Genomic DNA, 55858 nt, shown 5'->3' with positions numbered 1-55858 from the left:
TCGGGCTGAAGAAAAACACCAGGTTGGAGCGAAAGGCATTGAGCACCAGCGCCAGCGCGATGCCGCCACAGGCCAGGGCCGCGGCGAGCATGCCGAAACGGCGCTGGCGCGGCGTCATCGGCGCGTGCCGGCCTGTTGCGCTGTGGCGCGGCTGCGGCGCGCCAGCAGCACCAGTTCCAGCGCCAGCATCAGCGCGCTCATGCCGAACGCGCCGGCGATGAAGATGCCGTGGTGCCCGTATTGCAGCACATTCGGCAACAGCGACGACAGGCTCATGATGTCTCTCCGTTGACTGGCGCCTCGCCGCGCTCGCGCAGGATGCAGCGCACGCGCACCAGCGCGACGGCGATGGTGTACATCCAGCATGCCAGCGTCATCAGCAGCATGCCGGCCAGCATCGTGGCCGCCATCGACGGCGCCGCGGTCAGGCTGACAGAAGCGCCCTGGTGCAGCGTGTTCCACCACTGCACCGAGAAGTAGATCACCGGGATGTTGGCTACGCCCACCAGCGCCAGCACCGCGCAGGCGCGCTCGGCGCGGCGCGGCTCGTCGATGGCGGATTCCAGCGCGATAAAGCCCAGGTACAGGAACAGCAACAGCAGTTCGGAGGTAAGCCGCGCATCCCAGACCCACCACGTGCCCCAGGTCGGCTGGCCCCACAGCGCGCCGGTCCACAGCGCCAGCGCCGTGAACAGCGCCCCGGTGGGCGCCAGTGCCGATGCCATCATCGACGACAGCCGCGTGCGCAGCACCAGCGCCAGCGCGCAGTAGCCCGCCATGACCAGGTAGATGAACATCGACATCCATGCCGCCGGCACGTGGATGAAAATGATGCGGTAGACCTCGCCCTGCTGCGCATCGGTGGGCGCCACGGCAAAGCCGACCCACAGGCCGGCCAGAGCGAACACCGCCGCCGCGGCGAAGAACCAGGGCACCATGCGTCCCGCCAGCGGATAGAAGCGCACTGGCGCGGCAAAAGCCATCCAGCGGCCGCCGCTACGCGGGTGCGGCGCCTCGGCCGAGTGCAGCGAAGGCAGCGGCTGGCTCATGCCGGCGTCTCCATGGCGATGCGCAGCCCGGCGGCGGTGGCCAGCGGGCACAGGAACAGCGACAGTGCCAGGCACGCGCCCAGCAGAGAGAACTGCGGCACGACGTCGAGCCCGGCATCGGCGGCCGCCGCGGCGCTGGCGCCGAATACCAGCACGGGCACGCACAGCGGCAGCACCAGGATGCACAGCAGCACCGCGCCGCCGCGCACGCCCAGCGTCAGCGCGGCGCCCACCGCGCCGATCAGGCTCAGCGCCGGCGTGCCGACCAGCAGCGAGGCCGACAGCAGCAGCGACGCGCTCCACGGCAGCCCGTACTGCTGCGACAGCAATGGCGTCAGCAGCAACAGCGGCAGGCCGCTGGTCAGCCAGTGCGCGGCAATCTTGGCCAGCACCAGCAGCGCCAGCGGATGCGGCGACAGCAGCAGCTGGTCAAGGCTGCCATCCGCATGCTCCTGCGCGAACAGCCGCGACAGCGACAGCATCGACGCCAGCAGCGCCGTGACCCACAGGATGCCGGGCGCCAGCGCGCGCAGCTGCTGCGGCTCGGGGCCGATCGCCAGCGGGAACAGGCTGGCCGCGATGACAAAGAACACCACGCTGCCGAGCAGGCTGCCGCGCCGGCGCCAGGACAGCGACACGTCGTGCGCGACGATGGCGGCGAGGGTGCGGGTCATGCCGGCGCCTCCAGCCGCAGCACCGCGCCGCCGGCGCCGAGCAACTGGTGGGTGGCGATCACCGCCATGCCGCCCGTTGCCAGGTGCGCGTCGAGCTGCGCGTCGAAGCGCGCGCAGGCGTCGGCATCCAGCGCCGCCACCGGTTCGTCAAGCAGCCACAGCGCGCGCCGCGCCAGCGACAAGCGCGCCAGCGCCACGCGCCGGCGCTGGCCCTGCGACAGCGCGCGCACTGGTGTGTGCGCGACGCGCTCCAGCGCCTGCGCTGCGAGGGCACGGTCGACCGCGCCCGCATCATCGGCGCCGGCCATGCGCGCGGCAAAGCGCAGGTTTTCCGTTGGACTCAGGTCCGGGTCGATGCCATTGGCATGGCCGACATAGGCCAGCGCCTGCAGGTAGGCGGGGTCGCCCGTGCGCAGCGGCCGTCCGTGCCAGTGCAGCGTGCCTTCGTCCGGCATGGCCAGGCCGCACAGCACGCGCAGCAGGCTGGTCTTGCCGCTGCCGTTGGCGCCCAGTACCTGCAGCAGGCTGCCCGGCGACAGCGACAGGTCGAGGCCGCGCAGCACCGGGCGGCCGGCGCGCGACAGGCCCAGCCCTTCACCGCTCAGCGCGGGCGGGATCCAACCGGGCCGGGCAACGGGTTGCGGCACGCGTCATTTCTCCTCGGCCTTGGATACGTCCGGTAGGTGGTGCGCGATACCCTTGTGGCAGTCGATGCAGGTCTTTTCCTTGTTGGCCAGGTAGGTCGAGTGCATGGCCTGCGCGCGCGGGCTCTGCCGCGTGAAGTCCATTGACTGGTAGTCATGGCAGTTACGGCATTCCAGCGAATCGTTGGCCTTGAAGCGGGCCCATTCGTGCTGCGCCAGCGTGAGCCGGTGCGCCTGGAATTTCTCGCGCGTGTCGACGGTGCCGAAAATCTTGGCCCAGACCTCCTTGGACGCCTGCATCTTGCGCGCCATCTTGTCGGTCCAGTTGTGCGGCACGTGGCAGTCCGAGCATTTGGCGCGCACGCCGCTGCGGTTGGTGAAGTGAATGGTGCCCTGCAGTTCCTGATAGACGTTGTCGCGCATCTCGTGGCAGCCGGTGCAGAACTGCTCGGTGTTGGTCAGTTCCAGCGCGGTGTTGAACGCGCCCCAGAACACCAGGCCGGCAATAAAGCCGCCCAGCGTCAGGAAGCCCAGGCTGAAATACGCGCTGGGCCGGTTGATGGTCCGCCAGTAGCGCTTGAGCAGGTCGAGCATGGCGCGCATCCGCAATGAGGTTGTTGTCGGGGCCGGGCGCTGCTATTTGGCCGCTCCCTTGGTGTCGGCCGCTCCTTTGGCGCCGGGCTTGCGCTTGAGCATCTGCTCGACATCGATGAAGGTATTGCCCACCAGCGGCTTGGCGTCCGCCTGCGGCACGTGGCATTGCGTGCAGAAATAGCGGCGCGGCGACACATCGGCCAGCACGTTGTTGTCGCGGTCCATGTAATGCGTGATGCTGACCGGGATCGCCTGGGTTTCTTCGGTGCGGGTGCGCGCGTGGCAGAACATGCAGCGGTTGAAATCCTTGTCGACCTGGTAGCCGTCGATCTTGTGCGGGATCGTCGGCGGCTGCATGGTGTAGTTGCGGTTGCGGCGGATGTCCTTGTTCTCGGTCGGGTACATGATCGGGGCCTTCGATTCGTTGCCGATAGGCGTGTTCCCGCGCATGGCATCGACCAACCCTTGTTGCTGTTGCTGCTGCGCGCGCACCGGCAGCGGCAATGCCGCCAGGAGCCCCAGCAGCAGCGTGAGCAAGGCCAGCAGTGGCAGCCAGGATCGACTCGGTTTCATGGCGTCTCCTGTTGTATCGGCCGTGCTAGACCTTGACGATCTTGACCGCGCACTTCTTGAAGTCGGTCTGCAGCGAGATCGGGCAGGTCGCGTCCAGCGTTACCTTGTTGATCAGCTGGCTGGCGTCGAACCACGGCACGAACACCAGCCCGCGCGGCGGCGCGTCGCGCCCGCGGGTCTCCAGGCGTGAGCGCATGCGCCCGCGCCGCGACACCACTTCCACTTCCACGCCGCGCCGCAGGCCCATGGCCTTGGCATCTTCCGGATGCATGAACACCACCGCGTTGGGGAAGGCGCGGTACAGCTCGGGCACGCGGCGCGTCATCGAGCCGGAATGCCAGTGCTCCAGCACGCGGCCCGTGACCAGCCAGTACGGGTATTCCTTGTCGGGCGATTCGGCCGGCGGCTCGTAGGGCAGGGCGAAGATCACCGCCTTGCCGTCGGGGTGGCCGTAGAACTGGTAGCCGGTGCCGGCCTTGACATAGGGATCGCTGCCTTCGCGGTAGCGCCAGCGCGTTTCCTTGCCGTTGACGACCGGCCAGCGCAGGCCGCGCGCCTCATGGTAGGCGTTGAACGGCGCCAGGTCATGGCCGTGCCCGCGACCGAAGGTGGCGTATTCCTCGAACAGTCCCTTCTGCACATAGAAGCCGAAGGCCTTGGCCTCGGCGTTGTTGTACTCGGCGCTGACTTCCTTGAGCGGGAACTTGTCGACCTGCCCGTTGCGGTAGAGCACGTCGAACAGTGTCTTTCCGCGGTATTCCGGCTTCTTCGCGATCAGGTCGGCGGGCCAGACGTCCTCCACCTTGAAGCGCTTGGAGAACTCCATCAGCTGCCACAGGTCCGAGCGCGCCTCGCCGGGCGCATCGACCAGCTGGTGCCAGAACTGCGTGCGGCGCTCGGCATTGCCGTAGGCGCCTTCCTTCTCGACCCACATTGCGCTGGGCAGGATCAGGTCGGCGGCCAGCGCGGTGACGGTGGGGTAGGCATCTGACACCACGATGAAGTTGGCAGGATTGCGATAGCCCGGCAAGCCCTCTTCCATCAGGTTGGCCGCTGCCTGCATGTTGTTGTTGACCTGCACCCAGTACGCGTTGAGCTTGCCGTCCTTGAGCATGCGGTTCTGCAGCACGGCGTGGAAGCCCGGCTTGTCGGGGATGGTGCCCGCCGGCAGCTTCCAGATGCGCTCGGCTTCTTCGCGGTGCTTGGGATTGGTCACCACCATGTCGGCCGGCAGCCGGTGCGAGAAGGTGCCCACCTCGCGCGCGGTGCCGCACGCAGACGGCTGCCCGGTCAGCGAGAACGGGCTGTTGCCCGGCGTGGCGATCTTGCCGGTCAGCAGGTGCAGGTTGTAGACCATGTTGTTGGCCCAGCTGCCGCGCGTATGCTGGTTGAAGCCCATGGTCCACAGCGACATCACCTTGACGTTGGGATCGGCATAGAGCTCGGCAAGCTGGTCGAGCTTGGCCTTGGGCACGCCCGACAGCTTGCTGACGGTATCGGCGTCGTACTTGGCCACGAAGCGCGCGAAGTCGTCGAACGTGATCGGGCGCGAGGCGCCGGGATCGGCCGCGTTCTTGGCCGCCTTCTGCAGCGGATGCTCCGGACGCAGGCCGTAGCCGATGTTGGTCACGCCTTCCTTGAAGACCGTGTGCTTGTTGACGAAGTCCTTGTTGACCTTGTTGTTCTTGATGATGTAGTGGGCGATGTAGTTCATCATCGCCAGGTCGGTCTGCGGCGCGAAGATGATTGGGATGTCGGCCAGGTCGAAGGAACGGTGCGTAAAGGTGGACAGCACCGCCACGCGCGTCTTCGGGTGGCTCAGGCGCCGGTCGGTGATGCGGGTCCACAGGATAGGATGCATCTCGGCCATGTTCGAGCCCCACAGCACGAAGGCATCGGCGGCTTCGAAATCGTCGTAGCAGCCCATCGGCTCGTCCATGCCGAAGGTGCGCATGAAGCCCTGCACCGCGGAAGCCATGCAGTGCCGCGCGTTGGGGTCGATATTGTTGGAGCGGAAGCCGGCCTTGTACAGCTTGGACGCGGCATAGCCTTCCCACACGGTCCACTGGCCCGAACCGAACATGCCCACCGCGGTCGGGCCTTTCTCTTTCAGCACGCGCTTGAACTGCTGCTCCATCTCGTCAAAGGCCCGCTCCCACGTGACCGGCGCGAATTCGCCGTTCTTGTCGTACTTGCCGTTCTTCATGCGCAGCAGCGGCTTGGTCAGCCGGTCCTGGCCGTACATGATCTTCGACAGGAAATAGCCCTTGACGCAGTTCAGCCCCTTGTTGACCTCGGCCTGCGGGTCGCCATTCGTGGCGACGACCTTGTTGTCCCTGACCGCGACCGTGACCCCGCAGCCGGTGCCGCAGAAGCGGCACGGCGCCTTGGACCATTTCAGCTTGGTGGCCTCGCTGTCCGTGACAAAGTTGGCGGCGCCGGCCGGCAGCGTGACGCCGGCCACCGATGCCGTCGCGGCGACAGCGGTCTGCTTGATGAAATCGCGGCGTGAGATGTTCATCTTGCGCCCTCCTCGTAGATGGTCTCGCTCATGGCTTCGGCGTCTTCGTTGTGCTGGTAGACAAGCGCGGCCGACAGCACGCCGGGGAGCTGGTGGAGGTAGGTGAGGTTCGCGGCAATGGCGCGCGAGGTGGGCGCTTCGATGGTGACCACGAGCTTGCCGGCATCGCTGGCGGCGTGGACTTCGGCGCCGGTAATGGCTTCGATGGCGCTGCGTACCTGCGCCACGCTGGCCGGATGCGCATGCACGACGATGCCGGCAATATGCCACTCGTCGCTGGCGGGCAGCGGCTGGATGGGGATCGCACATCTGGCTGCGGGCATGCGGAAGCTCCGGTTCAATGCCGTTTCAGTCTGTGCTGCAGCTTGTTTTTATCTAAAAACATCGCGCCCATGGCGCGCCACGCGTTTAGTGCGTCGGGGGGCCGCTGACCAGCTGGGTCATCCAGACAATGAACCCATAGCCTGCCACGACGATGACGGACAACACCGGCACCATCACGGCGGTCAGGAACAGGAAGCTGCGCAGTTCTTCCTTCTTGCGCTGCGGATCGTGGACTTCCCCGGTTTCCATCATGGCTCGACGTAATCGGTGAACATGGTCAGGGCGATGCACCTGATGCGTAACACCATTAAAGGTAGCGCAGTCGAAGGTGTCAAGACTGCACTCGTGCGGCGTTCTGGCGGCTTGGGCAAGGCCTGATGCAATGTCCTACGCAATTAGCCCGCGCGCACGCGCCAGCGCGACCGCCTCGGTGCGGCTCTGCGCGCCCAGCTTGGCATGGATGCGGCGCAGATGCGACTTGACCGTCAGTTCCGAGACGAACAGCTTTTGCGCGATAACCCGATTGCGGTATCCCGCCGACAGCATGTGCAGCACCTCGAGTTCACGCGCGGTCAGCGGATCGGCCGATCCTGCCCTGGCCGTGGGCGGTTCGGCCGCCAGCGCGCTTGCCTGCGTACCGGCATCCGGGCCTTGCCCCAGCCGCGCCAGCAGGCTGGCCACGAACGGCGCCGCCACGCCCAGCGCCGCGGCTTGCTGCAGGTGCGTGGCGGCCCAGTCGCGCAGCAGCGCGGCCACGCGCTCGCCTTCGTCCAAAAAGCTGCGCACAAAGCCTTCATGGCTCGCCAGCCGCAGTGCCTCGGTGACATCCTGCAGTGCCGCCTCGCGCTGGCCCAGGCCGTCGAGAGCGGCGGCGCGCAGCAGGCGCAGGCGGATCAGGCGCCAGTAGCGCTGGTGCGCCAGCGCAGCGGCGATGGCGGGCTCAAGCAGATCGCGAGCCTGCGCGAACTCGCCTTGCGCGATGGCAAGGCGGCAGCGCGCCACGGTGGGCCGCTCGATATCGTTGGCGTGGCCGGCGGCGTCGTCGGCTTCCCAGGCGCCGTAGAGCTGCGCGGCACGCACCGCCTGCGCGGCGGCTTCTAGCCGGCCTTCCAGCGTGGCGACGCGCGCGCGCTCCAGCCATGCCGAGCACACCGCGCGCGCGACGTCGGCCTGCTGGCCGAGCTGCTCCAGCTCGGCCAGGCGCTGCAGCCACTGGCCGCGGTCGCCGCGCAACAGCGCCACGCGGGCGCTCAGCACGTGGCAGGCGATCAGTGCGTCGGGCGGGCCATTGCCCTTGCTGTACGGCAGCGCGTCGGCGAGCAGGCGCGCGGCTTCGTCGACGGCGTCGTGCTCGTACAGCGACTGCGCCCGGCAGATGTCGCTGGAAGGCTTGCCGCCAGTGACTTCGCCGGGCGCCGCGCTCCAGCCGCCCCAGCTGCCGCCGGAGGCTGCGCGAAAGCGCGCCAGCGCATTGCCGAGCCGGCCTTGCACCAGGTCGATCACGCCTTCCAGGCTGTCGGTGATGCCGCGCATCGGCAGCGGGCGTGGCGCGCGCTGCATGGCGCGCGACAGCACGCTGCGGGCCTCGTCGTAGCGGTGCGTGCAGATCAGCGCATAGGCCAGCGAGTTGGCCAGGATGCAGTACTGGAAGCTGTCATCGGGCGCGAGCCGGTGCAGGTGGGTTGCGGCGGCGTCGCGGCAGGCGTGGACCCGGTCGGCCATGGCCAGCACCACGCAGTGCAGTGTCTGCGCCTCGACGGCCAGGCCGGTATCGGCATCCGCTCCCTGCGCCAGGAAGGGCTCGACCGCCGCCATCGCCTCGCCGTGGCGGCGGTTGAGCAGGAGGGCCCAGGCGCGCGTCAGCGCCAGCGCGGGCTGCTGCGCCAGCGCCGCCGGTGCCACCTGGTCGAACCAGCGCAGCAGCAGCCGCACGCGGCCGGTGGCCAGCAGCGTGCCGGATTCGCTGGCGATCGCGGCCAGCGCCTCGTCGTGGTGGCCGGCCTGCAGCAGGTGATCCACGGCCGCCACCGGGTAGCCATTGGCCAGGTACCAGCGTGCGGCGGCAAGATGCAGCTGCGGCGCGCGGCCAGGTGCCTGCGCGGACAGCCGGTGCTGCAGGAAACTGGCGAATAGGCGGTGGTAGCGGTACCAGTTGCGCTCGGCATCAAGCGGGAACAGCAACAGGTTGGCGCGTTCGAGGTGATCGAGCATCTGGCGCGCGTCGCCGCGGCCGGTGAGCGCATCGCACAGCGGTGCGCTGAGCTGGCCGAGCACGCTGGTATCGAGCAGGAAGGCACGGCAGGCATCGGACTGCCGCGCCAGGATGTCTTCGGCAAGGAACTCGCCCAGCTCCAGGTGCGTGCCGGAAAACGCGGCGACAAAGGCCGCGTGGTCGCTGCGTTGCTGCAGCGACAGCGCCGCGAGGTAGATCGCGGTGGCCCAGCCCTCGGTGCCGCGATGCAGCGTGGCGATGTCGTGGTCGCGCAGCGGCAGGCCGCAGCGGTCGCGTAGCAGCCCGGAGGTCTCTTGTAGCGAAAAGCGCAGCGCCGCCGGTGCGATCTCCAGCAGCTGGCCCCGCGCGCGCAGCCGGCCCAGCCCGAGCTCCGGCGTCGCCCGGGACCCGGCCACCAGCGTGCCGCACGGCGGCAGCGCCGCGATCAGCTGCTGCAAAAAGTCGAGCGCGGGCGCGCCATGCAGCGTTTCGAGGTCATCCAGCACGATCGCGAACGGCTGTGATGCGTTGCCCACCCGCTCTAGCAGGGTATGCGCCAGCCGCGGCCCGCTGGCACCCGGCTCGGCAGTGCCCCCGCGCGGGCCGCGCAATGGCGCCAGGCCCGATTCCAGGTGCACCAGCAGGCGCTCCAGGTCGTTGTCGCCGGCATCCAGGCGCAGCCAGGCGACCGCGTGATGCTGCGCCGCGCAATGCGCGGCGTACTGCTGCATCAGCGTGGTCTTGCCGAAGCCGGCGGCGGCGCGCAGCACGATCACGCGTGCCGCGCGCGCCTCGGCCATCTGCGCCACCAGATGCGGGCGGTGCAGCATCGTCGCATGCGCCACCGGCGGGGCGAGCTTGGAGGCAAGGACGGCGGGCCGGGCCGGGACAGCACCGGAAGTGGCATGAAGGGCAGGCAGGTGCAAGGACGATCCTGGGGCGCCCGGAGCGCGGGCGGGGGCTGGAGTGGGGCCGATTCTTCCACGTGCCTCAGGGTTGCGTCCTAGTTCGTTTGGACGAATTTGGCCGCGGGCGGGATTTTGCTTCTTTCGATGGACGACACTGCCGCGCGCTGCGCCTAAAGTGGCCCGCACTCCCGCTGGGTGCGCAGCAGGGTTCAATACCGACACCTCCCCGGAGCGGCCCGCAGAGGCCGGCCGGCAGCGTGGCGCAGCACAGGTCGGCACGGGCGCTGTCCGGATGCCGCCGGCCCATGACAGGAAACCAAGGAGACAAGCAATGCAGCAAGGCAGGCGCAGGGTACTGCGGCAACTGGGTCTTGGCGTCGCGGGCGCGGCACTGGGAGGCACCGGCTGGACGGCACGCGCGCAGGGCGCGGCCTACCCGGGGCGCACGGTGCGTATCGTGATGCCGTACGCCGCGGGCGGCACCGGCGACGTGGCCGCGCGCGCCATCGCCGATGGCCTGGCCAAGGCGTGGGGCAAGGCGGTGGTGGTCGACAACCGGCCCGGCGCCGGCGGCATGATCGGTGCCGACATGGTGGCCAAGGCCGACCCCGACGGCTATACGCTGCTGTTCGCGCTGACCGGGCTGGTGCAGGCGCCCAGCCTCTATACCAAGGCCACCTTCAACCCGGTGCGCGACTTCGCGCCGATCTCGGAACTGGCGACGTCGCACCTCGCGCTGGTGGTGCAGCCGGACGTGCCCGCGGCCAATGTCAGGCAACTGGTCGACTACATCCGCAAGCTTGGCAAGCCGCTGCCGTACGGTTCGTACGGGCTGGGTTCGAGCGGGCACCTCTACATGGAGATCTTCGGCCGCAACGCGGGCGTGCAGCTGACCCACGTGCCTTACAAGGGCGAGGGGCCGATGCTCAACGACCTGCTCGGCGGCCAGCTGCCTGCCGGCATGGTGGCCGCGGTGTCGGCGCGCCAGCATGCGCGCACCGGCAAGCTCAAGGTGATCGCCGTTGCCGGGCACGCGCGCTCGCCGCTGCTGCCCGACGTGCCGACGTTCCAGGAGGGCGGCGTGCCGGGCCTGGAGCGGCAGGGATGGATCGGCCTGTTCGCGCCGACGGGAACGCCACGCGCCATCGTCGACAAGGTGTCGGTCGACGTCAATCGCGTGCTGACCAACGCCGAGCTGCGCGCGCGCATGGTCGAACTTGGCATCTCGCTGAAGGGGTCATCGCCGGCGGCGTTCACCGAGGTGGTGAAGCAGGAGCAGGCCTACTGGGCCGAGGCGATCCGCGCCTCCGATATCCGGCTCGATTGAACGAAAGAACGGGCGGCCGTGCCGCCCGTGTGACACGCCTACTGGTAAGTCACCACCATCACGTAGCCGTCCGGCTTGCCGCGCCGCCCGCCAAGCAGGCTGCGGAACACCGGCTCCACGCGCATCTTTGCCGTGGCGACATGCGCATGCGCGCTGGCGCGCACCGGCTTCATCGGCACTGGCGCCGAGACCGTCCGTCCCGATGCATCGATGCAGCGCGCCTGCACTTGTGTCGCCGCAGGCGCGAAGCCGCATGACGGATTGGCGATGGCGCCGCGAAACCTGATCGTGCCCGTTTGCGCCGCCGCGATGCCGGCCAGCGCCAGCGCCAGGACTCCACCCGCTATCAGCTGCCCGGTGATGCCGGGAACTGCCCCGCTTCGTTTCATTGATCTCATGTCATCACTCCGCTGTCGGTGTGGTGCGGATGCAAGCCCCCGAGCAATGCGGTGCTGCCACTGCACGACTGGAAGGGACAGTACATGCGCCGCTTGATGATAGTGGCCGCAATAGCCGTTTCCAGAGATTTGGAACAATGCTGTGACTATTGTTCCGGCGAGCGGAGCGCAGGGCGCGAAGGCGCCCTGGGCGGGTTCAGCCAGCCTCGCCAGTGCCTTGCCGCAGGATCAGGCGCGAGCGTGCGAAACCGGCGTGCGTGCGCAGCGCCTGCATCAGCTGCTCGGATGGCACGCGGTCGAGATCGGTTACCACATAGCCGGTGGTGCCGCGCGTCTGCAGGTGCTGGCCGGTAATGTTGACCCCTTCCTGCGCCAGCAGCGTATTGAGCGCGGCCAGCGCGCCCGGCGCGTTGCCATGCACGTTGAGCAGTCGCGCCGGTGCCTGCAGCGGGCCCGGATCGACCTCGGGGAAGTTCACCGCGCCGATGGTGCCGCCGGTCGCGAGGAAGTGCGCCAGCTTGGCCGCGACCTCGGCGCCGATATTCTCCTGCGCCTCTTCGGTGCTGCCGCCGACGTGCGGGGTCAGCAGGACGTTGGGCAGGTTCTGCAGCTCGCTCACGAAGGGATCATTGTTGGTCTTGGGCTCCTGCGGGAACACGTCGATGGCAGCGCCGCCGAGGCGCTTTTCGCGCAGCGCCTCGGCCAGCGCGGCAATGTCGACCACGCTGCCGCGCGAGGCATTGATCAGGATCGCGCCGGGCTTGAACGCGGCCAGCACGCTGGCATCGATCATGTTCTTCGTGCGCGGCGTGGCCGGGACGTGCAGCGTCACGACCTCGGCCTGCGACACCGCTTCCTCGAGCGAGCCCGCGGCACGCGCGGAGCCGTGCGACAGCCGCGCCAGCACGTCGTAGTAGACCACGCGCATGCCCATCGACTCGGCCAGCACGCCGACCTGCGAGCCGATATTGCCGTAGCCGACGATGGCGATGGTCTTGCCGCGCGCCTCGAAGGCGCCGCTGGCCCCTTTGGCCCACTTGCCGGCATGCGCCAGCGTGTTTTTCTCGGGGATCCGGCGCAGCAGCATCACCGCTTCGGACACCACCAGTTCGGCCACCGAGCGCGTGTTGGAAAAGGGCGCGTTGAATACCGGGATGCCGGCGTGCGTGGCGGCCTCCAGGTCGACCTGCGAGGTGCCGATGCAGAAGCAGCCGATCGACAGCAGGCCCGGGGCGCTGCGGATATCGTCGCCGCGCAGGTGCGTGGCCGAGCGGATGCCGACCACATCGTGGCTGGCCAGCACTTCGCGCAATTCAGGTCCGGCCAGTGCGCCGGCACGGCGCTCGACCTGAAGGCCGGCTTCAGCCAGCCGTGCGTTGGCGCTCTGGTGGATGTTCTCGAGCAGGATTGCAGTGGTCACGTTCGTTTTCCGCCTGGAGGGATGGGTATACCCTCCATTCTGCGCGCAAAACGGCACGGGCCCCGGGGAGTCCCTGCTGCCGGCAATGACACCGGCAATGACACCGGCATTGGCACCGCCGTGCCGGGGGCAATGGGCCCGTGCGTTGCCCCGTGCCGGTTCAGCGCGAGCGGCGCGAGTCGCCGCCGAGCGGGTCGACGATGATCATGGTCTGGCGCAGCACCCCGCCGTCATCGAAGTAGGCGCTGAAATGCGCGCTCTGCAGTCCGTCCTTGTACATCCGCCACGACCACGCTTCGCGCTTCATCAGGGGGTAGTACTGGATGGGTTCGCGGGGCAGGCCGAAATGCTCCTGCATGTCTTTCTTGGTCCAGACATTGACCTGGGCACGGTAGACCTCCGTTTCGGTCAGCATCTGGCGGTAGCTGGTGAGCCTGCCGCCGGCATCGAAATCGGCGGCGTAGACCTCATGCCCGAAGGGCTGGCGCGACCACAGCCAGCGGGTGGTGCCGTTGGCCAGGCGGAAGGTCTCGGTGGGTGGCCCGAAAGTCTGTTGTACGGCACTTTCCGGGCTGCCGATCAACTTCTGGCCGGTCTGTACGGGCTGCAGCGTGGCGCAGCCCCCCAGCGTGCCGGCCAGCCATGCGGCCGCGCAAAGGCGGCCGGCCAGCCGAAGTTGCATGCGAAGCTGCATGGCGTTCTCCTGCGGGCGTCATGCCCGCATCCGCCATTCTCCGGCCAGTGCGATGGCCGGCGCAACAGGTGCCCGGTACGTGGGGACGCCGGGCGCTGCCGTGACGATCAGCAGCGGCCTTTCTTGGCCTGTCCCGGAGGGCAGAAGGACTCGTTGCCGTACTGGTCGACGCGGCAGTTGCCCTTCTTGGCTTGGCCCGGCGGGCAGCCGGGACCGGCGCCGCCGCCGTAGCTGTCATACGGGGCAACCACGCAGCCGCCGAGCAGGGCGCTACAGGCGACGAGCAGGGCCAGGACGGATTTCATCGATTTCTCCTTGTTGTGGGGATCCAAATGCGCACGAGGATAATGCGTCGACCTGTCGTCAATTGTAAGGAATGGTGAATAGGCGAGCCGCTCCCGGCGCCGGGCATGGCGCCTCGGATGCGTGCGGGAATATCCGGGCCGCGTTAGGGCAGGTGCCGGCCCGGCAGCCGGGCGGGCGGCGCGCCGGTTGGACGGACTGCCTGGCCCGCGGTGCCTTGCCGGCGTGCCAGCCCGGTCCTGGCCTGGCCGGACGCGCGAGGCGCAGTCAGCCGGCGTTCGCCGTCGATGCGCTCCCCCGGCGCGGAGAATGCCCCGATCCTGACAGGCTCGCCCATGCCGCCGGTAACGTGCTGCGCATGGGCGATGCCTGAGGCCGCAGCGAGCAGCGCGGCGGCAACGAGGGGAAGGGCGGGGAGGCGGTGCATGGGAAGTTCCGGTCGTCGGTGCCGTACGGCGCGCGGCAGACGGATGTGTCGCGGCATCGTGCGGGCCACGGGAGCATAGTCGAGCTCCCGGTCCGCGGGTGTAATCGATTGTTAATCGGCGGCCAGGTTCGTGTGTGAAGGCTGGCCACCGGCCCGCTAGCTCGCCGCGCCGTGCGCCGCCAGTACCGGGTCGCCCTCGATCGCCGTCGAAGGCTTGCCGTCCGGCCCCACCGGCACATCGCCCACCAGCGTCACGCGGTACAGCTCGCGGTCGAAATCGAGGTCGAAGATATCGGACGGCGCCAGGTGCGCGGTGGCGCGGTTGTCCCAGAATGCAACGCTGTTTGAGGTGTTCGGCGCGTTTTCGTCATCAGTCATCCTATGACATTGAGCAAATCACACCAAGAGGATCTGAGCAGGGATAACGGTTTACGCCGGCCAAATTTGCGGAGGTAAGGGGCACCATATGGCACATCGCGCACCAGATAGCTTGACGATACCGGGGTAATCCCCAGCACAATCTTTGCCGTAACCTCGTAAAATGTTGTACGACAACGTATTACGTTAGCCCTGCGGAGACCCAAGATGCGCGAGAACCGGATCCGGAAGATGTGGGCGGCAGGCCAGGCCGTGGTCAATGGCTGGCTGTCCATCCCCAGTGCCTTTGCCGCCGAGACCATGGCCCACCAGGGCTGGGACTCGCTGACCGTCGACCTGCAGCACGGCGCGCTCGACTATGCCGATGCCCTGGCGCTGCTGACCGCGATCTCGACCACGGACACCGTGCCGGTCGTGCGCGTTCCGTGGAACGAGCCCGGCATCCTGATGAAGGTGCTCGACGCCGGCGCATACGGCGTGATCTGCCCGATGGTCAACACCCGCGCCGATGCCGAGCGCCTGGTGGCCGCCACGCGCTACCCGCCGCTGGGCGCGCGCAGCTTCGGGCCGATCCGCGGGCTGCTGTATGGCGGCGCCGACTACGCGCAGCATGCCAATGACACCGTGGTGGTGCTGGCGATGATCGAGACCCGGCAGGGGCTGGAAAACCTGGACGAGATCCTGTCGGTCGACGGGCTCGACGGCGTCTATATCGGCCCGTCCGACCTGTCGCTCGCGCTGGGCTGCCGGCCTACCTTCGATGACGTCGACCCGCCCGTGGCACAGGCGATCGAGCACGTGGTGGCCCGTGCCAGGGCGAAGGGGCGGGTCGCGGGCGTTCATAACGGCGCGCCGGCGGCCGCATTGCGCCGCATCGGGCAAGGCTTCAGCTTCGTCACGGTGGGCTCCGATGCGCGGCTGATGGCCGCGGGCGCGCAGCAGGTCATGGCCGAGATGCGCGCCGGACAGTCACAGCAGACCGCAGCACCGGCGCCCGACAGCGGCGGCTACTAAGCCCGCCTGGCTACATACAACACCGAACCGTACCGAACGCAAGGAGAGCAAAACGTGAAACTCGGATTCATTGGTCTTGGCATCATGGGCAGCCCGATGGCGCAGAACCTGATCGCCGGCGGGCATGAAGTCAGGCTGTCGAGCCGCAGTGGCGCGCCGCAGGCGCTGGTGGACCTGGGCGGCATCGCCTGCGCGTCGGGCCGCGAAGTGGCGCAGGGCGCCGACGTCATCTTCCTGATGGTGCCCGACACCCCGCACGTGGAAGCGGCACTGTTCGGCGAAGACGGCATCGCCGCTGGCCTGGGCGAGGGCAAGACCGTGGTCGACATGAGCTCGATCTCGCCGATCGCCACCAAGGAATTCGCCAGCCGCATCAATGCGCTGGGCTGCCAGTACCTCGATGCGCCGGTGTCCGGCGGCGAGGTCGGTGCGCGCAACGGCACGCTCTCGATCATGGTGGGCGGGCCCGAAGCCACCTTCGAGGCCGTGCGGCCGCTGTTCGAGCTGATGGGCAAGAACATCACGCTGGTCGGCGACAACGGCGCCGGCCAGACCGCCAAGGTCGCCAACCAGATCATCGTGGCGCTGAACATCGAGGCCGTGGCCGAGGCGCTGCTGTTCGCAGCCAAGGCCGGCGCCGACCCGGCGCGCGTGCGCCAGGCGCTGATGGGCGGCTTTGCCTCGTCCAAGGTGCTGGAGGTGCATGGCGAACGCATGATCAAGCGCACCTTCGAGCCCGGCTTCCGCATCGGGCTGCACCAGAAAGACCTGAACCTCGCGCTGTCCAATGCGCGCGAAATGGGCCTGTCGCTGCCCAATACGGCGACCTGCCAGGAGCTGTTCAACGCGTGCGTGAGCCATGGCGGCGCTGGCTGGGACCATTCCGCAATGGTGCGCGCGCTGGAGCTGATGGCCAACCACGAAATCGGATCCTGAACATGACTGCAACCACGACCTCCAGCCAACCCGCCGACAGCATCGCCTGGATCCGGCTGTCTTCCAGCTACCTGCCGCTGGCCACGCCGATCAGCGACGCCAAGGTGCTGACCGGCCGGCAGAAGCCGATGACCGAGGTGGCGATCCTGTTCGCCGAGATCCGCACCGCCAACGGCCACGAGGGGCTGGGCTTCAGCTACAGCAAGCGCGCAGGCGGCCCCGGCCAGTTCGCGCACGCGGCGGAGATTGCGCCGGCGCTGATCGGCGAGGATCCGAGCGATATCGCGCGGCTGTGGGACAAGCTGTGCTGGGCGGGCGCTTCGGTTGGCCGCAGCGGCCTGTCGACGCAGGCCATCGGTGCCTTCGACGTGGCGCTGTGGGACCTTAAGGCCCGGCGCGCCGGCCTGTCGCTGGCCAAGCTGCTGGGCGCTCATCGCGATGCGGTGCGCTGCTACAACACCTCGGGCGGTTTCCTGCATACCCCGCTGGACCAGTTGATGGTCAATGCCGCGGCGTCGGTCGAGCGCGGCATCGGCGGCATCAAGCTCAAGGTGGGCCAGCCCGACGGCGCGCTCGATATCAAGCGCGTGGCCGCGGTGCGCGAGCACCTGGGCGACGCGGTGCCGATCATGGTCGACGCCAACCAGCAATGGGACCGCCCGACCGCGCAGCGCATGTGCCGCACCTTTGAATCGTTCAACCTGGTGTGGATCGAAGAGCCGCTCGACGCCTACGACCACGAGGGCCACGCCGCGCTGGCGACGCAGTTCGACACCCCGATCGCCACCGGCGAAATGCTGACCAGCGCCGCCGAGCACTGGGACCTGATCCGCCACCGCGCCGCCGACTACCTGATGCCCGATGCGCCGCGGGTAGGGGGCATCACGCCCTTCCTCAAGGTGGCGGCGCTGGCCGAGCACGCAGGCCTGATGCTCGCGCCGCATTTTGCGATGGAGCTGCACGTGCACCTTGCCGCGGCGTATCCGCGCGAGCCGTGGGTCGAGCATTTCGACTGGCTCGAGCCGCTGTTCAACGAGCGCCTGCAGATCAGCAACGGCCGCATCCAGGTGCCGACCGCGCCGGGGCTGGGCCTGAGCCTAAGCGAACAGGCCAGGGCCTGGACGCGCCAGCAGGCGGAATTCGGCCAGCAGCCGTAAGCCGCAAGCACGACATACCAGACACAAGCACAAGACACAAGACACAAGACGCACAGCACACAGGAGACAACCCATGAAAAAGCTGATCGCATCCCTGCTGCTCGGTGCAGCCATGGCCACCGCGCACGCCGCCTGGCCGGAAAAACCCGTCACGCTGCTGGTGCCGTTCCCCGCGGGCGGCTCCAGCGACAACGTCGCCCGCATCCTGGGCGCCAAGATGCAGGCGCAGTTCGGCGGCAGCTTCGTGGTCGACAACAAGCCGGGCGCGGCGGGCATGATCGGCGCCGCCATGGTCAAGCGCGCGCCGGCCGATGGCTACACGGTGTTCGTGTCTTCGCTGGGCCCGTTCGTGATCGGCCCGCACCTGACCAGGAACGCCGGCTACGATCCGCTCAAGGATTTCGACTACATCAGCGTGGCGGTGCAGGCGCCCAACGTGCTGGCCGTTCCCGCCAACTCGCCGCACAAGAGCCTGCAGGACGTGATTGCCTACGAGAAGGCGCATCCCAACAAGATGACCTTTGCCTCGGCGGGCAACGGCACCAGCGACCACCTGACCGCCGAGCTGTTCTGGCAGCAGACCGGCACCACCGGCCTGCACGTGCCCTACAAGGGCGGCGCGCCGGCGCTGAATGACCTGCTGGGCGGGCAGGTCGATGCCACCTTCATGAACATCAACACCGCGATCCCGCATATCAAGGCCGGCAAGCTGCGCGCGCTGGCCATCACCAGCAGCAAGCGCTCGCCGATCCTGCCTGACGTGCCGACCATGGAAGAGTCGGGCGTGAAGGGCGTGACGGTCTACTCGTGGCAGGCCGTGGCCGCGCCCAAGGGGCTGCCGCCGGAGATCAAGTCCAAGCTGCATGCCGCCGTGGTCGCGGCGCTTAATGACCCGGCAGTCAAGCCCAAGCTGCTCGACCTGGGCTTCGAGATCGTCGCCAATACGCCGGAGCAGTTCACGGCGTTCCAGGCGTCGGAGTATGCGCGCTGGAAGAAGGTGATCGAGGTGGGCAAGATCACGGCTGACTGAGGCCGCTGATCCCGGGGCATGCTCAGCGCCGTGCCAGCCGCTTGAGCGCCCCCGGCTCCAGCAGTTCGATCTGCCGGTACTGGCGCCGGATCCATCCGGCGTCTTCCCATGCCTGCAGGTACTTGGCCACGGTCTGGCGCGAGCGGTTGACCATGTCGCCCAGGTCTTCGGCGCTGATATGCACGACGTGCTCGGTGCGGTCGGCCAGTTCCAGCAGCCGCGCCGCCATGCGCGCATCGACCGGCGCCTGCGCCGCGCTCTCGGCGTGGTCGAAGGCCACGCGCAGCCGCGCGCAGATCTGCTGCACGATCAATTGCATCCCCTCCGGGTGTTGCGCCAGGATCTGGCCGAACGCGCGCCGGTCCAGTACCAGCAACTCGGTATTGCCGACCGCGAAGGCGTCATGCGTGCGCGGCTTGCCATCGAGCAGCGAAATCTCGCCAAACCAGCGGCCCCGCCCGATCACCGAATACACCGACTCGCGCCCTGCGCTGCTGACCCGGCTCATGCGCGCGCGCCCCGACACCACCATGCAGAAGTAAGTCGGCGGATCGCCGCGCGCGAAGATCATCTCGCCATCGGCAAAGCGCAGCCGGCGTGCGGCGGCGGCCACGGCGTCGAGCACGCCTGGCGGCGCATTGCGCAGCCAGCCGCTGGCCAGCACGCTGCGCGGCAGCGGCCGCGCGGGTTCGATGCGCTTCACATTGCTTGCCACGTGTTCTCCCAATGCCTTCCAGTGCCCTTCCGGTGGAGCCGAGATTGTCTACTACTTAACAGACTTTGGCACGGTGCGCCGCGACAATGCCCGGGCTACTTCACAGAACTCACCCCCGGGAGACCCACGCAGATGGCGCAGATCCAGCTCGTCGATTCAGTAAGGGACCGCGTTTCCGACGCGGAATGGCAAATGCGCGTCGACCTCGCCGCGGCCTACCGGCTGGTGGCCCACTTCGGCTGGGACGACCTGATCTTCACGCATATCTCGGCGCGCGTGCCCGATGCGCCGGACCAGTTCCTGATCAATCCGTACGGCATGATGTTCGACGAGATCACTGCGTCGAGCCTGGTCAAGGTCGACCATGAAGGCCAGCCCGTGCTGGAAACGCCGTACGACGTCAACCCGGCCGGCTTCATCATCCACAGCGCCGTGCACGAAGCGCGCCCCGAAGTCGGCTGCGTGATGCACACCCATACCTCGCACGGCGTTGCCGTTTCCGCGCAGCAGGCGGGTTTGCTGCCGATCTCGCAGCAGTCGATGTTCGCGCTGACCGGGCTGGCCTACCACGACTATGAAGGCGTGGCACTGCGCGAGGACGAGAAGGCGCGGCTGGTGGCCGACCTGGGCCGCTGCAAGCAGATGATCCTGCGCAACCACGGCCTGCTGACGTGCGGGCGCACCGTGTCAGATGCCTTCCTGACCATGTACACGCTGGAGTCGGCCTGCCGCATCCAGATCCTGGCGCAGAGCGGCGGCACGCCGCTGACCCTGGTGCCTGAAGCCGCCAGCGCCAACATGGGCCAGCAGGCGCGCCAGGCCACCAAGGGCAAGGGCTCCAACCTGGCCTGGCCGGGCCTGCTGCGCCGGCTCGACCGCATCAACCCCGACTATCGCAACTGAGCAGCAACTGACCATGGCCATCCTTGTTCACCTGCCGTCGTTCATGGCGGTCCCCATCACCGCCCTGCTGCGCGAGGCGGCGCCGGATATCACTGTCTGGAACGGCCGCGAGGCTGCCGTGCCGGAAGAGGTCGAGGCCATCATCGCCTGGGGCCTGAAGCCCGGCGTGGTGCCCGCCTACCCGAAGCTGCGGCTGGTTTGCGCCGCCACTGCCGGCGTCGACAAGCTGCTGGCCGCGCCGGACCTGCCGCAGGGCATGCCGGTCACGCGCATCGTCGATCCCGGCCAGCAGACCGGCATCGCCCACTTCGTGCTCGCCATGGCGCTGCGCCATACCCGCGAGCTGGGGGTGTATGCCGGGCAGCAGCGCAGCGGCGAATGGAAGCGCCATCGCGGGCGTTCGCTGGAGCGCTGCCGCGTGGGCGTGCTGGGGCTGGGCGAGATCGGCAGCGAGGTGGCGCGCATGTTCGCCGCCATCGGCTTCCCGGTGGCGGGCTGGAGCCGCAGCGCCAAGCACCTGCCCGGCGTGGCCGACTTCACCGGCGACGACGGGCTGGACGCCATGCTGGCGCAGACCGATATCCTGGTCTGCACGCTGCCGCTGACGCCGCGGACCAATGGCATGCTCGACCGCAAGACGCTGTCGCGGCTGCCGCAGGGCGCTTACTTTATCAACGTGGGGCGCGGCGAGCATGTGGTCGAAGCCGACCTGCTCGCGCTGATCGACGAAGGCCACCTCTGCGGCGCGGCGCTGGACGTGTTCGCCAAGGAGCCGCCGGCAGCCGACGATCCGATCTGGACCCACCCGCGCATCGAAGCGACGCCGCATATTGCCGCCGATCCTTCCTACGAGCTGGTGGCGCAGCAGTGCATCGAGAACCTGCGCCGCGCGCGCGACGGCCGGCCGCTGCTGAACCAGGTGGACCGGCAGGCCGGCTACTGAGCGGCGCGCCCGCGTTGCGTTACAGCGGCGCGGGCTGCGGCGCTGCCGGCGCTGCAGGTACGGCCGCGGCGGCTGGCTTGCTGCCGGCGCCGCTGTACGAAAAGTACTTTGCCTTGGCGTTGCGGGCCCAGTAGGCCACGGTGAAGTGCTTGCCGTCGCGGCCGTAGAGCAACTCCAGGCTGCCGTTGGCGGCGCCCCATTCCGCATAGCCGTTCCCGGCCGAGGCCTCGGTCTTGCGCAGCGAGGCGTAGCGCGCGTCGAGCTTGCCGCGCACGTCTTCCAGCGCCGTACGGTCGAAGGTCATGGTGATCAGCGCCACCGTATCCTGCGCGTCGCAGTTCAGCGTCACGCGCGTCAGGCCGGCCAGGTGGAAGCGCTCCAGGCGCTTGAGTTCCACCGTATCGCCGCCTGCCCATTCGGACTTGCCGGTGCGGGCGTGGTTTTCGGCCGGGGCGAGCCGCGTGCATTTTGACTTGCCGAGCTCCAGGCCGAGCGGTGCCGCGGTGTTGGAGGCGGCAGCGGTGGTGGCGGCGGTAGTCGTAGGGGCGGTGGCGGTGGCCGCTGCCTGCGGGGCGGCATGCGCGGCAAATGCTGCAAGCGCGGCCAGCAGGGCGGCGCAGTGAGGGAAAGCCTTCTTCATCTTCAGGTGCGGAACGGATTCACTATGTGGGGGATCGATAGGTTACCGCGGATTCTACGGCTTTCCCTTGCGCGTCTGTAGGGTCCGCCTGTTCACCGGGCACGAACTCTACAACTCGCCGGTCGGGCAGGGCGCGATGCTTACCCAGCCGCTTACCGCCGCTGCGCCAGCCAGATCCCCGCCCCGATCGCTGCGAGCCCGACCCCGTGGTACCAGCGCGGCCAGTCGCCCAGCAGCAGCGTCGACAGCAGCGCCGCGAACACCGGTGTCAGCGTGATGAAGAACACCGGCAGTTGCGCGCCCGCGCGTGCGATGGCGCGGTCCCAGGCGAAGTAGGCCAGCAGCGACGGAATCGTCGCCACGTAGAGCAGGATCGCGGCGACCTTGCCGTTCCATGGCAGCGGCTGCTCCTGCGCCATCAGTTCCCATGCCGTCACCGGCGCGCTCGCCAGCACGCCGGCGACGATCTGGGCGAACAGCAGGACCGGCAGAGGTACGTCGGGCCGCTGCTTGCGCAGCAGCCAGGTGTAGGCGCTCCAGGCGATGGTGGCCGCCAGCATGTAGAGGTCGCCGGGCACGAGGTCGAGCTGGGCCAGCCGCGCGGGCTCGCCGCGCACCAGCACGAAAGACACGCCGACCAGGCACAGCAGGGCGCCCGCGACTTGCAGTGGCTTGACCCGTTCGCGGAAGCAAAGCGCGCCGATCACGATCAGAAAGAGCGGCGTGGACGCGCCGATCAGCGTCACGTTGATCGGCGTCGACGTGGTCAGCGCCAGGTACTGCAGCGCGTTATAGCTGCCGATGGACAGCACGCCCATGGCCATGATGACGCCGGCGTGCCGGCGCAGCGCCGCACGATGTTCCAGCACGCCGCGCCAGGCGAATGGCGCCAGCAGCAGGCCGGCCAGCACCCAGCGCACGGCGTTCAGCGTGATCGGCGGTATCGTGCCCGCCGCAAGGCGGCCGACGATGGCATTGCCGGCCCAGCTCAGCGGCGGGAAGGTCAGCAGGAACAGGGTGGTCCAGTCGATGCGTCCGGAACCGGCGCGGATTGCTTGCATGGCGAAGGGGGTGTTGGCGGATCGCGCATTATCCGCCAACACTGGCAAGGTCCGCAGCGGCGGGGCCGCAAATCAGGCGTTGGTCTTGCGTCCCACGCTGCGGATCAGCTGCGTGACCCGCGTCATGTACTGGTCGAATGCCTGGTTCGCCTGCGCCTGGCTGTCGATGGGTTTGGCGACGGTGCGTCCTTCCGCCTCCAGCTTGCCCAGGATATCCGGCTTGGCCAGCGCTTCGCCAATCGCCTTGCGCAGCACCGCGACCCGGTCCGCCGGCGTGCCGGCCTTGACGAAGTAGCCGCCGCCGATGGTGTATTCGAAGTCGGGAATCTGCTTGCTTTGCGAGATCAGCGGGATGTGCTTCAGCGCCGGCGGCAGTGCCCTGGAGAAGCTGGTCAGGATGCGCAGCCTGCCTTGCTGCTGCATGGCGTCGAAGCTCGACTGGTAAGGCAGGATAGCGAAGTCGACCTCGCCGCCGGCCAGCCCCTGCAGCGCCGGCGCGCCGCCCTTGTACGGCACGTGCAGCAGCGGTGCCCCGAGCCTGGCGGCCAGCGCGTCGCCCATCAGGTGATAGATCGAATCGATGCCGACGGTGGCATACGTCAGCGGCTTGGCCTTGCTCTGCTTCGCGAGATCGAGGAACTTGTCCAGGCTGTCGGCGGCCAGGCCGTTCCTGACCATCAGCACGATATTGGCGTCGCTGATCGGCGCGGCCAGCATGAAGTCCTGCGGCTTGTAGCGCGCGGACGGGTTCAGCAGCGGAGCCAGGAACACCTCGTTGATCGAGCCGTGGAAGAAGGTGTAGCCGTCGGCCGGTGCGGCCAGCACCTTGTTGGCGCCGATCAGGCCGGTGCCGCCGCCGTAGTTCTCGACCACGACCTGCTGCCTGACGCTCTTGCCGATCGATTCGCCGAAAATCCGGGCGGAGGTGTCGCTGGCTCCGCCGGCCGGATACGGCACCACCAGCGCCAGCGGCCGGGCGGGAAAGCTTTCAGCGGCAAGCGCGGGTATTGCGCTTAGTGTGCCCAGTGCCGAGCTGCCGGCGGCACAGCCGGCCAGTTGCAGGAAGCGGCGGCGGTTCAGTGAATGCATGAAGACTCCCGAAAAAAGGCGGTGCTCAAACCAGGTAGCTCTGCGCCAGGTGCGCCCAGAATGCGGCGCCCACGGGCAAGGCCTTGTCATTGAAGTCGTACAGCGGGTTGTGGACCATGCAGCCGCCGTCCTCGCCCAGGCCGTTGCCGAGCCGGATATAAGCACCGGGCCGTTGCTCCAGCATGTAGGCGAAGTCTTCGCTGCCCATCACCGGCGGGCGCTCCACCACGTTGCCGGCGCCCACCAGCCGGATGGCAGCCTGGCGTGCGTACTCGGTCTGCCCGGCGTGATTGACCAGCACCGGGTACTTGCGTTCGTAGGCCACCTCGGACTGCATCTGGTAGCTCTGCGCCTGTGCCGCGACGAATTCGCGGATGCGCGTTTCCACAAGGGAGCGCACCTTGGGGTCCAGCGTGCGTACGCCGATCTTGATGGTCGCGTTTTCCGGCACGACGTTGTAGGTGCTTCCGGCCTGGATCGAGCCCACCGTGATGACCGCCGACTTCAGGGCATCGATCTCGCGGCTGACAATCGACTGCAGGCCCAGCACGATGCTGGCCGCGCATTGCATCGGGTCGATGCCGTGGTGCGGCATGGCGCCATGCGCGCCGCGGCCGCGCAGCGTGACCGTGGCACGGTCGAACGATGCCATCGCCGGGCCGGCGATCACGCCGATCTGGCCGACCGGCATTCCCGGCGAGTTATGCAGCGCGTAGACCTCGTCGCACGGGAAGCGCTCGAACAGGCCGTCCTCCAGCATGCGCAGCGCGCCGCCTTCGTTTTCCTCGGCCGGCTGGAAGATCAGGTTCAGCGTGCCGTTGAAATCGACTGACTCGGCCAGGTATTTCGCCGCGCACAGCAGGATCGCCGTGTGCCCGTCGTGGCCGCAAGCGTGCATCTTGCCGGCGATGGTGCTGGCGTAGGCCAGGCCGGTCTGCTCCTGGATCGGCAGCGCATCCATGTCGGCGCGGATGCCGAGTGCCTTGGTGCCGTCGCCCTTGCGCAGGGTGCCGACCAGGCCGGTCGTGCCCAGGCCCCGATGCACCGCGTAACCCCACGCCGCCAGCTGTTCGGCGACCAGGTCGCTGGTGCGGCGCTCCTCGAAGGCGAGCTCGGGATGGGCGTGGATCTGGTGGCGGATGCGGACGAACTCCGGCGCGATGGCCTGGACGGCCTGCCGCAGGCTGGTGGTTGGGGGCTGGGTCATGGTTGTCGGCGTACGTGGTATTCCGGCCTATTCTCTACGCCCTTGGCCGCCGCATCCATGACAATGTTTGGGCAGAAACGTTGTATAAATAGCAACAATCCAAAAACGGCCCGGCTCGACCGGGGGCAGGACCTGGCAAAGGGGGAGCAAAGACATGGATGACGTGCTGGACCGCAAGCGGGCGATGTGCCTGCTGCAGATCATTGAAACCGGCACCGTGCGCGGCGCGGCGGAGGTACTCGAACTGGATCCCTCGGTGGTAAGCCGAGCCGTGGCCAAGCTGGAACAGGACACCGGCCTGACGCTGCTGGAGCGGCGCGGGCGCGGCGTGGTCGCCACCGACGCCGGGCGCCTGCTGGCGCTGTTCGCGCGGCGCCAGCAGGATCTCAACGACACCTTCCTGGCGGAGGTCAACAACCTGAAGAATGCCCAGCGCGGCCATATCGAGCTGGTCTTCGGCGAGGGTTTCGTCGACCTCGTGCTGGAGCCGGTGCTGCAAGGCTTCCTGAGCAAGCACCCGGACGTCACCTGCAGCATCCAGGTGGCGGGCACCGACGAAACCGTCCGCCATATCCTGGAAGACCTGGCGCATATCGGCTTCGCCTTCCAGCCGCCTGACGATGTGCGCCTGCGTTCGCACTATTCGCGGCTGTCGCCGATCCGCGTGCATGTCCGCAAGGACCATCCGCTCGCGCGCCGCCGGCGCGCGCTGACCCTGGCGGACCTGGCCGCGCACCAGGGCGCGGCGCTGGCGGAATCGTTCGGCGTGCGCAAGCACGTGCAGGCGGCGGAGCTGGACGAGCACATCACGCTGAAGCCGATGCTGGTGACCAACTCATTCAAGGTGCTGTGGGAATTCGCCGCGATGGGGCTCGGCTACATCCTGACGCCGCGCTCGGTGCCGCTGAAGGGCGCGCAGTTCCGGCAGCTGGTGTCGCTGCCGCTGGCCAACCCGATCCTGAACAACAGCCGCATCCATATCATCACGCGCGCGGGCAGGCACCTGTCGCCGGTGGCCAGCAGCATGCTGCGGCATGTGATGAAGGCGTTCCCCATGATCTGAGCGGGCACCGCAGGCATCATTGCATCGGATGCAACGGATAGCCTGCTTTCTGTCATGCCTGAACGCGCGAAGGCGGTGCCGCGGCCTCGCGCAACCATTGCGCGAACTGGCGGATCAGCCCCTGCTTGGGGTTGTCGCCGCGCCAGACGACATAGCAGTTGTGGCTCGCCGGGAAGCTGGCCGGCAGCGGTTGCACCAGCCTGCCGGCGGCGATTGCCTCGCGTGCCAGCAGCGCCCGTGTCAGCGCCAGGCCGAGTCCATTGGCGGCGGCTTCGATCAGCAGCGCGCGGCAGTCGAACACGATACCGTCGCCGGGTTCGTCCAGCACCACGCCGGCCGCCGCGGCCCATTGCGCCCAGCGGAAGCGCGCGTGCCGCAGCCGCGGCAGTTGCGCGGTATCGGCGGCGGTCATGCCGGCATGCTGTTGCGCAAAGGCGGGGCTGCAGACGGCGATGATGTCGTCGTCCAGCAGCTTCACGTTCTGGTAGCCGGTGAAGGGCGCGGGGCCGTAGCGCAGGCTGACGTCGAGGTCGGAGCGGTCAAAGTCGGGATCCTCGGTGCTGGCGGCGATCGACAGGTCGAGTCCGGGCAGTGCCTCACGCAGTGGCTGCAGCTTCGGCACCAGCCATGCGCCGGCCAGTTCCGGACTGACATTGACGTTCAGCGACTGGCGTTCGCGCGCGCGCCGCTCGGCGGCGCCCGCCAGTGACAGCTCGACCGCGCGCAGCGCGCGGTCCAGTTCGTCGGCCAACTCGCGGCCGGTGGCGGTCAGTTCCAGATGGCGGCCGGCGCGCACGAACAGCGCGCAGCCCAGCAGTGTCTCCAGCGCACGGATGTGCCGGCTGATGGCGCCATGCGTGACGCACAGCGCATCGGCCGCGCGCGTCATGCTGCCCGTGCGCGCGGTGGCGGCAAAGGCCTGCAGGACCTGCATGGAAGGGAGCCGGCGGATCATGGCTGTGATCTTGCCTCACAGGTCATGGCAAAACAAGTCGATTGTCCCGCCATGCCGCGCGGCCGATACTGGCTCCCCGACCGGCCACCCCGAAGCCGGAGCGTTCCCCGAGGAGACCTCATGAAACTGCAGCTGAAGATCAACGGCAAACGCCATGCCGTCGAGGCCGAGCGCGACATGCCCCTGCTGTGGGTTTTGCGCGACTACCTGGGCTTTAGCGGCACCAAGTTCGGCTGCGGCGCCGGGTTGTGCGGCGCGTGCACCGTGCATGTCGACGGCAAGGCCGTGCGCGCCTGCATCACGCCTGTTGGCACCGTGGCGCGTGCCGACATTACTACCATCGAAGGATTGTCGGCCGACAATTCCCACCCGGTCCAGCGTGCGTGGATTGTCGAGCAGGTGCCGCAGTGCGGCTATTGCCAATCGGGCATGATCATGGCGGCCAGCGCGCTGCTGAAGGAGAAGCCGGCACCGGGCCCGGAAGATGTTCGCGCCGCCATGACCAACCTGTGCCGCTGCGGCACGTACCCGCGCGTCGAACGCGCGATCCTGCGCGCGGCCCGTGCAAGCGGCGCGGGCACCGCGGACGAGAGGGCGCAATCATGAGCGCGCAACCGTTTGGCCGCCGCCGCTTCCTGCGGGCCACCGGCGCCGTGCCGGCGGCGCTGGTGCTTGGCTTCCACCTGCCGCTGGCCAAGGCCGGCGCGACCCTCGCGCTGCCAGCGCGCGACCCTGACGATGTCAACGCCTGGTTGCGCATCGCCGGCGATGGCAGCGTGACCATCATGGTCCCGTCGGCCGAACTGGGGCAGGGCGTGATGACTTCCGCGCCGATGCTCGTCGCCGAAGAGCTGGAGTGCGACTGGCAGCAGGTGCGTGCCGAGCTGGCGCCGACCGATCCGGTCTACAACAACCGCATGTTCAAGGTGCAGGCCACCGCGAGCAGCACCTCGGCGCGCTGGTCGTTCGAACCGCTGCGCCGCATCGGCGCCACCGCGCGCGAGATGCTGCGCGAGGCCGCCGCGCAGACCTGGGGCGTGCCGCCAGCGGAATGCCGCGCGGTGCAGGGCAGCGTGCAGCACCGGCCCACCGGCCGCGTGCTCGGCTATGGCGAGCTGGCGTCCCGCGCTGCCGCGCTGCCGCGTCCCGCCAGCGTGGCGCTGAAGGACCCGCGTGACTGGAAGCTGATCGGCCGCGCTACCAACCGGCTCGACATCCCGCCGAAGACGTGCGGCGCCGCCGTGTTCGGTGTCGATGTCAGCGTGCCCGGCATGCTGGTCGGTTCGGTCACGGCGTGCCCGGTGTTCGGCGGCAAGCTGCGCCGGGTCGATGCGCGTCCGGCAATGGCCGTGCCCGGGGTGCGCCGCGTCGTGCCGCTCGACGATGCCGTGGTGGTGCTGGCCGACAGCTACTGGTCCGCACAGAAGGGCCTGAAGGCGCTGAAGCCGGACTGGCAGTTGCCACCAGGTGCGCCCGCATCCGACGACGCGTTGATGGCCCGCTACCGTGACGCGGCCCGCAGCGCCGCCGCGGTGGCGCTGCGCAACGGCGACCCCGAGGCCGCGATGCACGGCGCGCCGGTCTACACCGCCGAGTATGAAGTGCCATACCTCGCGCACGCGACGATGGAGCCGATGAACGCCACCGCCCACGTGCGTGCCGACAACGCCGAGATCTGGGGGCCGACCCAGGTCTGCGGCGAAATCGCGCAGCGGCTGGCGCCAGTGCTGGGCCTGCCCGCCGAGCGCATTCGCGTGCATTCGACCTTCGTCGGCGGCGGCTTTGGCCGGCGCGAGGAGTTCGATGTCTTTATCCAGGCGGCCCTGGCATCGAAGGCCGCGGGGCAGCCGGTCAAGCTGATCTGGTCGCGCGAGGAAGATATCCGGCACGATTTCTATCGCCCGGCCGCGGTAGCGCAATTCAGCGCGGTGCTGGCACCCGGCAAGGCCGGCGGGCAACCTGCCATCCGCGCCATGGAAGCGCGGCTGGCGTGCTCCTCCATCTACGTGCGCAATTTCCCGGACCGCGTAAAGAACGGCGTCGATCCGAAATCGGTCGAGGGCGTGGTCGACCTGCCGTATGCGCTGCCCGACCTGGCGGTGCGCTACGCGATGGTCAATTCCGCGGTGCCGGTCGGATTCTGGCGCGGTGTGGGCTATACCCAGAACACGTTCTTCGCCGAGAGCTTTATCGACGAGCTGGCCCATCGTGCTGGCGCCGATCCGCTGCAGTTCCGGCTCGGCCTGCTCGCGGAGCGCCCGCGCGCAGCGACGCTGTTGCGGCGGCTTGCGCAACAGGCCGGCTGGGGCGGCGCGCCGGCGGGGTGCTTCCAGGGCATGGCGCTGTCGCAGGCATGGGGCTCGCTGTGCGCGACGGTGGTGGAGCTGTCGGTGCAGGACAAGCGCATCACGCTACACCGCATCGTCAATGCGATCGATTGCGGCACCGTGATCAATCCCGCCACGGTCGAGCGCCAGCTGGAAGGCGCCAGTATCTGGGGCCTGAGCGCGGCGCTGTCGGGCGCTATCACCATTCGCGACGGCGCCGTGCAGCAATCCAACTTCCACGACTATCCCCTGCTGGCGTTCTCGCAGACACCGCGATTCGAAGCGGTGCTGGTGCAAAGCGGCGAGCGCATCGGCGGCGTCGGTGAATCTGCGGTGCCGACGCTGGCGCCGGCGCTGGCCAACGCGTTGTTCGCTGCCACGGGCGAGCGAGTTCGCGCATTGCCGCTGGCGCGGAGTGGGTTTGCGCTGGCGTAGTCGCGACGTGGCGAGCGGCTATTGACGAAAGCGCCGCCACGCGTCCGCTGGATGACGGAAATGTGACAGATTTTTTAACCTGCCCTGGCGAACGATGATCTGCTAGCCTGAATTGCTCAGGCCAGACGCATTGTTGCCACTCGCGGGAAGAAAAATCATGAAACCAAAGCACGATTCCCGGTCCGGTTTCAGCAGGACCCTGTCCCATCTGTTGGCGATCGTGTGGCTGTCGGTCGGCGCGGTGACGCTGGCCAGGGCAGGGGATATCACCGGCGCCGGCTCTACCTTCGTCTATCCGCTGATGTCCAAGTGGGCGGCGACTTACTACGCGCGCACCGGCCAGCAGGTCAACTACCATCCCATCGGCTCGGGGAACGGGATCCGGCAGATCCGGGCTGCGGGCGTGACGTTCGGCGCCACGGACATGCCGCTCAAGCCGGACGACCTGCGCGCCGCCGGGCTGGCGCAGTTTCCGATCGTGGTGGGCGGGGTCGTGCCGGTGCTGAACCTGGACGGGATCGCAGCGGGCCAATTGCGCATGACCGGGGCGCTGCTGACCGACATCTACCAGGGACGGATCGTCAACTGGAACGACCCGGCCATCGCGGCGGCGAATCCCGGGCTGGCGCTTCCTGACCAGAAGATCGTGGTCGTCCACCGCAGCGACAGTTCCGGCACCACCTTCAACTGGACCGATTACCTGGCCAAGGTCAGCCCGCAATGGAGCGAAAGCGTTGGCGCAGGCACCACGGTGAAATGGCCGGTTGGCGTCGGGGCAAATGGAAACGAAGGCGTTGCCACCTATATCCGCAATGTGAAGGGCGCCATTGGCTACGTGGAGCTGACCTACGCCTTGCAGCGGAAGCTGGCCTATGCCGCGGTCCGGAACCGCGATGGCGTGTTTGTCCAGCCATCGCGCGAAACCTTCAGCGCCGCGGTCAAGGCGGCCGAATGGAATCCCAGGGCGGACTTCTACCAGGTGCTGACGAATGCCTCCGGCCCGCAGGCCTGGCCGATCACCGGTGTTGTCTTTGTCCTGATCTCGAAGAACAATAACAAGGCCGCGGAGACCCGCGACGCCCTCGCTTTCTTCCGCTGGGCTCTTTTCGAGGGACAGGCCGACGCCGCCGCGGAGCACTACGTCGCGTTGCCTGATGGCCTGGTCCGCCAGGTCGAAACCTATTGGAAAGAGGCTTTGCCGTAACCAGCCCGCATGGCCGGGCATTCCGATCATGAACGATGCACCCGACCCCATGGAGAGCGCCCGCGCGACGGCAGCGGACGCGGCCGCGCAAGATATCGTGGCGGATATTGCATGCGGGCTGAACGGCAACGAACTCTACATCAACCGTGAACTGAGCCAGCTGGAGTTCTACGACCGCATCCTGCAACAGGCTGCGGACATTGCCGTGCCGTTGCTGGAGCGGTTGCGCGCGCTGTGCACGGTCAGCAGCAGCCTGGACGAGTTCTATGAAATCCGTGTCGCGGCGCTTAAGGAACGCTGCCTGCTGCAGTCCGCGCCCGTCGGGCCCGACGGGCTGACGCCACAGGAGGTTTTTGCAAGGGTCAACCAGCGGGTTGGCGACCTGGTCGGACAGCAATACCGGCTGTTCAACGAGGTGCTGATCCCGGCCATGGCCGAGCAGCAGATCCGCTTCCTGCGGCGTCCGAGCTGGGATCCCGCGCAGGCGGAATGGATCCGGCAATTCTTTTTCGATGAGCTGATGCCGGTGCTGACGCCCATCCGCCTGGATCCGGCGCATCCGTTTCCTCGTGTGCTGAACAAGAGCCTGAACTTCGCGGTGGAACTGGAAGGAAGGGACGCCTTCGGACGTGCCTCGGGCAATGCCATCGTGCAGGCGCCGCGGGCGCTGCCGCGCGTCATCGCATTGCCTGAGGAGGTTTCCGGATGCCGGCATGGCTTCGTCTTTCTCTCGTCCGTCCTGCACGCGCATGTCGGCGAACTGTTCACCGGCATGACGGTCCGCGGCTGCTACCAGTTCCGCGTGACCCGCAACAGCGAGCTGTTTGTCGACGAGGATGAGGTCAAGAACTTGCGCGAGGCCCTGCAGGGCGAGCTGCCGCAACGGCATTTCGGCGATGCGGTGCGGCTGGAGGTGGCGGACAACTGCACGCCAGCCATGGCCGGCTTCCTCCAGGAACAGTTCGGCTTGTCCGCGAGCGAAGTGTTTTCAGTCAATGGCCCGGTCAACCTGGTGCGCCTGCTGCAGGTGCCCGACCAGGTCGACCGGCCTGACCTGAAGTACGTGCCGTTCCGGGCGGGCTTGCCAAAGCGGCTGATGGAGCATCCCGACATCTTCCACGCCATTCGCGAGGGCGATATCCTGCTGCATCACCCGTTCCAGTCGTTCGCGCCGGTGGTGGATTTCGTCAGGCAGGCGGCCCAGGATCCCGGTGTGGTGGCGATCCGCCAGACGGTGTATCGGGCCGGGCAAGACTCGGTGCTGCTGTCGGCGCTGATCGACGCGGCGCGCAACGGCAAGGAAGTCACTGTGGTGGTGGAGTTGCTTGCCCGCTTCGACGAAGAGGCCAACATCAACTGGGCGGCGCAACTGGAGCAGGTCGGCGCCCATGTCATCTATGGGGTGGTCGGCTACCGCGCCCATGCCAAGATGGTCCTGGTCTTGCGCCGCGAAGACGGCAGGCTCAGGCGCTATGTTCATCTCGGCACGGGCAATTACCACAGCCGTGCCACGCGTTCCTATACCGATTTCGGCCTGCTGACCTGCGATGCGTCGCTGACGCAGGATGTGGCGCAGGTCTTCAGCCAGCTGACCGGCCTGGGGCAGACCAACACCATGGCGCATATCTGGCTGTCGCCGTTTACGCTGAAGAAGGAGCTGCTGGCGGCAATCCGGGGCGAAGCCGCGCATGCCAGTGCCGGCCACAAGGGATGGATCATCGCCAAGATGAACGCCTTGCTGGAGCCGGAACTGATCCAGGCGCTGTACGACGCGTCACGTGCCGGTGTGCGGATCGAACTGATCGTCAGGGGGGCCTGCGCGCTGCGGCCGGGCGTTGCGGGACTTTCCGAGAACATCGAGGTGAGATCGGTGACCGGCCGCTTCCTCGAACATTCGCGCGTCTTCTATTTCCACGACGGCGGCGCCGAGCGGGTCATGCTTGGCAGTGGCGACTGGGTGGAGCGCAGCCTGTCCCGGCGCATCGAGATCTGCTTTCCTGTCCTCGATGCGGGGCTGAAGGCGCGGGTCATCGCGGAAGGCCTGGCCCCCTACCTGGGCGACCGGTGTGACGCCTGGAAACTGGGACCGGACGGCAAATACCGGCGACGGGGCTCCTCGGGCCGCGAAGCCGTGCAAGACGGCCTGCTGGCTGCGCTGACCTGAGCGCTGCCAGCGGCACGGCAGGCCAGGCGTCAGAAGCTGCGGTCGGCGGCCCTGGCGCGCCGCTTCCGGCGCGCGCTGGACCGGGCCGCGACTGCGGCGAGCGATGCGCGTCCTCACGCATGCGCACCGTCCAGGTAGGGATCAATGGAGCGCGCCGGATCGGCGGAGGGCCCGGTGCGGTCCATGCCGGCGAGGGTGCGGGCACCGTCGGTGTAAGGATCGACGTTGCGCGCGCCGTCGGCAAACGGGCTGCGAGCGTCCTGCACGCCGCGTGCGCCGTCGGTGAACGGGCTGCGAGCGTCCTGCACGGCGCGTGCGCCATCGGCGAACGGGCTGCGTGCGTCCTGGACGGCACGTGCGCCTTTGCTGAACGGGTCCCGCGCGCCCGGTGCGGCTTGTGCGCCGGCGGCAGCAGCGGCCAGGGCGATAGCGAAGACGATGCGTTGCGTGAATTGGATGGCCATGATCGGTTTCCTTTATGTCTCAGTGGATCTGCGAGGGACTGCGTGGATCTGCGCGGCCGGGGCTTCTGTCTTTGCCGACGTTTGCCGCCGGGCCACGAGAAGCATTAAAGGAGACCGGTGTATCTGCCCTGTAGCGATGTAGAGCGGATTCTGTCAAGACACGTATCGTTGCCCGTGCCGGATACAAAGCGGTACAAACGAACGTCCGGTGGAGCGGCTTGGCTCGGGCCGGTCACGCGAGAGATCCGGCTGGAGTGCGCTGCGCGCGGCCTCGAACGCCAGCGAGTCGGCAAAGTCGGGCATCGAAGGCCCGTGATCACCTCACCCTGGTCCAGTCTGGCCATTCCGGTCTGGCCGGCTGCATGAAACCAGGATCCGGCGCACAATGGCGTGGCAATAAGGGATGGATGCCACCTTTCCTGCCACCCAAGGACGCCGATCATGCATCACGTAGCGCTTGCCCTGTACCCCGGCTTCCAGGCGATGAACCTGGCGGTTTCCACGGTGCTGGAATTCACCAACCGGACGCTCGGCACGCCGCTGTACCAGGTCCACCTGCTGTCGGAGCAGGGCGGGCCGGTGATGTGTTCCGGCGGTTTCGCCGTGAGCACCGAGCCGTTCGGCAGGCGCCGCTTCGATACCGTGCTGGTGGTGGGCGACAACGACGTCACGCCCACGCCGCCTGCGCTGGTCAGGTTCCTGCAGCGAGCGGCGCGCACCTCGCGGCGCATCGGCGCCACCTGCACCGGAGCCTTCAACCTCGCGGAGGCCGGGCTGCTGGATGGCCGCCGCGCCACCACGCACTGGTACTACGCGGAGCAGCTGCGGCGGCGCTTCCCCAGCGTGGGCGTGGAAGAGGACCGCATCTTCATCATCGATGGCCCGGTGTGGACGTCGGCCGGCATGTCGGCCTGCATCGACCTGGCGCTGGCGCTGGTGGAGAAAGACGCCGGCGGCGCCGTCGCGCGCGACGTGGCAAAAAAGCTGGTCGTGTACCACCGCCGTGCCGGCGGGCAATCGCAGTTCTCGGCACTGCTCGACCTGGATCCGCGCTCGGACCGTATCCGTGCCGCGCTGGACTTCGCGCGGCAGAATCTCCAAAGCGACCTTTCCGTGGAACAGCTGGCGGAAGCGGCGCACCTGAGCCCACGGCAGTTCGCGCGTGCGTTCCGGGACGAGACCGGGCAGACGCCGGCGAAGGCTGTCGAGCACCTGCGCGTCGAAGCAGCGAGGCTGATGATGGAAAGCGGCCGCCATGCCATCGACGTGGTGGCGCGGGATACCGGATTCGGCGACCGCGAGCGCATGCGCCGTGCCTTTCTGCGTGCCTTCGGCCAGCCGCCGCAGGCGATCCGGCGCCTGGCGCGCGGCGTTGAACCGCAGGCGGCGTAGGGGGCGAGAAGAGAAAGTGGATCAGGGGCTACAATGCGGCCGCACTTCGATCCACCCCCTTCAGGTTTGCGCGCCGCTGCCGTTGTACCGGCAACGCCAACCAGCACCCTGTGAGCCTTGCCGACATGACCCGCCAACCCCAGTCCCCCAGCCCGCTGCAGGCCGCATTCCTGCGCCACGAATCCACGCTTGCCCCGTCCACCCGCATGTTCGGCGACGACGACAGCACGGTCTACCGCACCTTGCTGGAATCGACCAAGGCCATTCCCTGGAAGATCGACTGGGCCACCATGGCCTTCACCTACATTGGCCCGCAGATCGAGGCGCTGCTCGGCTGGGCGCCGTCGACCTGGAAGACGGTCAACGACTGGGCCGAGCGCATGCACCCGGATGACCGCGCCGCGGTGGTGGAGTTCTGCGTGGCCCAGTCGCAGGCCGGCACCGACCATGAGGCCGACTACCGCGCGCTGACCCGCGACGGCGGCTATGTCTGGCTGCGCGACGTGGTGCACGTGGTGCGCAACGCGCAGGGCGGGGTCGATTCGCTGGTCGGCTTCATGTTCGACATCAGCGAACGCAAGCGTACCGAGGAAGAACTGGCGCGGCTGCAGCAGGAGCTGGAAGACCTGTCGTTCCGCGACAGCCTGACCGGCGTGGGCAACCGCAGGCTGTTCGACAGCGCGATGGAACGCGAATGGGAAGCCGGCAAGGGATCGGGCAGGCCGCTGTCGCTGGTGCTGGTCGATATCGATTTCTTCAAGTCCTACAACGACTACTACGGTCACCTGCAGGGCGATGCCTGCCTGAAGCAGGTCGCAGGCCTGCTGGCGCAGGCGGCCGGATCGGATGTGTTCCTGGCGCGCTTCGGCGGCGAAGAATTTGTCATGGTGCTGCCTGATACAGATGCCGAAGCCGCCATGCGCCTGGCCGAGCGCTGCCGCGCGCTGATCGCCGCGCAGGCCATCCCGCATGTGCGCTCGCCCTACAGCCAGTGTGTGACGGCGAGCTTTGGCATCGGCACCATCGTGCCGTCCGAGCGCGAGGAAGCGTCGGCCTTCATCAACCTGACCGACGCGCAGCTGTACCACGCCAAGGACAACGGGCGTAACCGCATCGCGGCGGTGGACAAGGCGGGGCGCAGCGGCGAGGCGTTCCGGCTGCATTCGCGCTGAGAAGAGCGCCTGGGGGCGGTGAATGCCTCCCGTCCGGCATCCGTCACACCGATTGAAGCGTTTTTGTAATAACCGCCTGACGCGATTGCACTGGCCAATGGCGCGCCGGTGCCTGCCCGGTCATTCCGGCGCATCATACTGCCCGCGCACGGTGGAAAAGTGCGTGCGAATCTATACGGCACGTTTGTTGCTGGACAAGGGCAGGTGAGCCATCCGGCCCGTCACCTCGTCCACGTCCCAACGGACATCACCAAGGAGCCGCCATGAATATCGTCTGGCTAGTTGGCGCGGTTGTCATCATCCTCGCGGTGCTCAGCTTCTTTGGCCTGCGCTGATCGACAATCGCCTGGCGCTGGCGCGGTAGCTTTCCGCGACCACAGCGCTGACTTTTACTTATGGGGGCGCGTACCGGGCGCGCCCCTACAACTCCGGTGTTCCCAGCGCGCGGCTGATGCGCAGTGCCGCCAGGGTGCCGATCACTCCTGACAGCAGGTAGAGGCTGACCGCCACCAGCCCGAACAGCGACGACAGTCCCAGCGCCACCAGCGGCGCGAACGCGGCGCCGAACAGCCAGCCGAAATCCGTGGTCAGTGCCGCCCCGGTATAGCGGAAGCGTCGTTCGAAGTTGGACGTCACCACACCTGCCGCCTGCCCGTACGACAGCCCCAGCAAGCCGAATCCGACCAGGATGAAAATATTCTGGCCAGTGGCGCTGCCACCCAGCAGCCACGGCGTGACCAGGCTGAACACACCGATCAGCACCGCCATCGTCGCCAGCGTCGTGCGGCGGCCGATGCGGTCCGCCAGCCAGCCCGAGATCAGCGTGCCGATAAAAGCGATAAAGCCGCCCGCGATCTGCACCGCCAGCACCGCGGAAATCGCCTGCTCCTGGTGCAGCACCGCCCACGACAGCGGGAACACCGTGACCAGGTGGAACAACGCATAGCTGGCCAGCGCCGCGAACGCGCCAAGGAAGATGTTGAAGCCCTGCGCATTGACCATCTGCAGCGTGCTGATCGGCTCCAGTTCGTCTTCTTCGAGCAGCTGCGTGTATTCGTGCGTGACCACCAGCCGCAGCCGCGCGAACAGCGCCACCACATTGATGGCGAAGGCCACGTAGAACGGGTAGCGCCAGCCCCATTCGATGAACTCCTGCGGGGTCAGGCTGGTATGCAGGAACAGGAACAGCGCGCCGGCGATGATAAAGCCCGAGGGCGCGCCAAGCTGGCCCACCATCGCATACCAGCCGCGCTTGTTCTCCGGCGCGTTCAGCGCCAGCAGCGACGGCAGCCCGTCCCATGAGCCGCCGAAGGCAATGCCCTGCAGGAAGCGGAACAGTGCCAGCAGGTAGATCGACGCGGCCCCGATCGACGCGTACGACGGCAGGAATGCAATCCCCACCGTGGCGGTGCCCAGCAGGAACAGCGATGCGGTCAGCTTGATGCCGCGGCCCCAACGCCGCTGGATGCGCATGAACAGCCCCGTGCCGAACGGCCGCCCGATGAATGCGAAGGAAAAGATGGTGAAGCTGTACAGCAGCCCGGTCAGCTCGCTCGCGAACGGGAAGTAGACCGCCGGGAAGACGAGCACGGAAGCGATGCCGTACACGAAGAAATCGAAGTACTCCGACGCTCGCCCGATTACCACGCCTGTGGCGATTTCGGCAGGAGCCACCTCATGGTGGCCGGGCGCCGGAGGTGCAGTCGGCGATGCTCGGTGCTGGTGGGACAGGCTGGCCATCGTCAGTCTCCTCTCGACAGGAGTGCTTCGATACTGCACTTAAACTCGCACAGTCACAAGAATAGCGCCTAAACTGCCTTAGAAAATCGAAAGGTGGATTCATCGGTGCTTGCCGATATTCCTCAGACGCCACTTCTGTGACTATGGGCCACTTCGACGCTGCAGTACCGCATACCCGTATGCCGAGAAGATTACTGCAAGGATGTGCTGCGGTAGTCGCGCTGGCGTGCCTGTCCGGCTGTAACGCAGTGCTGCTTTCGCCATCCGGCGACATGGCCCTGCGGCAGCGCGACCTGATCATCATCGCCACCTGCCTGATGCTGCTGATCATCGTGCCGGTGATCATCCTCACGCTGGCATTTGCGTGGCGCTACCGCGAAAGCGCGACCGACGCGCCCTACAACCCCGACTGGGACCATTCCACGGTGCTGGAACTCGCGATCTGGGCCGCGCCGCTGCTGATCATCATCGCGCTGGGTGCGGTGACCTGGGTCAGCACCCACCAGCTCGATCCCTACCGGCCACTCACGCGCATCGACGCCGGCCGGCCCGTTCCCGCCGACGTCAAGCCGTTGCCGGTGCAGGTGGTGGCCATGGACTGGAAGTGGCTGTTCCTGTATCCGGAGCAGGGCATCGCCACGGTCAACGAGCTGGCCGCGCCGGTGGACCGGCCCATCGCCTTCCACATCACCGCCACCTCGGTGATGAACGCATTCTTCGTGCCGTCGCTGGCCGGCATGGTCTACGCCATGCCCGGCATGGAAACCAAGCTGCACGCCGTGATCAACAAGCCCGGCGAGTACGAGGGCATGTCGGCCAACTACAGTGGCGCGGGCTTCTCCAACATGCGCTTCAAGTTCCACGGGCTGTCGAACGAAGACTTCGACCGCTGGATCCAGCAGGTCAAGTCCTCGGGCCAGGGCTTGTCGACGGATGCGTACCTGCAGCTCGCGCAGCCGAGCGAGCGCGTGCCGGTGCAGCGCTATGCCAACGTGGCGGCCGGCCTCTATGACCTGATCCTGAACCGCTGCGTGAGCGGCGGCCGGTGCATGGCCGACACCATGGCACTCGACCGCAGCCGCGGCAAGTTCGACCCGTCACGCGAGATCTGCACCGCGAGCAACACCCAGGCCGTTGCGCCCGCCTTTGCGACCGAAGTCGCGCGCAACGAAGGCCGGCTGCTGCTGCGGTAAGACGCGGATCCCTTTTTCCCAGCGGTACTGGCCAGCTACCATCGGCCACGGTTGGTTACTTCAGGCCCCAGGTGAACAAATATGCCCGAGCGCTCGGAACTCGCCAATTTGATCTTCGGACGGCTGACGTGGGAGGCCATCCCGCTGCATGAGCCCATCCTGATCGCGACCTTTGCCGCGGTGGTGCTCGGCGGGCTGGTGCTCGTGGGCGCGGTGACCAAGTACGGCCTGTGGGGCTACCTGTGGCGTGAGTGGTTCACCAGCATCGACCACAAGAAGATCGGGATCATGTACGTGATCCTGGGCATCATCATGCTGCTGCGCGGGTTTGCCGACGCGGTCATGATGCGCATCCAGCAGGCCATTGCCTTCGGCGACAACGCGGGTTACCTGCCGCCGCACCACTATGACCAGATCTTTACCGCGCACGGCGTGATCATGATCTTCTTCGTGGCCATGCCGCTGGTCACGGGGCTGATGAACTTCGTCATGCCGCTGCAGATCGGCGCGCGCGACGTGGCCTTCCCGTTCCTCAACAACTTCAGCTTCTGGATGACCACCGGCGGCGCCATCCTGGTGATGATGTCGCTGTTCCTCGGCGAGTTCGCGCGCACCGGCTGGCTGGCGTATCCGCCGCTGTCCGGCATCATCCACAGTCCGGACGTTGGCGTCGACTACTACATATGGTCATTGCAGATAGCCGGGGTCGGGACATTGCTATCCGGCATCAACCTGCTGGTGACCATCGTCAAGATGCGCGCGCCGGGCATGACGCTGATGCGCATGCCGATCTTCACCTGGACCGCGCTGTGCACCAACGTGCTGATCATCGCCGCCTTCCCGGTGCTGACCGCCGCACTGGCGCTGCTGTCGCTCGACCGCTACGTCGGCACCAATTTCTTCACCGCCGACCAGGGCGGCAGCGCCATGCTGTACGTCAACCTGATCTGGATCTGGGGCCACCCCGAGGTCTACATCCTGGTGCTGCCGGTGTTTGGCATCTTCTCCGAGGTGGTCGCCACCTTCTGCCGCAAGCGCCTGTTCGGCTATGCGTCGATGGTCTACGCCACGGTGGTGATCACGGTGCTTTCCTACCTGGTCTGGCTGCACCACTTCTTCACCATGGGCTCGGGCGCCAGCGTCAATTCCTTCTTCGGGATCACGACGATGATCATCTCGATCCCGACCGGCGCCAAGATCTTCAACTGGCTGTTCACGATGTACCACGGCAAGATCCGCTTCGAGGCGCCGATGCTGTGGACCATCGGCTTCATGGTCACCTTCGTGATCGGCGGCATGACCGGCGTGCTGCTGGCGGTGCCGCCAGCGGACTTCTCGCTGCACAACAGCCTGTTCCTGATCGCCCACTTCCACAACGTGATCATCGGCGGCGTGGTGTTCGGGCTGATGGCCGGCATCCACTACTGGTTTCCCAAGGCTTTCGGCTACCGCCTGGTCTCGTCGTGGGGCAAGGCGTCGTTCTGGTTCTGGCTGACCGGCTTCTACTTCGCCTTCATGCCGCTGTACTGGCTCGGGCTGCTTGGCGTCACGCGCCGCATGAACCGTTTCGAGGATCCATCGCTGCAGATCTGGTTCCAGATCGCCGCCTTCGGCGCCGCGCTGGTCGCCATCGGCATCGCCTGCTTCATCATCCAGCTGGTGGTCAGCTTCCTGCGCCGCGAAGAACTGCGCGACCTGACCGGCGACCCCTGGAACGGCCGCACGCTGGAATGGTCGACCTCGTCGCCGCCGCCGCAATACAACTTTGCCTTCACGCCGGTGGTGCACGACACCGACGCCTGGTGGCACATGAAGCAGAACGGCTACACCCGCCCGCTGCAGGGCTTCAACCCCATCCACATGCCGAAGAACACCGCGGCCGGCATCGTGCTGGCGGGGCTGTCCACACTGTGCGGCTTCGGCCTGATCTGGCACATCTGGTGGCTGGTGGTGGCGTCGTTCGCGGCGACCATCATCGGGGCGATCATCCATACCTTCAACTACAAGCGCGACTACTACATTCCGGCCGAGCAGGTGGTCGGAACCGAATCGGCGCGCACACAACTGATGGCCGGCCATGGTTGAGACGACCTATCCCCAGTACGTGAGCGGGACCTCCGCGGCGGATGAAGTGCCGCCGGGGGGCTTCACCTTCCACCTGACCGAAGAGCACCACCCGCAGAACGGCACGCTGCTCGGGTTCTGGCTCTACCTGATGAGCGACTGCCTGATCTTCGCGTGCCTGTTCGCCGCCTACGGCGTGCTCGGCCGGGAATACGCGGGCGGGCCGACCGGGGCGGAGCTGTTTGAACTACCGCTGGTGGCGCTTAACACCACCTTCCTGCTGCTGTCATCGATCACCTATGGCTTTGCCATGCTGCAGATGCAGCAGAACCGCGTCGCCGGCACGCAGATCTGGCTGGCGATCACCGGCGTCTTTGGCGCGGCCTTCCTGGCGGTCGAACTGTATGAATTCGCGCACCTGATCCACCAGGGCGCCGGGCCGCAGCGCAGCGCCTTCCTGACCTCGTTCTTCGCGCTGGTCGGCACGCACGGGCTGCACGTGACCTTCGGCATCGTCTGGCTGATCGTGCTGATGATCCAGGTGACGCGGCACGGGCTGATTACCGCCAACAAGCGCAGGCTGATGTGCCTGTCGATGTTCTGGCACTTCCTGGACGTCGTCTGGATCGGCGTCTTTACCTTCGTCTACCTGATGGGATCGCTGCCATGAGCGCGCACGACGAGACGCTGGGTGGCCACGGGCATGGCCACGGCCACGAGCACGAGGAAGACGTCGGCCCGCACGCCACGCTGGGCGGCTACCTGACCGGCTTCGTGCTGTCGGTCTTCCTGACCGCGGTGCCGTTCTGGCTGGTGATGGGCGAAGTGTTCGAGAAATCCCACACCACGGCCATCGTCATCCTGCTGATCGGCGCGGTGCAGATCGTGGTCCACATGATCTACTTCCTGCACATGAACGCCAAATCGGAAGGCGGATGGAACATGCTGTCGCTGATGTTCACGCTGACGCTGGTGGTGATCACGCTGTCGGGATCGCTGTGGGTGATGTTCCACCTGAACAGCAACATGATGCCGAAGATGCATCACGAGCGCACCGTGGAGCCCGGCGCGACCATCGTGCCGCCCAAGGCCCCGTAGCCCCGTAGCCCCGTAGCCCCGTAGCCCCGTAGCCCCGTAGCCCCGCCAGTCCTGCTAGTGGGCCGCTGACTTCTGTGCGCGGCCTTGCGTACGTGGCTGAGCCGCGTGGGCTCCCGCGGCCCCGACCAGCAGCCAGCAGCACAACTGCACCGAACGCTCCATCAGCCGGCGCCGCCCGGCGCTGTCGGCTTCGATGTAGTCGACGCACTGGTGGAACAGGTAAGGCACGACATAGGCGCAGAATTCATCGATGAGCGGGCGCGGGAGTTGCGGACACAGTTCGAGCCGCTCGATGTCGTCGGCCATCTCGGCGGCAATGTCGTCAAGCACCACGCGGATCGCCGCACGTAGCGCCGGCTGCGGGCCGGTGATGCCGCATACCCCCACCACGAAGGCATCGGGGTGATGCCGGGCATACAGGAACAGCGCCTCGCACGCGCGGCTGGCCACTTCGTTGGGATTGTCGCGCGCGGCGGCCCAGCGCACCGAGCGCAGCATCGGGCGCAACTCGGCGCTGGCCTCGGCCACCGCGGTCAGCGCCAGGTCTTCCATGTCCCGGAAATGCCGGTAGAAAGTATTGGGATTGAGGTCGGCCTCGCGAGCGATCTCGCGCAGCTTGAGTGCCGCGAAGCTGCGCTTGGCGGCGGCCAGCTTCAGCGCGGCGTCGATCAGGCGGCGTTTGCCGTCGGCAATGGCTTCCATGCGATTAGTAGTGATGCTCGGTTTTTGGTCGACCTGCTGCGTTGACACCGTGTCTACGGTTGTCTACCCTTCGCCGAGGTAGACAGTTGTCTACGTTAGACGAAACGGCGGCAGATGGCAATCGCCCGCCGGCCCCCGGACCTTGGTGCAGATCGCGCAAATCGCGCAAACTGCACAAATCGCCCCCCAGTCATGCCGCACCCAACCGTGTCACCGGGCGCCGACGCCCTTGCCGAGCCAACGCATCCCGCCGCCCGCACGGCGCCCGAGCCGATCCCGCGCGATCCCGGCTGGCCGCTGGTCGGCAACCTGCTGCAGATCACGCGGGGTGCGGTGGGCCAGCACCTGCTGGCGCGCAGCCGCCACCATGACGGCATCTTCGAGCTCGACTTCGCCGGGCGGCGCGTGCCGTTCGTCACCTCGGTCGCGCTGGCTGCCGAGGTGTGCGATGCCGCGCGCTTCCGCAAGTACATCGGCCCGCCGCTGTCCTACCTGCGCGGCATGGCCGGCGACGGCCTGTTCACCGCCCACACCGACGAGGCCAACTGGGGCAAGGCGCACCGCATCCTGATGCCGGCCTTCAGCCAGCGGGCGATGAAGGGCTATTTCGACGTGATGCTGCGCGTGGCCAACCGGCTGGTCGACAAATGGGACCGGCAGGGCCCCGACGCAGATATCGCCGTCGCCGACGACATGACGCGGCTGACGCTCGATACCATCGCGCTGTCCGGCTTCGGCTATGACTTCGACTCGTTCGCCAGTGCGCAGCTGCACCCGTTTATCGAGGCCATGGTCGGCGCGCTGGAAGAAGCGATGTCCAGGCTCACGCGCTTTGCACTGCAAGACCGCTTCATGCACGCGGCGCACCGCAAGTTCGATGAAGACACGCGCTTCATGCGCGAACTGGTCGACGACGTAGTTCGCCGGCGCCGCGCCGCTGACGAAGGCGAGCGGCAGGGCACCGCCATGGACCTGCTCGGGCTGATGCTCGAAGCGCGCGACCCCGACACCGACCTGCGCCTGGACGACGAGAACATCCGCAACCAGGTCATCACCTTCCTGATCGCCGGCCACGAAACCACCAGCGGGCTACTGACCTTCGCCCTGTACGAACTGCTGCGCAATCCCGGCGTGATGGCGCAGGCTTACGCCGAGGTGGACGCGGTACTGCCCGGCGACACCGCGCCGGTGTACGCCGACCTGGCACGGCTGCCGGTGCTCGACCGCGTGCTCAAGGAAACGCTGCGGCTGTGGCCCACCGCGCCTGCTTTCGCCGTCGCGCCGTACCAGGACACGCTGCTCGGTGGCCGCTACCTGATCCGCAAGGACCGCCGCGTGTCCGTCGTGCTGACCGCGCTGCACCGCGACCCCAAGGTCTGGACCGATCCCGAACGCTTCGACATTGACCGCTTCCTGCCCGAGAACGAGGCCAGGCTGCCGCGCCACGCCTACATGCCGTTCGGCAATGGCGAGCGCGCCTGCATCGGCCGCCAGTTCGCGCTGACCGAGGCCAAGCTGGCGCTGGCGCTGATGCTGCGCAATTTCCAGTTCACCGACGCGCACGACTACCAGTTCCGCATCAAGGAAACGCTGACGATCAAGCCCGATGGCTTTACCATGCGCGCGCGCAGGCGCCGACCGCATGAACGCATCGCCGCGGTGCCGGTCGGCGCGGCAGGGCAGGCGCCGGCGGCCAGCGCCGAAGTGCAAGGCGCGGGGCGCCCGCTTGCCGTCCTGTGCGGGTCCAGCCTCGGCACCGCGCGCGAACTCGCCGAGCAGGTGCACGCCGGCGCGCTGGCCGCGGGATTCGATGCAACCCTGCGCGACCTCGACGAGATCGCCGATGCCTTGCCCGCCAGCGGCATGGCTGTCATCGTGGCCGCGACGTATAACGGCCGCGCCCCGGATTCCGCCCGTCGCTTCGAAGAACTGCTCGACAGCAACGCCGCCGGCGGCTACCGCGCGCCGGAGCTGCGCGTTGCGGTGCTGGGCTGCGGCAATTCGCAATGGCCGACCTACCAGGCCTTCCCGCGCCGGGTATTCGAGTTCTTCACCAGTGCCGGTGCCACGCCACTGCTGCCGCGTGGCGAGGCCGACGGCAACGGCGACTTCGACGACGCCGCGGAACGCTGGCTGGCCCTGTTGTGGCAGTCGCTGCAGGGCGGCGACGGCGCCAGCGGTTCGCCACAAGTGCCGGCTGTGCAGGTACAGCTGCGGGGCGTGGCCGAGATCCGCGCGACGACGCTGCCGCCCAATACACAGGGCTTCACGGTGCTGTCGAACACGGAACTGGTGAACGATCCCGACGGCCTGTGGGACTTCACGCGCGAGGCGCCGCGGACTTCCACGCGCGATATCCGGCTGCGCTTGCCGGAAGGCGCGCGCTATAGCACCGGCGACCACCTTGCCGTCTATCCGCAGAACCGGCCAGAGATCGTCACCGCGCTTTGCGAGCGGATCGCTGCCGACCCGGAGGCCATCGTCACCTTGTCTGCCGCGCCCGGTGCGGCACGCGGCCTGCCGGTTGGCGAGGCGCTTTCCGTGCGGCAACTGCTGACGCATTTCGTGGAGCTGCAGGATGTCGTTTCGCGCCACACGCTGCGCAGCCTCGCGCAGGCAACCCGTTGCCCATTCACTCAGCAGTCGCTACAGCAGCTTGCCTCGGACGATGAAACGGCTGGCTATGCAGCACAAGTCGCGCAGCGCCGGCTAGGTCTGGCCGATGTACTTGACCGGTTTCCCGCGATCGAACTGGACCTGGCCGGCCTGCTTGCCTGCACGGTGCCGATGCGGCCACGGTTCTATTCCATCGCGTCGTCGCCGCTGGTCTCGCCCGACGTGGCGACCGTCACCGTCGGCACGGTTTGCGCGCCGGCGCTGTCGGGCCGCGGCACGTTCCGTGGCGTGGCTTCCACCTGGCTGCAGGGCCTCGCACCCGGCGTGGTAGTAGCGGGCGTCATTCGCACACCCAATCCGCCGTTCGCGCCCGAGGCGGCGGGTGTCCCGATGATCCTCGTCGGGCCCGGCACCGGCATCGCACCGTTCCGCGGCTTCCTGGAAGAACGCGCGGCGCAGCAGGCCGCCGGAGAGGCGGTGGCGCCGGTGCAGTTGTACTACGGCTGCCGGCACCCGGCGCACGACTGGCTGTATCGAGAAGACGTCGCCCGCTGGCAAAAGCAAGGCGTGGCCGACGTCCACACCGCATACTCGGTCGTCGATGGCGCGCCGCGCTTTGTGCAGGATCTGCTCTGGCAGCGCCGGACAGATATCTGGACGCGGCTGAACGCAGGCGCTGTGATCTATGTATGCGGGGATGGCCGGCAGATGGCGCCTGCGGTCAGGCAGGCGCTGATCCGGATCGCCGCGGAGCAGGGCGGGATGACCGAGGCGGCGGCTTCGGACTGGCTGGCGGCGCTGGTAGCGGCAGGGCGCTATCGGCAAGACGTCTTTAACTGACCAGCGTACGTGCCCGTCCGCCGCCAGGGCCGTCAGATCGGGGGGAAGTGCAACTGGCCATCCGAGCCCAGCACACGACCATCCGGCGTCGCCGGCAAATGGGTGAGCTCAAACGCCAGGATCTGCTGCGGCGTGCGATAGATGCCGCCGTGGATTGCAGACATGGTGCTCGCGTCGAGGGCGCGGTGACCGGCAAGGTCTCGGATGATCAGGGTGCTCATGGCAGTTCTCCCAGGGATTGGTGAGCGGGACGCTCTGACCGGGAGATTGCAACCATCGTGCCTGTCGGGCACGGGCGCAGCTTTCGGCATGGAAACGGCGGGGGCGTGATGCCGACGGCGCGGCGCATCATGCGCGCTGTTGGGTGGCGACGCACACTGGTGCGATCAGGGATGGCGCCGCACCAACAACGGCATGGAAAGCGGGCAGCTTGCGCAAGCCCGTGAGGCACTTTGCAATCGGAAGTTGACAGACTAATGTTGGACTATGCTCCGGGGGCCAGACGACGGAGGCAGTTATGACCACGGTCTCGATAGAACCCGGCAGCTATCACGTTGCACTGCCGCAAAACCCCGGTGAAGTCATCGATCTGATCAAGAAGCACGCTATCGAGGTCGTTGACCTCAGGTTCACCGACTTGCCCGGCGTGTGGCAGCACTTCTCGATCACGCTGCCAGAAGTCAACGACGATTTGTTCTCGGCCGGCATCGGGTTCGACGGGTCTTCCATTCGTGGGTTCCAGGAAATACACGAGTCCGACATGCTGGTCAGGCCTGACCCGGCCACGGCATTCATCGATCCGTTTTGCACGGCACCAACGCTGGTGCTGATCTGCGACGTGCTGGACCCTGTCCTGCACCAGCCGTATTCGCGCGACCCGCGCTACATCGCGCGTAAGGCGGAGCTGTACCTCCAGCAAACCGGTCTTGCTACGGTTTGCTACGTTGGCCCCGAACTGGAGTTCTTCGTTTTCGACTCCATTCGCTTCGGGCAGGACCAGCACTCCGGCTACTACTATGTCGAATCCGCCGAAGGCGAATGGGCCTCGGGCCGTGACGAAGGCGCCTATGGCGGAGGCAATCTTGGCTACAAGCAGTCCTACAAGGGAGGATATTTTCCCGTGCCGCCAAGCGATACGCTGCAGGACATCCGCTCCGAGATCGTCCTCGCGCTGATGCAGGCAGGCGTCCGGGTCGAGGTGCATCACCATGAGGTAGCCACGGCGGGCCAGAATGAAATCGACATGCGCTTTGCACCTCTGACCCGGATGGCAGACAACGTGATGATGTACAAGTACATCTGCAAGAATGTTGCACGCCGCCACGGCAAGGTCGCCACATTCATGCCCAAGCCCCTGTTTGCCGACAACGCGAGCGGCATGCATTGCCACCAGAGCCTGTGGCGCGGCGACGAGAACCTCTTCTATGACAAGGACGGTTGGGCGCAGACATCCCAGATGTGCCGGTGGTACATAGGCGGCTTGCTCAGGCACGCCCCCGCCCTGATGGCTTTCTGCGCGCCGAGCACAAACTCATACAAGCGACTGGTGCCTGGATACGAGGCGCCTGTCAATCTGGCCATGTCGCAGCGCAACCGATCTGCCGCAGCCAGGATTCCCATGGTTTCGGATTCCCCAAGCGCCAGACGCGTTGAATTCCGCTGTCCTGACCCGTCGGCCAATGCCTATCTCGCCTTCTCGGCAATGCTGCTCGCCGGCCTTGACGGCATTGAAAACCAGACGGACCCCGGCGACCCGCTCGACAAGAACATTTATGATCTGCCACCCGAGGAAGCCGCCAGCATCCGGCAGGTTCCAGGTTCCCTCGAAGAGTCGCTTTCCGCACTGGAAGCCGATTCAGCCTTCCTGCGGAAGGGGGATGTCTTCACTGAAGACCTGATCAGTACGTGGATTGATTACAAGCGCACGCGCGAGATTGATACATTGAAGTTGCGGCCGCACCCGTGGGAGTTCCATCTCTACTTCGACATTTGATCAGTGGCGCGCTGATGGTGCTGGAACGGCGAGCGCGCCGACGGCCTTTCTCCGGTCTTCAAAAGGTCAAAAGGTCAAAAGGTCTCAGGCAGATCGCGCAAGCTGGACACAACGCTTTGCCAGCACGTCCGTAGGGTCGACCAGAGAAACGGTCGGCGCGCTTCCAACCTCGAATTGATCCGTTTGCGCAAATATCAACGGGAGTTCGGTGCAGCCGAGAATCTGCACCCTGGCGCCTTTGCCGTGCAGGTGAGCAATGGCAGCGCGCAGCAACTCGGCGCAATGGCCTTGCGTATGGCCTGCCTTGACGCCTTCAGCGCCGTAGATGGCATCCATGACCATCTGCTGGATCTCTGGCGCTGGCGTGATGAGTTCCAGGTGGCCCGCGGCGGCTTCGTGATAGACGCGGCTTTCCACGGTGCCTGATGTCGCAAGCAGGCCAACCTTCGAGCCTTGGCCATACTTGTCGACGATATGCCGGACCGTCTCCGTCAGCATATTGACGATCGGTACGGACAGGTGAGGCTGGATACGCTCGACATAGGCATGCGCCGTATTGCAGGGAATTGCAATCGCGTTCGCGCCTTCGGACTCCAGCCGCTTGCACGTGGCGAAGAGCGCAACCGTCGGGTCGGCCTCCTGGTGCAGGAGGTTTGCCGTACGGTCCGGTATTTGAGGGTTTTGCTCGACGACCATCTTGATATGGTCCTGATCCTTCGCCGCAGTGGTGTTCTTCACGACTTTTCCCATGAAGTCGACCGTGGCGGCGGGCCCAACGCCACCGACGATGCCCAGCTTGAACGCGAGATTGACCTGCCCGTCCGCCAGGGTGGTGGCATAGTCCGCATAGACCTGGTTCACATCGACAAATGCGATGCCGCGCCGCTGCAAGGCCGCAGCCACGAGAGAGAGTTCGGTCATGCCTGGAACAATCAGCTCCGCGCCAAGTTCGATCAGTTCCTGGCAGGCCTGGCAAATCCGCTCCAGAGCGAGGCCTTCCGTATTGCCGGACCTGATGCCTCCAGGACCATAAATCGCATCCATCAAACTGCCCTGCGTTGCTTCGGAGGGATACACAATCTCAAAATCGCGGCCGAAGCTCTCATCGAATAGCCGCGACTGACGCACGAAGTCCGAAGCAAGAACGCCGATTTTTCCACCGCGGGGCAAGGCGTCATTCAGCGTGGGCGCCAATGCGTCGAGCATATTGACGAGGCGCACCGACAGTTCCGCCTGAAGCTCTTCACGGAAGGTGTGGGACGCAAAGCAAGGCATGAGCACCGCATCGACCTTCCTGCTTTCGAAGGACTGGCAAGTCTTGAAGACGTAGAGCTTGCGGCTGGTCATGCTCGCATTGCGGGTCAGTGGCATCGCTACATCGCGAAACGGATGCTGCTCGAACAGGAAGTGGTACCGACCCTGGTCGGCCATGACCGCACGGCTCTTGACCAGCTTGAGAAAGAGGTCGGCGCCGGCCAGTGCGCCGAGCCCGCCAATGATTCCGAACGTGAGCTGTTGCATGCTTGTGAGATAACAATAAAGCCTTATTGGTTGAGTGCAACCGGTGCACGCGGGGCGGTCAGGACCTCGGGTCGCAAGATCTCCGCCAGTGCTGCCGCCGAGAGAAGTTCGCGTTCAAGAACGATGTCAGCGACCTTGAGTCCGGTTTCCAGGGCTTCCCGTGCAACTTCCGTGGAATTGGCGTAGCCGATGTAAGGATTCAACGCGGTCATCCAGCAGGCCGAGGTCCCGGTTCGTGAGTGCGGCCGCCTCCTTGATGTCGACCAGGGCGACAATCAGTTCGGGATACTTCGAAATGGGGTCGCCCGAAATCGGGAAATTCTCCAGCGCCCGCAGGGTATGGATGCCGTAGTACGCGTCTGCCGGCACCTCGCGGTAGCCCAGCAATCGTGCTCGCGTCGCGTCCCCTTGAAAAATTCTTCCTTGCTCATCGCGTTCCTCATCAGTGCGCCTGATTGGCGCAACCGGATTCTAGGAGCGCAAGGAAGACGAGCTGATGAGGATGTACACTCAAACTATTCCATCCCGGAATAGTTTTAGAAAGCGTCGCATGGAACGCTATTGGTGCGCGTAAAACCGGAGTTAAGCGCTTTTTACGCAAGCAATACCCGAGATGCCCGGGTTTACCATAACGGCAACATCGATGAGCCTGTCGGCAACGAGGAGCGGCACAATTGCAATTGAAGTGGATAGAAGACCTCTTGGCCATCGAGCAGACCAGAAGCTTTTCCCGCGCGGCCGAATTGCGATTCGTCACTCAGTCGGCGCTTTCTCGCCGGGTCAAGTCGCTCGAAGACTGGGTCGGGGTCGAACTGGTCGACCGTGCAACCTACCCGGTCGAACTGACCTCCGCCGGCCGGCGGTTTTGTGAGCAGAGCAAGGAGTCGGTTGGCGCGCTGACCGAGGTCCGCTCAGCGCTGCGGCAGGAGGCCAGGATGCCTGGACGCTCCATCCAGATCACCGCCGGGCACACACTGTCACTGACCTTCCTGCCCAAATGGCTGAAGCAGTTTCACCAGCGTTCCGGGGATTTCAATGCCCGCGTCGTCGCAGCCAATGTCCACGACGCCGTCATCGCGCTTGCCGAGAGCAATTGCGACCTGATGATTGGGTATCACCATCCGCTCGTCCCGATGCAGCTGGACGAGGACAAATTTGCAAACCTGACCTTGGGACAGGAAGCGTTTATCCCCGTTTCCGCGCCGAACGGTCGTGGTGCACCAATGTTCGCGCTGCCTGGCTCGTCAGCGTCCCCTCTGCCATATCTCGCTTATACGGCGACGACCTTCATGGGACGCGTGGTCGACGTGATTCTGAATGGCGTGGATACCGCCTACCATTTCCGCGCTTGCTACGAAGCAGACATGGCGATGCTGCTGATGAAAATGGTGGTCGAGGGATATGGGGTTGCCTGGCTTCCGTTCAGCGCCGTCAGCGAGGAAATCGACGCAGGCCGGCTTGTCCGCGCGGGTGGCGACGAGTGGAGCGCGCAACTGGAGATTCGGTCCTATCGCGCAATCGCCAATACGAACCCCACTATGCAAGACCTGTGGAAGTCGTTGGAAGATTCTGTCAACCGAGGCGCATAGGAATGCGCGATATCCAGGGCCGGCGCGCTCGGCCACGAACAGGCGCAAATCGCCGAGGGTTGCAGTCAGCAAGATTGGTGCGGCGAACGGCAACCTGCGTCAGCAAGGGTTGCTACATTTCCGGCGGACCGTAGATCACGTTGGCCAAAGCACGTGCGCCCGCGGCCACCCCCACGGTCTGCGAGGGCGGTTGCGGCTGGAGGAGTCCGCTGCTCGTCAGCACGTTGGCGGCAACGACGGTGTAGCTGCCGGGAGCCAGGGTCAGCGTGGACGGCTGGGTCAGGGTCTGGCGGAACTCGCCGGGTCCCAGTACCGTGATGGCCGCCGACGTCCCGGACGGCAGGCCGGAGATGGAGATCATCAGCTCGCCCGTGCCGCTGGCGCTGCCATCGCCCTCGTCGTCCCCACCCCCGCCGCAGGCAGCGATGCCCAGGCAGCAGGCAATGAGGAATTGGCAAAGCGAGGATCGAAGTGCTACGGACATGGCACGCTCCTGTCACGGCCCCGGGCACAGCCTGCCATGCAAGAACCGAATTACGGTTGCACAAGTCCCGCGGGCCTTTCCGGCGGCAGGCGCGCACCGGCCTTATAAAAATACTTCATGCGCGCGGCATCAGCGATGCGTATCCGTAGGCGCAAGCCCTGAAGTGGGTCGGGAATCAAGATTCCCGACCTGGCGAGGCCGTTGCAGGATCGGCTTGCCCTAGCGCAACGACCGGAACGCCGACCGCAACTCCGCGCTGAACAGCTCCGGCTCTTCCCACGCCGCGAAGTGACCGCCCCTGGCAACCTGGTTGTAATAGACCAGGTTGGGATAGGCCCGCGCCAGCCAGGCCTTCGGTGGCCGGTAGACCTCGCCCGGAAAGACCGTCACCGCCGCCGGAACGGTGACGGGGCCGCTCCTTGCCGGTGCGGCGCTGGTCTCCCAGTAGATCCGTGCGCTGGACTCGCCGGTGTTCGTCAGCCAGTAGAGCGAGATGTTGTCGAGGATCGCGTCACGGCCCAATGCCCGCTCGGGATCGCCGCGCGTGTAGACCCAGTCGGCCAGCTTGTCATAAATCCATGCCGCCAGCCCCACTGGCGAATCGGCCAGGCCAAAGCCGATGGTCTGGGGGCGCGTCTGCATGAGGGCGGCGTAGCCGAATCCCTTGCTGAGGAAGTCCCTCGCCTCGTCGAACACCTGCTTCTCCTCGGCGGTCAGGCTGGACGGGGCGGGCTCGCCGGTCTTCAGCGCCATGGCGAGCGCCGGCGGCAGCGTCGTCGCGCGCTCGATACGGTTGACGTGAATGCCTAGCAACCCTTCAGGCGCGAGGCGGCCAAGTGCGTCGGAGACGATCGCGCCCCAGTCGCCGCCTTGCGACACGTACCGCGCATAGCCAAGACGCTTCATCAGCACGTCCCACGCGCGGGCGATGCGGTCCGGGTTCCAGCCGGTGCCCCCGGGCATTTGGGAAAAGCCGAAGCCCGGCAGCGACGGGATCACCAGATGGAATGCATCGGCCGCGCTGCCGCCGTATGCGGTGGGATCCGTCAGCGGACGGATGCTGTCGAGCAACTCGAAGACCGACCCGGGCCAGCCGTGCGTCATGACCAGCGGCAGCGCGTTCTCATGGCGCGATCGGACATGGATGAAGTGGATATCCACGCCGTCTATGTTCGTCACGAACTGGGGCCAGGCATTCAGTCTTGCCTCGGCCTTGCGCCAGTCATGGCCCGTAGCCCAGTAGCGCACGAGCGGCCGCAGCTTGTCGAGTTGTACGCCCTGGGACCGGTCTGGCACGGTTTCCGGATCGGGCCATCGCGTCGCCATCAGCCGGCGGCGCAGATCGTCCAGGGCCGATTGCGGGATCCGCGCGCGGAACGGGCGGATCGCATCGGACGCGCCGGTGCGCGCCGGCGCGGACTGCCCGGCAAGAGCCAGCCGCGGTGAAAAGAGCGAGAGGGCCGCGCTCGCCACGCCGCCCAACAACAGGGAACGGCGCGGCAGGTCGGTTGTGTTATCGGACGATTGCGCGTTCATGCGAGGCTTCGTCATTGCGCGCTGGCCTTGCCGGATGGCTTGGCCGGCACCAGCAGCGGCACGTCCTTCCTGACAATGTAGGTCGCCAGTTCCGACGCCTTGCCGCTACCGACATTGCGTGCCGAATGAACGCTGCCGGCCGGGATGAACAGCGCCTCACCGGTCTTCAGCGTGACTGGCGGCTTGTCGTCGAGCTGGTATTCCAGCGTGCCTTGCAGCACATAGGCGATTTCTTCGCCAGGGTGCGAGTGCCTGGCCGCGAAGGCGCCGGGGTCGAAGTCGACGCGGACCTGGATGGCATCGCGGCCGGGAATGCTGAGTGCGTGGTGGATCAGGTCGGTGCGCTGGATGTCGGAAGGTTGCGCGTGGGCGTTCAGCAGAGGCAGGCTGCTGCTGGCAATAAGCAGGGCGGAGGCGAAAAGCCGGGGCATGTTCATGAGGCAGGTTTCCTTGTTGTGTGCAGGACGCTGCGGTGAACGCATTGGCCAGCGTTGGCCAATGCGTTCACGCGGGGTGGGCGCGTCTCTTATGTAGTGGGTGAGATCCGGCCGTCCTCAGACGATGTGGATCTCGACATCGATGTTCCCGCGCGTGGCTTTCGAGTACGGGCAGATTTCATGGGCGGTGCTGGCAAGGGACTGTGCCACCTGGCGCTCCACGCCGGGCAGGCTGACATGCAGACGCGCCGCGAGGAAGTAGCCTTGTGCCGCCTGGCCAAGATCGATTTCCGCATCGACGGCCGCGTCAGCCGGCAGCGCGACGTTGGCCGCCTGGGCTGCCTTGGCAATCGCGCCAAGGAAGCATGCTGACCAGCCGGCGCCTAGCAGCTGTTCGGGGTTGGTACCGGCACCAGCGGTGCCGGGGGAGGACAGGTCAACGGCCAGGCGACCGTCTGCGCTCCGGGCGTGCCCGTTGCGGCCGCCAGTGGTGTGGGTCTTGCCGGTGTAAATCACTTTCTCGATGGCATTGATCATTGACAGGATGTTCCAGGTTGAGAGGGGGTTGCCACGTGGGACAGGGCATCGCCGGAGGTGGCGTGTACCGGCGATGCGATGCAGGCGGAGCAAGTCGGATCGGAGACCTGGACCGCCTGCAATGCGAGTTATCGGAATGCAGCGCGAACCTCTTGCACGGCTTGCTGCGGGTCCTGCAGATGCGGGTAGTGCCCGATGCCAGGAAGCTCGGTGAACGGTGCATGCGCCTTCTGCGCAAACTCGATCCCCATTTCCTTCCGGATATAGATGTCCTTTTCACCCCAGACCACCTTGACCGGTGTCTTGAGCCGGTGCAGGTTCGCCTCCAGGTATGCCTGGTCGCGCGAAAAGTGCGAGTAGTAGTGGTAAAAGGCATCGGCAGACGTCATCGCGCCGTGGCTCCATCCGCGGGCCATGTCGTCCCGGAGTTCGGGCGAGATGTCGAACTGCGCTTCCGTGGGCAGGCCGCGCCGGTAGGCGTTTTGCAAGACATCGTCGCGGTTCCGGTTCAACTGGGCGCGGGCCAGTTCGGCCGACGGCTGCGCCTTCAGGCTCTGCAGGCTTTCGTACATGTACTGCGGCCGGTCAAGCGGGGCGAAGTCGCCCACGATGATCGTTCTCGCAATGTCCGGTTCGTCGAGCGCCAGGAGCAGGGCGGGCAGCGCGCCGATATCGGTGGCATAGATGGTCAGCCGGGACGTGTCGATGCCTGCCTTGCGGATGTATGCCTGCAGGACGCGCGCATAGTCCCTGGGCGCATAGGAAAACTTGTCGGCCGTGGGGCGCGACGAGAGACCGTAGCCGGGCCAATCGATGGCATGCACTTCGAAGTCATCGCCCAGCGACACGGCGATGTCCTTCCATGCGTACAGGGTTTCCGGGAAACCGTGCAGGAAGAGGACGGTCCCTTTCGCGCCGGGGTGGTGCACCACCATTCGCCTCAGCGAAATGTCCCTGTCTATCTCGATCCATCCGATATCGGGTTGTCGTGCCTGCTTTCGCACGGTGGCGTCGGCATGGGCGATGGCCGACGCCGTGGCAGCGCCGAGGATGAGGGCGATGGCAAGCAGCCGCCGCAGCAGATTCCTGGACATATCAGCAGTTCCCGGACGTGGCATGCGGCGTCACTGGACCCAGCGCTCGACCTGCGCCTGCAGGCGCGGCCCGACCAGCAGGATGGCGGGAATGACG

The 55858-nt window shown here is 66.7% G+C and carries 55 protein-coding genes and 2 pseudogenes (2 of these 57 running past the window's edge); 21 read left to right on the top strand and 36 right to left on the bottom strand.

Annotation, left to right across the window (positions count from 1 at the left end; all coding sequences use genetic code 11):
- The 11 genes from ccmE to LPA45_RS23175 all read right to left on the bottom strand — a co-directional run.
- Positions 1-118 carry the beginning of a cytochrome c maturation protein CcmE gene (gene ccmE, locus LPA45_RS23225; protein WP_116319842.1) on the bottom strand. 353 nt of this gene lie to the left of the window's left edge, so only the first 118 of its 471 coding nucleotides appear in the window; it begins with the start codon at positions 116-118; its stop codon lies off the left edge, out of view.
- Positions 115-276, bottom strand: a complete 162-nt coding sequence (gene ccmD, locus LPA45_RS23220) for a heme exporter protein CcmD (protein WP_317923572.1) — start codon at positions 274-276, stop codon at positions 115-117. The genes ccmE and ccmD overlap by 4 nt, the downstream gene beginning before the upstream one ends.
- Positions 273-1049 carry a heme ABC transporter permease CcmC gene (ccmC, locus tag LPA45_RS23215; RefSeq protein WP_116319840.1) on the bottom strand — a complete coding sequence of 259 codons (777 nt, stop codon included), beginning with the start codon at positions 1047-1049 and terminating at the stop codon, positions 273-275. Before ccmC ends, ccmD begins: the two co-directional genes overlap by 4 nt.
- Positions 1046-1723: a heme exporter protein CcmB gene (gene ccmB / locus LPA45_RS23210; RefSeq protein WP_317923574.1), complete on the bottom strand. Its 678-nt coding sequence runs from the start codon at positions 1721-1723 to the stop codon at positions 1046-1048. Before ccmB ends, ccmC begins: the two co-directional genes overlap by 4 nt.
- Positions 1720-2370, bottom strand: coding sequence for a cytochrome c biogenesis heme-transporting ATPase CcmA (ccmA, locus tag LPA45_RS23205; RefSeq protein ID WP_376790676.1), 651 nt, complete (start codon positions 2368-2370; stop codon positions 1720-1722). The genes ccmB and ccmA overlap by 4 nt, the downstream gene beginning before the upstream one ends.
- A 3-nt stretch (positions 2371-2373) precedes the next feature.
- A complete protein-coding gene (locus LPA45_RS23200; RefSeq protein ID WP_116319902.1) occupies positions 2374-2961 on the bottom strand; it encodes a cytochrome c3 family protein in 588 nt (195 codons plus the stop codon).
- A gap of 42 nt (positions 2962-3003) precedes the next feature.
- Positions 3004-3534 (bottom strand): nitrate reductase cytochrome c-type subunit, encoded by a 531-nt coding sequence (locus LPA45_RS23195; RefSeq protein ID WP_317923577.1) that lies wholly within the window; start codon positions 3532-3534, stop codon positions 3004-3006.
- A 25-nt stretch (positions 3535-3559) separates the two neighbouring features.
- A complete protein-coding gene (napA, locus tag LPA45_RS23190) occupies positions 3560-6055 on the bottom strand; it encodes a periplasmic nitrate reductase subunit alpha (RefSeq protein ID WP_116319837.1) in 2496 nt (831 codons plus the stop codon).
- On the bottom strand, positions 6052-6378 hold the full coding sequence (locus LPA45_RS23185) for a chaperone NapD (RefSeq protein WP_116319836.1): 327 nt from the start codon (positions 6376-6378) through the stop codon (positions 6052-6054). Before LPA45_RS23185 ends, napA begins: the two co-directional genes overlap by 4 nt.
- An 85-nt stretch (positions 6379-6463) precedes the next feature.
- The gene (gene napE, locus LPA45_RS23180) at positions 6464-6628 is read right to left on the bottom strand and encodes a periplasmic nitrate reductase, NapE protein (protein WP_029044694.1); all 165 of its coding nucleotides are present in this window, start codon (positions 6626-6628) and stop codon (positions 6464-6466) included.
- Positions 6629-6766: 138 nt separating this feature from the next.
- Entirely contained in the window at positions 6767-9517 is a 2751-nt protein-coding gene (locus LPA45_RS23175) for a LuxR C-terminal-related transcriptional regulator (RefSeq protein WP_317923579.1), read from the bottom strand.
- Positions 9518-9830: 313 nt separating this feature from the next.
- Between LPA45_RS23175 and LPA45_RS23170 the strand changes: the two genes are divergently transcribed.
- Positions 9831-10826 (top strand): tripartite tricarboxylate transporter substrate binding protein, encoded by a 996-nt coding sequence (locus LPA45_RS23170; protein WP_116319834.1) that lies wholly within the window; start codon positions 9831-9833, stop codon positions 10824-10826.
- 38 nt (positions 10827-10864) lie between these two features.
- Here LPA45_RS23170 and LPA45_RS23165 read toward each other — a convergent pair whose 3' ends face one another.
- From LPA45_RS23165 to LPA45_RS23140, 6 genes and pseudogenes are all read right to left on the bottom strand, one after another.
- Complete coding sequence (locus LPA45_RS23165; RefSeq protein ID WP_116319833.1) at positions 10865-11224, bottom strand: hypothetical protein; 360 nt, start codon at positions 11222-11224, stop codon at positions 10865-10867.
- A 196-nt stretch (positions 11225-11420) separates the two neighbouring features.
- The gene (serA, locus tag LPA45_RS23160) at positions 11421-12644 is read right to left on the bottom strand and encodes a phosphoglycerate dehydrogenase (RefSeq protein ID WP_116319832.1); all 1224 of its coding nucleotides are present in this window, start codon (positions 12642-12644) and stop codon (positions 11421-11423) included.
- Between the two features lie 160 nt (positions 12645-12804).
- A complete protein-coding gene (locus LPA45_RS23155; RefSeq protein ID WP_116319901.1) occupies positions 12805-13326 on the bottom strand; it encodes a hypothetical protein in 522 nt (173 codons plus the stop codon).
- Positions 13327-13445: 119 nt separating this feature from the next.
- Positions 13446-13643 carry a hypothetical protein gene (locus LPA45_RS23150; protein ID WP_116319831.1) on the bottom strand — a complete coding sequence of 66 codons (198 nt, stop codon included), beginning with the start codon at positions 13641-13643 and terminating at the stop codon, positions 13446-13448.
- Positions 13644-13786: 143 nt separating this feature from the next.
- Positions 13787-14068 carry a hypothetical protein gene (locus tag LPA45_RS23145; protein WP_116319830.1) on the bottom strand — a complete coding sequence of 94 codons (282 nt, stop codon included), beginning with the start codon at positions 14066-14068 and terminating at the stop codon, positions 13787-13789.
- A 156-nt stretch (positions 14069-14224) separates the two neighbouring features.
- Positions 14225-14410: pseudogene (locus LPA45_RS23140) on the bottom strand (TauD/TfdA family dioxygenase); the annotation flags it as partial.
- A 243-nt stretch (positions 14411-14653) separates the two neighbouring features.
- Here LPA45_RS23140 and LPA45_RS23135 point away from each other — a divergent pair.
- From LPA45_RS23135 to LPA45_RS23120, 4 genes are all read left to right on the top strand, one after another.
- Positions 14654-15460 carry an HpcH/HpaI aldolase/citrate lyase family protein gene (locus LPA45_RS23135; RefSeq protein ID WP_116319829.1) on the top strand — a complete coding sequence of 269 codons (807 nt, stop codon included), beginning with the start codon at positions 14654-14656 and terminating at the stop codon, positions 15458-15460.
- Positions 15461-15544: 84 nt separating this feature from the next.
- Positions 15545-16396, top strand: coding sequence for a 2-hydroxy-3-oxopropionate reductase (locus LPA45_RS23130; RefSeq protein ID WP_233528143.1), 852 nt, complete (start codon positions 15545-15547; stop codon positions 16394-16396).
- 2 nt (positions 16397-16398) lie between these two features.
- Positions 16399-17553 carry a mandelate racemase/muconate lactonizing enzyme family protein gene (locus LPA45_RS23125; RefSeq protein WP_116319827.1) on the top strand — a complete coding sequence of 385 codons (1155 nt, stop codon included), beginning with the start codon at positions 16399-16401 and terminating at the stop codon, positions 17551-17553.
- Between the two features lie 73 nt (positions 17554-17626).
- Positions 17627-18583: a tripartite tricarboxylate transporter substrate binding protein gene (locus LPA45_RS23120; protein ID WP_116319826.1), complete on the top strand. Its 957-nt coding sequence runs from the start codon at positions 17627-17629 to the stop codon at positions 18581-18583.
- 22 nt (positions 18584-18605) lie between these two features.
- Here LPA45_RS23120 and LPA45_RS23115 read toward each other — a convergent pair whose 3' ends face one another.
- A complete protein-coding gene (locus LPA45_RS23115; protein WP_233528135.1) occupies positions 18606-19298 on the bottom strand; it encodes a Crp/Fnr family transcriptional regulator in 693 nt (230 codons plus the stop codon).
- A 132-nt stretch (positions 19299-19430) separates the two neighbouring features.
- On the opposite strand from LPA45_RS23115, the gene LPA45_RS23110 reads away from it, so the two are divergent.
- Together LPA45_RS23110 and LPA45_RS23105 are read left to right on the top strand one after the other, a co-directional pair.
- Complete coding sequence (locus tag LPA45_RS23110; RefSeq protein WP_116319825.1) at positions 19431-20201, top strand: class II aldolase/adducin family protein; 771 nt, start codon at positions 19431-19433, stop codon at positions 20199-20201.
- Positions 20202-20214: 13 nt separating this feature from the next.
- Positions 20215-21144: a glyoxylate/hydroxypyruvate reductase A gene (locus LPA45_RS23105; RefSeq protein ID WP_116319824.1), complete on the top strand. Its 930-nt coding sequence runs from the start codon at positions 20215-20217 to the stop codon at positions 21142-21144.
- A 19-nt stretch (positions 21145-21163) separates the two neighbouring features.
- Here LPA45_RS23105 and LPA45_RS23100 read toward each other — a convergent pair whose 3' ends face one another.
- The 4 genes from LPA45_RS23100 to LPA45_RS23085 form a co-directional block, all read right to left on the bottom strand.
- Positions 21164-21784 (bottom strand): hypothetical protein, encoded by a 621-nt coding sequence (locus LPA45_RS23100; RefSeq protein WP_317923582.1) that lies wholly within the window; start codon positions 21782-21784, stop codon positions 21164-21166.
- Positions 21785-21936: 152 nt separating this feature from the next.
- On the bottom strand, positions 21937-22845 hold the full coding sequence (locus LPA45_RS23095; protein ID WP_116319822.1) for a DMT family transporter: 909 nt from the start codon (positions 22843-22845) through the stop codon (positions 21937-21939).
- Between the two features lie 72 nt (positions 22846-22917).
- The gene (locus LPA45_RS23090; protein WP_317923583.1) at positions 22918-23934 is read right to left on the bottom strand and encodes a tripartite tricarboxylate transporter substrate binding protein; all 1017 of its coding nucleotides are present in this window, start codon (positions 23932-23934) and stop codon (positions 22918-22920) included.
- Between the two features lie 25 nt (positions 23935-23959).
- A complete protein-coding gene (locus LPA45_RS23085) occupies positions 23960-25141 on the bottom strand; it encodes a M20 aminoacylase family protein (RefSeq protein ID WP_317923584.1) in 1182 nt (393 codons plus the stop codon).
- A gap of 154 nt (positions 25142-25295) precedes the next feature.
- Between LPA45_RS23085 and LPA45_RS23080 the strand changes: the two genes are divergently transcribed.
- Positions 25296-26204 carry a LysR family transcriptional regulator gene (locus LPA45_RS23080; RefSeq protein ID WP_116319819.1) on the top strand — a complete coding sequence of 303 codons (909 nt, stop codon included), beginning with the start codon at positions 25296-25298 and terminating at the stop codon, positions 26202-26204.
- Positions 26205-26256: 52 nt separating this feature from the next.
- On the opposite strand, the gene LPA45_RS23075 is transcribed toward LPA45_RS23080, so the two are convergent.
- Positions 26257-27159, bottom strand: coding sequence for a LysR substrate-binding domain-containing protein (locus LPA45_RS23075; protein ID WP_317923587.1), 903 nt, complete (start codon positions 27157-27159; stop codon positions 26257-26259).
- A gap of 120 nt (positions 27160-27279) precedes the next feature.
- Between LPA45_RS23075 and LPA45_RS23070 the strand changes: the two genes are divergently transcribed.
- The 4 genes from LPA45_RS23070 (at position 27280) to ppk1 (ending at position 33289) form a co-directional block, all read left to right on the top strand.
- Positions 27280-27765, top strand: coding sequence for a (2Fe-2S)-binding protein (locus LPA45_RS23070; RefSeq protein WP_317923589.1), 486 nt, complete (start codon positions 27280-27282; stop codon positions 27763-27765).
- Complete coding sequence (locus LPA45_RS23065) at positions 27762-29921, top strand: molybdopterin cofactor-binding domain-containing protein (protein WP_317923590.1); 2160 nt, start codon at positions 27762-27764, stop codon at positions 29919-29921. The genes LPA45_RS23070 and LPA45_RS23065 overlap by 4 nt, the downstream gene beginning before the upstream one ends.
- Before the next feature lie 157 nt (positions 29922-30078).
- The gene (gene pstS, locus LPA45_RS23060) at positions 30079-31125 is read left to right on the top strand and encodes a phosphate ABC transporter substrate-binding protein PstS (RefSeq protein WP_317923592.1); all 1047 of its coding nucleotides are present in this window, start codon (positions 30079-30081) and stop codon (positions 31123-31125) included.
- Between the two features lie 28 nt (positions 31126-31153).
- Positions 31154-33289, top strand: coding sequence for a polyphosphate kinase 1 (ppk1, locus tag LPA45_RS23055; protein ID WP_317923593.1), 2136 nt, complete (start codon positions 31154-31156; stop codon positions 33287-33289).
- A 113-nt stretch (positions 33290-33402) separates the two neighbouring features.
- On the opposite strand, the gene LPA45_RS23050 is transcribed toward ppk1, so the two are convergent.
- Entirely contained in the window at positions 33403-33753 is a 351-nt protein-coding gene (locus tag LPA45_RS23050; RefSeq protein ID WP_317923594.1) for a hydroxyquinol 1,2-dioxygenase, read from the bottom strand.
- Positions 33754-34194: 441 nt separating this feature from the next.
- Here LPA45_RS23050 and LPA45_RS23045 point away from each other — a divergent pair, with 441 nt between their 5' ends.
- Together LPA45_RS23045 and LPA45_RS23040 are read left to right on the top strand one after the other, a co-directional pair.
- Complete coding sequence (locus LPA45_RS23045; protein WP_116319812.1) at positions 34195-35145, top strand: GlxA family transcriptional regulator; 951 nt, start codon at positions 34195-34197, stop codon at positions 35143-35145.
- A 125-nt stretch (positions 35146-35270) separates the two neighbouring features.
- Positions 35271-36317 (top strand): sensor domain-containing diguanylate cyclase, encoded by a 1047-nt coding sequence (locus LPA45_RS23040; protein WP_116319811.1) that lies wholly within the window; start codon positions 35271-35273, stop codon positions 36315-36317.
- A 420-nt stretch (positions 36318-36737) separates the two neighbouring features.
- Here the strand turns inward: LPA45_RS23040 and LPA45_RS23035 are convergent, their stop codons facing one another.
- Positions 36738-38057 (bottom strand): MFS transporter, encoded by a 1320-nt coding sequence (locus LPA45_RS23035; RefSeq protein ID WP_116319810.1) that lies wholly within the window; start codon positions 38055-38057, stop codon positions 36738-36740.
- Positions 38058-38200: 143 nt separating this feature from the next.
- Between LPA45_RS23035 and cyoA the strand changes: the two genes are divergently transcribed.
- From cyoA to cyoD, 4 genes are all read left to right on the top strand, one after another.
- Entirely contained in the window at positions 38201-39250 is a 1050-nt protein-coding gene (gene cyoA / locus LPA45_RS23030; protein WP_116319809.1) for a ubiquinol oxidase subunit II, read from the top strand.
- 81 nt (positions 39251-39331) lie between these two features.
- A complete protein-coding gene (gene cyoB / locus LPA45_RS23025) occupies positions 39332-41335 on the top strand; it encodes a cytochrome o ubiquinol oxidase subunit I (protein WP_116319808.1) in 2004 nt (667 codons plus the stop codon).
- Positions 41328-41984 (top strand): cytochrome o ubiquinol oxidase subunit III, encoded by a 657-nt coding sequence (gene cyoC, locus LPA45_RS23020; protein WP_116319807.1) that lies wholly within the window; start codon positions 41328-41330, stop codon positions 41982-41984. The genes cyoB and cyoC overlap by 8 nt, the downstream gene beginning before the upstream one ends.
- The gene (gene cyoD, locus LPA45_RS23015; RefSeq protein WP_116319806.1) at positions 41981-42412 is read left to right on the top strand and encodes a cytochrome o ubiquinol oxidase subunit IV; all 432 of its coding nucleotides are present in this window, start codon (positions 41981-41983) and stop codon (positions 42410-42412) included. The genes cyoC and cyoD overlap by 4 nt, the downstream gene beginning before the upstream one ends.
- 54 nt (positions 42413-42466) lie before the next feature.
- Here cyoD and LPA45_RS23010 read toward each other — a convergent pair whose 3' ends face one another.
- Positions 42467-43114: a TetR family transcriptional regulator gene (locus LPA45_RS23010; RefSeq protein WP_317923596.1), complete on the bottom strand. Its 648-nt coding sequence runs from the start codon at positions 43112-43114 to the stop codon at positions 42467-42469.
- 192 nt (positions 43115-43306) lie between these two features.
- Here LPA45_RS23010 and LPA45_RS23005 point away from each other — a divergent pair, with 192 nt between their 5' ends.
- The gene (locus LPA45_RS23005; protein WP_367395110.1) at positions 43307-46570 is read left to right on the top strand and encodes a bifunctional cytochrome P450/NADPH--P450 reductase; all 3264 of its coding nucleotides are present in this window, start codon (positions 43307-43309) and stop codon (positions 46568-46570) included.
- Positions 46571-46602: 32 nt separating this feature from the next.
- On the opposite strand, the gene LPA45_RS23000 is transcribed toward LPA45_RS23005, so the two are convergent.
- Complete coding sequence (locus tag LPA45_RS23000) at positions 46603-46791, bottom strand: hypothetical protein (RefSeq protein ID WP_116319803.1); 189 nt, start codon at positions 46789-46791, stop codon at positions 46603-46605.
- A gap of 296 nt (positions 46792-47087) precedes the next feature.
- Here LPA45_RS23000 and glnA point away from each other — a divergent pair, with 296 nt between their 5' ends.
- Entirely contained in the window at positions 47088-48563 is a 1476-nt protein-coding gene (gene glnA / locus LPA45_RS22995; RefSeq protein ID WP_317921396.1) for a type I glutamate--ammonia ligase, read from the top strand.
- Positions 48564-48647: 84 nt separating this feature from the next.
- On the opposite strand, the gene LPA45_RS22990 is transcribed toward glnA, so the two are convergent.
- The 3 genes and pseudogenes from LPA45_RS22990 to LPA45_RS22980 all read right to left on the bottom strand — a co-directional run.
- On the bottom strand, positions 48648-50084 hold the full coding sequence (locus LPA45_RS22990) for an aspartate/glutamate racemase family protein (protein WP_317921394.1): 1437 nt from the start codon (positions 50082-50084) through the stop codon (positions 48648-48650).
- A gap of 23 nt (positions 50085-50107) precedes the next feature.
- Positions 50108-50296: a hypothetical protein gene (locus LPA45_RS22985; protein WP_317921393.1), complete on the bottom strand. Its 189-nt coding sequence runs from the start codon at positions 50294-50296 to the stop codon at positions 50108-50110.
- Positions 50289-50501 (bottom strand): annotated as a pseudogene (locus tag LPA45_RS22980) (hypothetical protein); the annotation flags it as partial. The pseudogene LPA45_RS22980 and the gene LPA45_RS22985, both read right to left, overlap by 8 nt.
- A 257-nt stretch (positions 50502-50758) precedes the next feature.
- Here LPA45_RS22980 and LPA45_RS22975 point away from each other — a divergent pair.
- Complete coding sequence (locus tag LPA45_RS22975) at positions 50759-51673, top strand: LysR substrate-binding domain-containing protein (protein WP_317921392.1); 915 nt, start codon at positions 50759-50761, stop codon at positions 51671-51673.
- Between the two features lie 112 nt (positions 51674-51785).
- Here the strand turns inward: LPA45_RS22975 and LPA45_RS22970 are convergent, their stop codons facing one another.
- The 6 genes from LPA45_RS22970 to LPA45_RS22945 all read right to left on the bottom strand — a co-directional run.
- A complete protein-coding gene (locus tag LPA45_RS22970) occupies positions 51786-52157 on the bottom strand; it encodes a hypothetical protein (protein ID WP_199414590.1) in 372 nt (123 codons plus the stop codon).
- 219 nt (positions 52158-52376) lie between these two features.
- Positions 52377-53693: an epoxide hydrolase family protein gene (locus tag LPA45_RS22965; protein ID WP_116319798.1), complete on the bottom strand. Its 1317-nt coding sequence runs from the start codon at positions 53691-53693 to the stop codon at positions 52377-52379.
- Positions 53694-53704: 11 nt separating this feature from the next.
- On the bottom strand, positions 53705-54130 hold the full coding sequence (locus tag LPA45_RS22960; protein WP_116319797.1) for a cupin domain-containing protein: 426 nt from the start codon (positions 54128-54130) through the stop codon (positions 53705-53707).
- A 117-nt stretch (positions 54131-54247) separates the two neighbouring features.
- Complete coding sequence (locus LPA45_RS22955; RefSeq protein WP_116319796.1) at positions 54248-54667, bottom strand: organic hydroperoxide resistance protein; 420 nt, start codon at positions 54665-54667, stop codon at positions 54248-54250.
- A gap of 128 nt (positions 54668-54795) precedes the next feature.
- Positions 54796-55761 carry an alpha/beta fold hydrolase gene (locus LPA45_RS22950; protein ID WP_116319795.1) on the bottom strand — a complete coding sequence of 322 codons (966 nt, stop codon included), beginning with the start codon at positions 55759-55761 and terminating at the stop codon, positions 54796-54798.
- A gap of 30 nt (positions 55762-55791) precedes the next feature.
- On the bottom strand, positions 55792-55858 hold the 3' portion of the coding sequence (locus tag LPA45_RS22945; RefSeq protein WP_116319794.1) for a DUF2798 domain-containing protein. Its footprint extends 155 nt past the window's final position; only the last 67 of its 222 coding nucleotides appear in the window; its start codon lies beyond the right edge, outside the window; its stop codon occupies positions 55792-55794.

It is taken from the genome of Cupriavidus sp. Agwp_2 (assembly GCF_040784895.1).
Lineage (GTDB): Bacteria > Pseudomonadota > Gammaproteobacteria > Burkholderiales > Burkholderiaceae > Cupriavidus.
This window is presented reverse-complemented; position numbering and strand designations above follow the sequence as displayed.

Bases quoted from the DNA above. Each gene is read 5' to 3' on its own strand.
- ccmD (WP_317923572.1), bottom strand. From the start codon at position 276: ATGAGCCTGTCGTCGCTGTTGCCGAATGTGCTGCAATACGGGCACCAC.
- ccmC (WP_116319840.1), bottom strand. From the start codon at position 1,049: ATGAGCCAGCCGCTGCCTTCGCTGCACTCGGCCGAGGCGCCGCACCCG.
- ccmB (WP_317923574.1), bottom strand. From the start codon at position 1,723: ATGACCCGCACCCTCGCCGCCATCGTCGCGCACGACGTGTCGCTGTCC.
- LPA45_RS23200 (WP_116319902.1), bottom strand. From the start codon at position 2,961: ATGCTCGACCTGCTCAAGCGCTACTGGCGGACCATCAACCGGCCCAGC.
- LPA45_RS23195 (WP_317923577.1), bottom strand. From the start codon at position 3,534: ATGAAACCGAGTCGATCCTGGCTGCCACTGCTGGCCTTGCTCACGCTG.
- napA (WP_116319837.1), bottom strand. From the start codon at position 6,055: ATGAACATCTCACGCCGCGATTTCATCAAGCAGACCGCTGTCGCCGCG.
- LPA45_RS23185 (WP_116319836.1), bottom strand. From the start codon at position 6,378: ATGCCCGCAGCCAGATGTGCGATCCCCATCCAGCCGCTGCCCGCCAGC.
- napE (WP_029044694.1), bottom strand. From the start codon at position 6,628: ATGGAAACCGGGGAAGTCCACGATCCGCAGCGCAAGAAGGAAGAACTG.
- LPA45_RS23170 (WP_116319834.1), top strand. From the start codon at position 9,831: ATGCAGCAAGGCAGGCGCAGGGTACTGCGGCAACTGGGTCTTGGCGTC.
- LPA45_RS23165 (WP_116319833.1), bottom strand. From the start codon at position 11,224: ATGAGATCAATGAAACGAAGCGGGGCAGTTCCCGGCATCACCGGGCAG.
- LPA45_RS23155 (WP_116319901.1), bottom strand. From the start codon at position 13,326: ATGCAACTTCGGCTGGCCGGCCGCCTTTGCGCGGCCGCATGGCTGGCC.
- LPA45_RS23150 (WP_116319831.1), bottom strand. From the start codon at position 13,643: ATGAAATCCGTCCTGGCCCTGCTCGTCGCCTGTAGCGCCCTGCTCGGC.
- LPA45_RS23145 (WP_116319830.1), bottom strand. From the start codon at position 14,068: ATGCACCGCCTCCCCGCCCTTCCCCTCGTTGCCGCCGCGCTGCTCGCT.
- LPA45_RS23135 (WP_116319829.1), top strand. From the start codon at position 14,654: ATGCGCGAGAACCGGATCCGGAAGATGTGGGCGGCAGGCCAGGCCGTG.
- LPA45_RS23130 (WP_233528143.1), top strand. From the start codon at position 15,545: ATGGGCAGCCCGATGGCGCAGAACCTGATCGCCGGCGGGCATGAAGTC.
- LPA45_RS23125 (WP_116319827.1), top strand. From the start codon at position 16,399: ATGACTGCAACCACGACCTCCAGCCAACCCGCCGACAGCATCGCCTGG.
- LPA45_RS23120 (WP_116319826.1), top strand. From the start codon at position 17,627: ATGAAAAAGCTGATCGCATCCCTGCTGCTCGGTGCAGCCATGGCCACC.
- LPA45_RS23110 (WP_116319825.1), top strand. From the start codon at position 19,431: ATGGCGCAGATCCAGCTCGTCGATTCAGTAAGGGACCGCGTTTCCGAC.
- LPA45_RS23105 (WP_116319824.1), top strand. From the start codon at position 20,215: ATGGCCATCCTTGTTCACCTGCCGTCGTTCATGGCGGTCCCCATCACC.
- LPA45_RS23100 (WP_317923582.1), bottom strand. From the start codon at position 21,784: ATGAAGAAGGCTTTCCCTCACTGCGCCGCCCTGCTGGCCGCGCTTGCA.
- LPA45_RS23095 (WP_116319822.1), bottom strand. From the start codon at position 22,845: ATGCAAGCAATCCGCGCCGGTTCCGGACGCATCGACTGGACCACCCTG.
- LPA45_RS23090 (WP_317923583.1), bottom strand. From the start codon at position 23,934: ATGCATTCACTGAACCGCCGCCGCTTCCTGCAACTGGCCGGCTGTGCC.
- LPA45_RS23085 (WP_317923584.1), bottom strand. From the start codon at position 25,141: ATGACCCAGCCCCCAACCACCAGCCTGCGGCAGGCCGTCCAGGCCATC.
- LPA45_RS23080 (WP_116319819.1), top strand. From the start codon at position 25,296: ATGGATGACGTGCTGGACCGCAAGCGGGCGATGTGCCTGCTGCAGATC.
- LPA45_RS23075 (WP_317923587.1), bottom strand. From the start codon at position 27,159: ATGATCCGCCGGCTCCCTTCCATGCAGGTCCTGCAGGCCTTTGCCGCC.
- LPA45_RS23070 (WP_317923589.1), top strand. From the start codon at position 27,280: ATGAAACTGCAGCTGAAGATCAACGGCAAACGCCATGCCGTCGAGGCC.
- LPA45_RS23065 (WP_317923590.1), top strand. From the start codon at position 27,762: ATGAGCGCGCAACCGTTTGGCCGCCGCCGCTTCCTGCGGGCCACCGGC.
- pstS (WP_317923592.1), top strand. From the start codon at position 30,079: ATGAAACCAAAGCACGATTCCCGGTCCGGTTTCAGCAGGACCCTGTCC.
- ppk1 (WP_317923593.1), top strand. From the start codon at position 31,154: ATGAACGATGCACCCGACCCCATGGAGAGCGCCCGCGCGACGGCAGCG.
- LPA45_RS23050 (WP_317923594.1), bottom strand. From the start codon at position 33,753: ATGGCCATCCAATTCACGCAACGCATCGTCTTCGCTATCGCCCTGGCC.
- LPA45_RS23045 (WP_116319812.1), top strand. From the start codon at position 34,195: ATGCATCACGTAGCGCTTGCCCTGTACCCCGGCTTCCAGGCGATGAAC.
- LPA45_RS23040 (WP_116319811.1), top strand. From the start codon at position 35,271: ATGACCCGCCAACCCCAGTCCCCCAGCCCGCTGCAGGCCGCATTCCTG.
- LPA45_RS23035 (WP_116319810.1), bottom strand. From the start codon at position 38,057: ATGGCCAGCCTGTCCCACCAGCACCGAGCATCGCCGACTGCACCTCCG.
- cyoA (WP_116319809.1), top strand. From the start codon at position 38,201: ATGGGCCACTTCGACGCTGCAGTACCGCATACCCGTATGCCGAGAAGA.
- cyoB (WP_116319808.1), top strand. From the start codon at position 39,332: ATGCCCGAGCGCTCGGAACTCGCCAATTTGATCTTCGGACGGCTGACG.
- cyoC (WP_116319807.1), top strand. From the start codon at position 41,328: ATGGTTGAGACGACCTATCCCCAGTACGTGAGCGGGACCTCCGCGGCG.
- cyoD (WP_116319806.1), top strand. From the start codon at position 41,981: ATGAGCGCGCACGACGAGACGCTGGGTGGCCACGGGCATGGCCACGGC.
- LPA45_RS23010 (WP_317923596.1), bottom strand. From the start codon at position 43,114: ATGGAAGCCATTGCCGACGGCAAACGCCGCCTGATCGACGCCGCGCTG.
- LPA45_RS23005 (WP_367395110.1), top strand. From the start codon at position 43,307: ATGCCGCACCCAACCGTGTCACCGGGCGCCGACGCCCTTGCCGAGCCA.
- LPA45_RS23000 (WP_116319803.1), bottom strand. From the start codon at position 46,791: ATGAGCACCCTGATCATCCGAGACCTTGCCGGTCACCGCGCCCTCGAC.
- glnA (WP_317921396.1), top strand. From the start codon at position 47,088: ATGACCACGGTCTCGATAGAACCCGGCAGCTATCACGTTGCACTGCCG.
- LPA45_RS22990 (WP_317921394.1), bottom strand. From the start codon at position 50,084: ATGCAACAGCTCACGTTCGGAATCATTGGCGGGCTCGGCGCACTGGCC.
- LPA45_RS22985 (WP_317921393.1), bottom strand. From the start codon at position 50,296: ATGACCGCGTTGAATCCTTACATCGGCTACGCCAATTCCACGGAAGTT.
- LPA45_RS22970 (WP_199414590.1), bottom strand. From the start codon at position 52,157: ATGTCCGTAGCACTTCGATCCTCGCTTTGCCAATTCCTCATTGCCTGC.
- LPA45_RS22965 (WP_116319798.1), bottom strand. From the start codon at position 53,693: ATGAACGCGCAATCGTCCGATAACACAACCGACCTGCCGCGCCGTTCC.
- LPA45_RS22960 (WP_116319797.1), bottom strand. From the start codon at position 54,130: ATGAACATGCCCCGGCTTTTCGCCTCCGCCCTGCTTATTGCCAGCAGC.
- LPA45_RS22955 (WP_116319796.1), bottom strand. From the start codon at position 54,667: ATGATCAATGCCATCGAGAAAGTGATTTACACCGGCAAGACCCACACC.
- LPA45_RS22950 (WP_116319795.1), bottom strand. From the start codon at position 55,761: ATGTCCAGGAATCTGCTGCGGCGGCTGCTTGCCATCGCCCTCATCCTC.